This window comes from Leisingera sp. SA32 (genome assembly GCF_056033425.1).
Genome location: NZ_JBVYHB010000010.1, coordinates 57,465 through 114,287 on the forward strand (window position 1 = coordinate 57,465; position 56,823 = coordinate 114,287).

General features: G+C 64.6%; 50 protein-coding genes and 1 pseudogene (2 of these 51 running past the window's edge). 30 read left to right on the forward strand and 21 right to left on the reverse strand.

All coding sequences use genetic code 11. The features are described from left to right. The 3 genes in view from AC0IPL_RS14675 to AC0IPL_RS14685 are tightly spaced (at most 18 nt apart) and all read left to right on the forward strand, a layout consistent with a single transcriptional unit that may run on beyond the window. Positions 1-940: the 3' end of a PrkA family serine protein kinase gene (locus AC0IPL_RS14675; protein WP_474272687.1), read on the forward strand. The gene continues 995 nt to the left of window position 1, outside the view; only the last 940 of its 1,935 coding nucleotides appear in the window; the start codon falls outside the window, past its left edge; its stop codon occupies positions 938-940. An 18-nt stretch (positions 941-958) separates the two neighbouring features. Next, complete coding sequence (locus tag AC0IPL_RS14680; RefSeq protein ID WP_474272688.1) at positions 959-2,296, forward strand: YeaH/YhbH family protein; 1,338 nt, start codon at positions 959-961, stop codon at positions 2,294-2,296. Next, complete coding sequence (locus AC0IPL_RS14685; protein WP_474272689.1) at positions 2,283-3,797, forward strand: SpoVR family protein; 1,515 nt, start codon at positions 2,283-2,285, stop codon at positions 3,795-3,797. Before AC0IPL_RS14680 ends, AC0IPL_RS14685 begins: the two co-directional genes overlap by 14 nt. A gap of 101 nt (positions 3,798-3,898) precedes the next feature. Here AC0IPL_RS14685 and AC0IPL_RS14690 read toward each other — a convergent pair whose 3' ends face one another. Beyond that, positions 3,899-5,014 (reverse strand): S-(hydroxymethyl)glutathione dehydrogenase/class III alcohol dehydrogenase, encoded by a 1,116-nt coding sequence (locus AC0IPL_RS14690; protein WP_474272690.1) that lies wholly within the window; start codon positions 5,012-5,014, stop codon positions 3,899-3,901. A 352-nt stretch (positions 5,015-5,366) separates the two neighbouring features. On the opposite strand from AC0IPL_RS14690, the gene AC0IPL_RS14695 reads away from it, so the two are divergent. After that, complete coding sequence (locus AC0IPL_RS14695; protein ID WP_474272691.1) at positions 5,367-7,874, forward strand: heavy metal translocating P-type ATPase; 2,508 nt, start codon at positions 5,367-5,369, stop codon at positions 7,872-7,874. After that, complete coding sequence (gene cueR, locus AC0IPL_RS14700; protein ID WP_474272692.1) at positions 7,871-8,275, forward strand: Cu(I)-responsive transcriptional regulator; 405 nt, start codon at positions 7,871-7,873, stop codon at positions 8,273-8,275. Before AC0IPL_RS14695 ends, cueR begins: the two co-directional genes overlap by 4 nt. 47 nt (positions 8,276-8,322) lie before the next feature. On the opposite strand, the gene AC0IPL_RS14705 is transcribed toward cueR, so the two are convergent. The 4 genes from AC0IPL_RS14705 to pcaC are packed head-to-tail and all read right to left on the reverse strand — an operon-like array spanning position 8,323 to position 10,919. Then, complete coding sequence (locus AC0IPL_RS14705) at positions 8,323-9,153, reverse strand: 3-oxoadipate:acetyl-CoA acetyltransferase (protein ID WP_474272693.1); 831 nt, start codon at positions 9,151-9,153, stop codon at positions 8,323-8,325. Positions 9,154-9,169: 16 nt separating this feature from the next. Further along, on the reverse strand, positions 9,170-9,790 hold the full coding sequence (pcaG, locus tag AC0IPL_RS14710) for a protocatechuate 3,4-dioxygenase subunit alpha (protein WP_474272694.1): 621 nt from the start codon (positions 9,788-9,790) through the stop codon (positions 9,170-9,172). Beyond that, positions 9,790-10,518, reverse strand: a complete 729-nt coding sequence (gene pcaH, locus AC0IPL_RS14715) for a protocatechuate 3,4-dioxygenase subunit beta (RefSeq protein WP_474272695.1) — start codon at positions 10,516-10,518, stop codon at positions 9,790-9,792. Before pcaH ends, pcaG begins: the two co-directional genes overlap by 1 nt. 11 nt (positions 10,519-10,529) lie before the next feature. Beyond that, a complete protein-coding gene (gene pcaC, locus AC0IPL_RS14720) occupies positions 10,530-10,919 on the reverse strand; it encodes a 4-carboxymuconolactone decarboxylase (protein ID WP_474272696.1) in 390 nt (129 codons plus the stop codon). Positions 10,920-11,007: 88 nt separating this feature from the next. On the opposite strand from pcaC, the gene pcaQ reads away from it, so the two are divergent. Further along, positions 11,008-11,931: a pca operon transcription factor PcaQ gene (gene pcaQ, locus AC0IPL_RS14725; protein WP_474272697.1), complete on the forward strand. Its 924-nt coding sequence runs from the start codon at positions 11,008-11,010 to the stop codon at positions 11,929-11,931. Between the two features lie 203 nt (positions 11,932-12,134). Here pcaQ and AC0IPL_RS14730 read toward each other — a convergent pair whose 3' ends face one another. The 4 genes from AC0IPL_RS14730 to AC0IPL_RS14745 all read right to left on the reverse strand — a co-directional run bounded on the left by AC0IPL_RS14730 (position 12,135) and on the right by AC0IPL_RS14745 (position 15,456). After that, complete coding sequence (locus tag AC0IPL_RS14730) at positions 12,135-12,287, reverse strand: hypothetical protein (protein WP_474272698.1); 153 nt, start codon at positions 12,285-12,287, stop codon at positions 12,135-12,137. 25 nt (positions 12,288-12,312) lie between these two features. Then, positions 12,313-13,026, reverse strand: coding sequence for a GntR family transcriptional regulator (locus AC0IPL_RS14735; RefSeq protein ID WP_474272699.1), 714 nt, complete (start codon positions 13,024-13,026; stop codon positions 12,313-12,315). 82 nt (positions 13,027-13,108) lie between these two features. Beyond that, positions 13,109-14,266, reverse strand: coding sequence for an acetylornithine deacetylase (gene argE / locus AC0IPL_RS14740; protein WP_474272700.1), 1,158 nt, complete (start codon positions 14,264-14,266; stop codon positions 13,109-13,111). A gap of 5 nt (positions 14,267-14,271) precedes the next feature. Continuing rightward, entirely contained in the window at positions 14,272-15,456 is a 1,185-nt protein-coding gene (locus tag AC0IPL_RS14745; protein ID WP_474272701.1) for a M24 family metallopeptidase, read from the reverse strand. 272 nt (positions 15,457-15,728) lie between these two features. On the opposite strand from AC0IPL_RS14745, the gene AC0IPL_RS14750 reads away from it, so the two are divergent. The 3 genes from AC0IPL_RS14750 to AC0IPL_RS14760 all read left to right on the forward strand — a co-directional run bounded on the left by AC0IPL_RS14750 (position 15,729) and on the right by AC0IPL_RS14760 (position 19,152). Then, on the forward strand, positions 15,729-16,208 hold the full coding sequence (locus AC0IPL_RS14750) for an Lrp/AsnC family transcriptional regulator (protein ID WP_474272702.1): 480 nt from the start codon (positions 15,729-15,731) through the stop codon (positions 16,206-16,208). An 81-nt stretch (positions 16,209-16,289) separates the two neighbouring features. Then, positions 16,290-17,765, forward strand: coding sequence for an NAD-dependent succinate-semialdehyde dehydrogenase (locus tag AC0IPL_RS14755; protein WP_474272703.1), 1,476 nt, complete (start codon positions 16,290-16,292; stop codon positions 17,763-17,765). 13 nt (positions 17,766-17,778) lie between these two features. Next, complete coding sequence (locus AC0IPL_RS14760) at positions 17,779-19,152, forward strand: aminotransferase (RefSeq protein WP_474272704.1); 1,374 nt, start codon at positions 17,779-17,781, stop codon at positions 19,150-19,152. A 169-nt stretch (positions 19,153-19,321) separates the two neighbouring features. On the opposite strand, the gene AC0IPL_RS14765 is transcribed toward AC0IPL_RS14760, so the two are convergent. From AC0IPL_RS14765 to AC0IPL_RS14790, 6 genes are all read right to left on the reverse strand, one after another. Then, a complete protein-coding gene (locus AC0IPL_RS14765; RefSeq protein ID WP_474272705.1) occupies positions 19,322-20,317 on the reverse strand; it encodes an ABC transporter ATP-binding protein in 996 nt (331 codons plus the stop codon). After that, a complete protein-coding gene (locus tag AC0IPL_RS14770; RefSeq protein WP_474272706.1) occupies positions 20,314-21,348 on the reverse strand; it encodes a Gfo/Idh/MocA family protein in 1,035 nt (344 codons plus the stop codon). The genes AC0IPL_RS14765 and AC0IPL_RS14770 overlap by 4 nt, the downstream gene beginning before the upstream one ends. Further along, positions 21,345-22,184, reverse strand: coding sequence for a carbohydrate ABC transporter permease (locus AC0IPL_RS14775; protein ID WP_474272707.1), 840 nt, complete (start codon positions 22,182-22,184; stop codon positions 21,345-21,347). The genes AC0IPL_RS14770 and AC0IPL_RS14775 overlap by 4 nt, the downstream gene beginning before the upstream one ends. 12 nt (positions 22,185-22,196) lie before the next feature. Beyond that, entirely contained in the window at positions 22,197-23,213 is a 1,017-nt protein-coding gene (locus AC0IPL_RS14780; protein ID WP_474272708.1) for a carbohydrate ABC transporter permease, read from the reverse strand. A gap of 125 nt (positions 23,214-23,338) precedes the next feature. After that, positions 23,339-24,595, reverse strand: coding sequence for an ABC transporter substrate-binding protein (locus AC0IPL_RS14785; protein ID WP_474272709.1), 1,257 nt, complete (start codon positions 24,593-24,595; stop codon positions 23,339-23,341). Positions 24,596-24,624: 29 nt separating this feature from the next. Beyond that, entirely contained in the window at positions 24,625-25,524 is a 900-nt protein-coding gene (locus AC0IPL_RS14790) for an N-acetylmuramic acid 6-phosphate etherase (protein WP_474272710.1), read from the reverse strand. A gap of 166 nt (positions 25,525-25,690) precedes the next feature. Between AC0IPL_RS14790 and AC0IPL_RS14795 the strand changes: the two genes are divergently transcribed. The 8 genes from AC0IPL_RS14795 (at position 25,691) to pgi (ending at position 35,352) form a co-directional block, all read left to right on the forward strand. Continuing rightward, positions 25,691-26,569: a glucosamine kinase nucleotide-binding domain-containing protein gene (locus AC0IPL_RS14795; protein WP_474272711.1), complete on the forward strand. Its 879-nt coding sequence runs from the start codon at positions 25,691-25,693 to the stop codon at positions 26,567-26,569. Beyond that, positions 26,566-27,321, forward strand: a complete 756-nt coding sequence (locus AC0IPL_RS14800; RefSeq protein WP_474272712.1) for a GntR family transcriptional regulator — start codon at positions 26,566-26,568, stop codon at positions 27,319-27,321. The genes AC0IPL_RS14795 and AC0IPL_RS14800 overlap by 4 nt, the downstream gene beginning before the upstream one ends. A 29-nt stretch (positions 27,322-27,350) precedes the next feature. Then, positions 27,351-28,379 (forward strand): SIS domain-containing protein, encoded by a 1,029-nt coding sequence (locus AC0IPL_RS14805; RefSeq protein WP_474272713.1) that lies wholly within the window; start codon positions 27,351-27,353, stop codon positions 28,377-28,379. Beyond that, on the forward strand, positions 28,376-29,509 hold the full coding sequence (gene nagA / locus AC0IPL_RS14810; RefSeq protein ID WP_474272714.1) for an N-acetylglucosamine-6-phosphate deacetylase: 1,134 nt from the start codon (positions 28,376-28,378) through the stop codon (positions 29,507-29,509). The genes AC0IPL_RS14805 and nagA overlap by 4 nt, the downstream gene beginning before the upstream one ends. A 265-nt stretch (positions 29,510-29,774) precedes the next feature. Beyond that, positions 29,775-31,235, forward strand: coding sequence for a glucose-6-phosphate dehydrogenase (gene zwf, locus AC0IPL_RS14815; RefSeq protein ID WP_474272715.1), 1,461 nt, complete (start codon positions 29,775-29,777; stop codon positions 31,233-31,235). A gap of 38 nt (positions 31,236-31,273) precedes the next feature. Beyond that, the gene (gene edd / locus AC0IPL_RS14820; protein ID WP_474272716.1) at positions 31,274-33,085 is read left to right on the forward strand and encodes a phosphogluconate dehydratase; all 1,812 of its coding nucleotides are present in this window, start codon (positions 31,274-31,276) and stop codon (positions 33,083-33,085) included. Between the two features lie 3 nt (positions 33,086-33,088). Further along, positions 33,089-33,742: a bifunctional 4-hydroxy-2-oxoglutarate aldolase/2-dehydro-3-deoxy-phosphogluconate aldolase gene (eda, locus tag AC0IPL_RS14825; protein WP_474272717.1), complete on the forward strand. Its 654-nt coding sequence runs from the start codon at positions 33,089-33,091 to the stop codon at positions 33,740-33,742. After that, positions 33,739-35,352: a glucose-6-phosphate isomerase gene (gene pgi, locus AC0IPL_RS14830; protein ID WP_474272718.1), complete on the forward strand. Its 1,614-nt coding sequence runs from the start codon at positions 33,739-33,741 to the stop codon at positions 35,350-35,352. Before eda ends, pgi begins: the two co-directional genes overlap by 4 nt. Before the next feature lie 125 nt (positions 35,353-35,477). On the opposite strand, the gene katG is transcribed toward pgi, so the two are convergent. Continuing rightward, positions 35,478-37,697 (reverse strand): catalase/peroxidase HPI, encoded by a 2,220-nt coding sequence (gene katG / locus AC0IPL_RS14835; protein ID WP_474272719.1) that lies wholly within the window; start codon positions 37,695-37,697, stop codon positions 35,478-35,480. Positions 37,698-37,853: 156 nt separating this feature from the next. Between katG and AC0IPL_RS14840 the strand changes: the two genes are divergently transcribed. The 3 genes from AC0IPL_RS14840 to AC0IPL_RS14850 all read left to right on the forward strand — a co-directional run bounded on the left by AC0IPL_RS14840 (position 37,854) and on the right by AC0IPL_RS14850 (position 40,441). Next, positions 37,854-38,771 carry a LysR substrate-binding domain-containing protein gene (locus AC0IPL_RS14840; protein ID WP_474272720.1) on the forward strand — a complete coding sequence of 306 codons (918 nt, stop codon included), beginning with the start codon at positions 37,854-37,856 and terminating at the stop codon, positions 38,769-38,771. 318 nt (positions 38,772-39,089) lie between these two features. Beyond that, complete coding sequence (rpsD, locus tag AC0IPL_RS14845) at positions 39,090-39,710, forward strand: 30S ribosomal protein S4 (protein WP_474272721.1); 621 nt, start codon at positions 39,090-39,092, stop codon at positions 39,708-39,710. Between the two features lie 158 nt (positions 39,711-39,868). Further along, entirely contained in the window at positions 39,869-40,441 is a 573-nt protein-coding gene (locus AC0IPL_RS14850) for a PA14 domain-containing protein (RefSeq protein ID WP_474272722.1), read from the forward strand. 101 nt (positions 40,442-40,542) lie between these two features. Here the strand turns inward: AC0IPL_RS14850 and AC0IPL_RS14855 are convergent, their stop codons facing one another. Then, complete coding sequence (locus tag AC0IPL_RS14855; RefSeq protein WP_474272723.1) at positions 40,543-41,004, reverse strand: Lrp/AsnC family transcriptional regulator; 462 nt, start codon at positions 41,002-41,004, stop codon at positions 40,543-40,545. A gap of 105 nt (positions 41,005-41,109) precedes the next feature. On the opposite strand from AC0IPL_RS14855, the gene AC0IPL_RS14860 reads away from it, so the two are divergent. From AC0IPL_RS14860 to AC0IPL_RS14875, 4 genes and pseudogenes are all read left to right on the forward strand, one after another. Next, a complete protein-coding gene (locus AC0IPL_RS14860) occupies positions 41,110-42,534 on the forward strand; it encodes an aminotransferase class V-fold PLP-dependent enzyme (protein ID WP_474272724.1) in 1,425 nt (474 codons plus the stop codon). A gap of 97 nt (positions 42,535-42,631) precedes the next feature. Next, positions 42,632-43,717, forward strand: a complete 1,086-nt coding sequence (gene hisC / locus AC0IPL_RS14865) for a histidinol-phosphate transaminase (RefSeq protein ID WP_474272725.1) — start codon at positions 42,632-42,634, stop codon at positions 43,715-43,717. Then, positions 43,714-44,634, forward strand: a complete 921-nt coding sequence (locus tag AC0IPL_RS14870; protein ID WP_474272726.1) for a prephenate/arogenate dehydrogenase family protein — start codon at positions 43,714-43,716, stop codon at positions 44,632-44,634. The genes hisC and AC0IPL_RS14870 overlap by 4 nt, the downstream gene beginning before the upstream one ends. Further along, positions 44,616-45,293 (forward strand): annotated as a pseudogene (locus AC0IPL_RS14875) (extensin-like domain-containing protein); the annotation flags it as partial. The gene AC0IPL_RS14870 and the pseudogene AC0IPL_RS14875, both read left to right, overlap by 19 nt. A 193-nt stretch (positions 45,294-45,486) precedes the next feature. Here AC0IPL_RS14875 and AC0IPL_RS14880 read toward each other — a convergent pair. Then, a complete protein-coding gene (locus AC0IPL_RS14880) occupies positions 45,487-46,485 on the reverse strand; it encodes a DUF2125 domain-containing protein (protein WP_474272727.1) in 999 nt (332 codons plus the stop codon). Positions 46,486-46,552: 67 nt separating this feature from the next. Between AC0IPL_RS14880 and AC0IPL_RS14885 the strand changes: the two genes are divergently transcribed. The 3 genes from AC0IPL_RS14885 (at position 46,553) to AC0IPL_RS14895 (ending at position 50,195) form a co-directional block, all read left to right on the forward strand. After that, complete coding sequence (locus tag AC0IPL_RS14885; protein ID WP_474272728.1) at positions 46,553-47,083, forward strand: gamma-glutamylcyclotransferase; 531 nt, start codon at positions 46,553-46,555, stop codon at positions 47,081-47,083. Positions 47,084-47,159: 76 nt separating this feature from the next. After that, positions 47,160-48,350, forward strand: a complete 1,191-nt coding sequence (locus AC0IPL_RS14890; protein WP_474272729.1) for a biopolymer transporter ExbB — start codon at positions 47,160-47,162, stop codon at positions 48,348-48,350. A 3-nt stretch (positions 48,351-48,353) separates the two neighbouring features. Then, positions 48,354-50,195, forward strand: a complete 1,842-nt coding sequence (locus tag AC0IPL_RS14895) for a peptidoglycan -binding protein (RefSeq protein WP_474272731.1) — start codon at positions 48,354-48,356, stop codon at positions 50,193-50,195. Between the two features lie 432 nt (positions 50,196-50,627). Here the strand turns inward: AC0IPL_RS14895 and AC0IPL_RS14900 are convergent, their stop codons facing one another. The 3 genes from AC0IPL_RS14900 to gloB form a co-directional block, all read right to left on the reverse strand. Next, entirely contained in the window at positions 50,628-51,602 is a 975-nt protein-coding gene (locus AC0IPL_RS14900) for a M23 family metallopeptidase (protein ID WP_474272732.1), read from the reverse strand. Continuing rightward, positions 51,602-53,926, reverse strand: coding sequence for an ATP-dependent Clp protease ATP-binding subunit ClpA (clpA, locus tag AC0IPL_RS14905; protein ID WP_474272733.1), 2,325 nt, complete (start codon positions 53,924-53,926; stop codon positions 51,602-51,604). The genes AC0IPL_RS14900 and clpA overlap by 1 nt, the downstream gene beginning before the upstream one ends. A 177-nt stretch (positions 53,927-54,103) precedes the next feature. After that, complete coding sequence (gene gloB / locus AC0IPL_RS14910) at positions 54,104-54,877, reverse strand: hydroxyacylglutathione hydrolase (protein WP_474272735.1); 774 nt, start codon at positions 54,875-54,877, stop codon at positions 54,104-54,106. Positions 54,878-54,932: 55 nt separating this feature from the next. Here gloB and AC0IPL_RS14915 point away from each other — a divergent pair, with 55 nt between their 5' ends. The 3 genes from AC0IPL_RS14915 to atpA all read left to right on the forward strand — a co-directional run. Next, positions 54,933-55,679, forward strand: a complete 747-nt coding sequence (locus AC0IPL_RS14915) for a methyltransferase domain-containing protein (protein WP_474272737.1) — start codon at positions 54,933-54,935, stop codon at positions 55,677-55,679. 369 nt (positions 55,680-56,048) lie between these two features. Continuing rightward, positions 56,049-56,609: a F0F1 ATP synthase subunit delta gene (locus tag AC0IPL_RS14920; RefSeq protein ID WP_474272739.1), complete on the forward strand. Its 561-nt coding sequence runs from the start codon at positions 56,049-56,051 to the stop codon at positions 56,607-56,609. Then, positions 56,610-56,823, forward strand: partial view of a F0F1 ATP synthase subunit alpha gene (atpA, locus tag AC0IPL_RS14925; RefSeq protein WP_474272740.1) — the 5' end (the start) only. 1,325 nt of this gene lie beyond the right edge of the window; 214 of the gene's 1,539 nt are visible here — the first part of the coding sequence; it begins with the start codon at positions 56,610-56,612; its stop codon lies off the right edge, out of view.

A 56,823-nucleotide genomic window follows, 5' to 3' on the forward strand; every position in this document is an offset into this window, starting at 1 on the left:
TTGCCTGCGCGTCTCGGACGAGACCTCGATCTACGAAAAGCTGATTGAGAACAGTGAGCTGCGTGAGGCACCCTGCGCGCCGGAGACGCTGAAGATCCTCAGCCGTTTCTCGGTGCTGACGCGGCTCAAGCCGCATGAGAACTCGAACCTCTACTCAAAGATGCGGGTCTATGACGGCGAAAGCCTGAAAGACACCGACCCCAAGGCCAAGACGGTGCAGGAATATCAGGACCGCGCCGGGGTGGACGAGGGGATGAACGGGATTTCCACCCGCTTTGCCTTCAAGGTGCTGTCGACCACGTTCAACTTCGACACCAATGAGGTGGCGGCGGATCCGGTGCACCTGATGTACGTGCTGGAACAGATGATCAAGCGCGAGCAGTTCCCGCAGGAAATGGAGCAGAAATACCTGGAGTTCATCAAGACCGAACTGGCGCCGCGCTATGAGGAGTTCATCGGCAATGAAATCCAGAAGGCGTACCTCGAAAGTTATACCGAATACGGCCAGAACGTCTTTGACCGCTACATCTCCTACGCCGATGCCTGGATCGAGGAGCAGGATTACAAAGATCCCGACACCGGCCAGCTGTACAACCGCGAAGTGCTGGATGCGGAACTGAGCAAGATCGAAAAGCCGGTTGGCATCGCCAATCCCAAGGACTTCCGCAACGAGGTGGTCAAATTCGCGCTGCGCCATCGTGCAAACACCGGCAAGAATCCGGCGTGGAACTCTTATGAAAAACTGCGCGACGTGATCGAAAAGCATATGTTCTCGCAGGTTGAGGAGCTGCTGCCGGTGATTTCCTTTGGGTCCAAGAAGGACAGCAAGACCGAAGGCAAGCATCAGGAGTTTGTCGAGCGCATGCGGGGCCACGGCTATACCGACCGCCAAGTGCGGCGTCTGGTCGAATGGTACATGCGGGTCAACAAGGCGGGCTAAAGAGGAGCGCTGTGCAACATGCATCATTTCATCGACAGGCGCGCCAATCCAAAGGGCAAGAGCCTCGGGAACCGGCAGCGGTTCCTGCGGCGGGCCCGTGAGAACATCAAGGAGCGCGTCGACAAGTCGGTCCGAGGCAAGTCGATCCAGAACGGCAGCGGTGTCCCGGACGAGGGTGAGAAGGTCACCATCCCCACGCGTGGGCTGAAGGAGCCGCGGTTCTTTCACTCCTCCAAGGGGGGGCTGCGCCGCCACGTGCTGCCCGGCAACAAGGATTTTGTTGTCGGCGACACCATCAAACGGCCGCAGGGCGGCGCCGGGGAGGGCGGCCGCAAGGCGTCTGAGGACGGCGACGGAGATGATGAGTTCTCCTTTACCCTGACGCAGGAAGAATATCTGGAGATCCTGTTCGAGGGTCTGGAACTGCCGGATCTGGTGGAAAAAGCCACGGTGGAGACCGAGACAATAGGCACCCGCCGCGCAGGCCTGACCACCGCGGGCACGCCCAACAATCTCAATCTTGTGCGCACCATGCGCAACTCGTTGGGGCGCCGTATCGCCTTGCAACGCCCCACAACCAAATCCCAGCGCGACCTGGAAGAGCAGATTGCCGAGCTGGAGGCGCTGCAGCACCGCACCCCGCCGCAGGAAGAGGTGCTTGAGACACTGAAAAAGCGGCTCGAAGGCATCATCCGAAAGCGCAAGGTGGTGGGCTACATCGACCCGCTGGACCTGCGCTACGACACTTTCGTGCCGGAAAAGATCCGCAACTCCCGCGCGGTTGTGTTCTGCCTGATGGATGTCTCAGGCTCCATGCAGGAGCGCGAGAAGGATCTGGCGAAACGCTTCTTCCTGCTGCTGCACCTGTTCCTGGAACGCTGCTATGAGCACACCGAGCTGGTGTTCGTGCGCCACACCCACCACGCGCAGGAGGTGGATGAGGAAACCTTCTTCTATGCCCGGGAAACGGGCGGCACCATCGTGTCGACCGCGCTGGAGAAAATGAAGGAGATCGTTGAGGAACGTTATCCGCCGGACGAGTGGAACATCTACGGCGCGCAGGCGTCGGACGGAGAAAACTTCGGCAATGACTCGGTGCGCTGCAAGAATCTGCTGCTCAAGGATCTGCTGCCGGTCTGCCAGTTCTATGCCTATCTGGAGATCGTCGACGAGGCCGCCGAGATGCTGCTGAACAACCCCGAAGCCGGGGAGGATCTGTGGCAGAACTACCGTGAGGTGAAAGCGCAAGCGCAGCATTTCGAAATGCAGCGGGTCTCGCAGCCGGGCCACATCTATCCGATTTTCCGGGAGTTTTTTCTCCCCAAGGTGAAAGGGGCGCAGAATGCAGGCAGCTGACAAGGCGCGCAAGCCGCTGTTCGACGGGCCGGAGTGGACCTTTGAACTGATGGAAAAGGCGCGCGACGCGATCGAGGAGATCGCGCTGGGCGACCTCGGACTGGATGTGTATCCCAACCAGATCGAAATCATCTCGGCTGAGCAGATGCTGGATGCCTATTCCTGTGTTGGCCTGCCGCTGATGTACCAGCACTGGTCCTTCGGCAAGCATTTCGCCCGCGACGAGGCGCTGTACCGCACAGGGCGGCAGGGGCTGGCCTATGAGATCGTCATCAACTCCAATCCCTGCATCAGCTACAACATGGAAGAAAACACCATGGCGATGCAGACGTTGGTGATGGCGCATGCGGCGTTCGGGCATAACCACTTCTTCAAGAACAACTATCTGTTCCAGCAATGGACCGATGCGTCGGGCATTCACGACTACCTGGCCTTTGCCAAGAACTACATCTCCGCCTGCGAGGAACGCTATGGTCTCTCCGCGGTGGAGGAGGTGCTGGACGCCGCCCACGCGCTGCAATCACAGGGGGTGTTCCGCTATGGTCGCCCGCCCAAGCCCACCACCGAAGAACTGGTGGCGATGCAGAAGGTGCGAGAGGGTTATGAAAGCGGCCAGAGCGTGCTGGACATCTGGACCGACAGCACCATGGGGCGCGAAAAGCTGGAGGAGGTCGAAGACAGCTCCTTTGCGGCGCGGCGCAAGCTGATGAATTTGCCACAGGAAAACCTGCTGTATTTCCTGGAAAAGCACAGCCCGGTGCTGGAGCCCTGGCAATGCGAGATCCTGCGCATCGTGCGCATGCTGGCACAGTATCTGTACCCGCAGAAACAGACCAAGGTGATGAACGAAGGCTGCGCGACCTTCGTGCATTATTACATCATCAACAAGCTATACGAGCAGGGGCAGATCACCGAAGGCGCCTACATGGAGATGCTGCACAGCCACACCAATGTGGTGATGCAGCCGGAATACGACGACCCGCGGTTTTCGGGCATCAACCCCTATGCGCTGGGCTTTGCAATGATGCAGGACATCCGCCGCATTTGTCAGGACCCGACGGAGGAAGACCGCGAATGGTTCCCCGATTTTGCCGGCAACCCGGACTGGCGCGGCGTGTTGCGAGATGCCTGGGCGAACTACCGCGATGAAAGCTTCATCCAGCAGTTCCTGTCGCCGCATCTGATCCGTAAATTCAAGCTGTTCACCCTGACCAATGACGCCGAACTGCCCAATTTGGTGGTCAGTCAGATCCACAACCGGGCCGGCTACAAGGCGATCCGCCGGGATCTGGCCAAGCAATATGACCTGGCCTATCTGGAACCGGACATTCAGGTGACGGATGCCGACCTGCGTGGCGACCGCGAGCTGAAACTGACCCACACGGTGCGCGACGGCATCCACCTGGAAGAGGACGAGCAGGAAGAGGTGTTGCGGCACCTGCGTCGCCTCTGGGGCTATGATGTCAGTCTGGACGCGGTGGAATCCTCCCGCGAGGACTGAGACAGGTCCGCCGCCGTGATCTGAGGGGCCAAAGGCTGCCCCGCCAAGAAAAAACGCAGGCCGCGGGGCCTGCGTTTCTCGGTTTCAGTAGATGCGGCGGATCAGAATTGCACCACCGCACGGATCGACTTGCCCTCGTGCATCAGCTCGAAGCCTTCGTTGATCTGGTCCAGCGTCAGCTTGTGGGTGATCATCGGGTCGATCTCGATCTTGCCGTCCATGTACCAATCGACGATTTTCGGCACATCGGTGCGCCCCGACGCGCCGCCAAAGGCGGTGCCGCGCCAGCTGCGGCCGGTGACCAGCTGGAAGGGGCGGGTCGAAATCTCGGCTCCCGCAGGTGCCACGCCGATGATGATGCTTTCGCCCCAGCCCTTGTGCGCGGCCTCCAGTGCGGTGCGCATCACGTTCACGTTGCCGGTGGCGTCAAAGGTGTAATCGGCGCCGCCCTTTGTCAGCTCCACCAGATGGGCCACCAGATCGCCGTCCACTTGGGACGGGTTGACGAAATCGGTCATGCCGAATTTCTCGGCCATTTCCACCTTGCCGGGGTTCAGGTCGACGCCGACGATCTGGTCGGCACCGGCCAGCCGCAGGCCCTGGATCACGTTCAAGCCAATTCCGCCGAGGCCAAAGACAATCGCACGGCTGCCGATCTCTACCTTGGCGGTGTTGATCACCGCGCCAATGCCGGTTGTGACGCCGCAGCCGATATAGCAGACCTTGTCAAACGGCGCGTCCTCCCGGATTTTCGCCAGCGCGATTTCCGGCACCACGGTGTGATTGGCAAAGGTCGAGCAGCCCATGTAGTGATGAATGGGGGTGCCATCCAACATCGAAAACCGGGTGGTGCCGTCGGGCAGCAGACCGGCGCCCTGGGTCGAACGGATCGCCTGGCACAGATTGGTTTTTGGGTTCAGGCAGTATTCGCACTCGCGGCATTCGGGCGTATAGAGCGGGATCACATGGTCGCCGGGTTTGAGGCTGGTGACCCCTTCGCCGACCTCAATGACAACACCTGCGCCTTCATGGCCCAGAATGGCCGGAAAGATTCCCTCCGGGTCGTCGCCGGAGCGGGTGAATTCGTCGGTGTGGCACAGGCCGGTGGCCTTGATCTCGACCAGAACTTCGCCCGCCTTCGGGCCTTCGAGGTTCACGTCCATGATTTCAAGCGGTTTGCCGGGGGCAACCGCAACGGCGGCACGGGTGCGGATCATGTGAGCTATCCTTCGTCTGTCATACGGTGGGTGGGCCGCCGCGGGGCGGGCCGGGAATTTCTGCCAGGGGCGGAGCCGTGGCGGCCGGATGTCTCAGCGTTACATTCGGGGCCGATCCGGCGCAAGCAGTCGCCGCCAGTCTAGCAGCCTCGGGTGGCGACGCTTTGCCCCGAATGCGACCGCCGGGCGGCAGTCCACGCCATTTCAGCCCACGCAGCCTCGACTTCGGTGGTTTTCAGGAGTCTCAAAAAAGTTTCCAGTTTTGGGAAAGAAAGTGGCCCAGGCCTCTTGACCTTCCTCTGACTGGAAGCCCCATATCCCGTGTCATAGCATCTAGACCAGCAGGTTTGCCATGACAGAACTCAGCACATATTCACTTCAGGTATCCGGGCTCAGCTGTGCGGGCTGCGTTGGCCGTGCAGAGCGCGCCTTGGCCGCGGTGGAGGGCGTCAGCGCGGCCTCGGTGAACCTGGCCAATGCAACCGCCCGCGTTGAGGCAGCACCGCAGGTGCCGCTGGAGGCGCTGACCCATGCGCTGGCGCAGGCCGGCTATCCGGCGGCACAAAGCGAAGTCACACTGCGGATTGAAGGCATGACCTGCGCGTCCTGCGTGGGCCGGGTCGAGCGTGCGTTGCAGGCAGTGCCGGGGGTGGTTTCGGCCAGCGTCAACTTGGCGACCGAAAGCGCGCAAGTCGCCTATCTGCCGGGTCTGGTTCAGATGGCGCAGTTGATGCGCGCGGCAGAGGGGGCCGGTTATCCGGCTTACTTGGCTGAGGAGGCCGCGGATGCGTCCGCAGCCGCCGACCAGCGCCGCCGAGAGGACGCCGCGCGGCTGTCGCGGCAGGTACTGGTCGCGGGCCTTCTGACCCTGCCGGTGTTCCTGATCGAAATGGGCGGGCACATGGTGCCTGCTCTGCACCACTGGGTGGCCGGCAACATCGGTTTGCAAAACAGCTATCTGATGCAGTTCGTGCTGACCTCCGCGGTGCTGGCGGGGCCGGGTCGGCAGTTTTACACCAAGGGCGTGCCGACGCTGCTGCGCGGCGCGCCGGACATGAACGCCCTGGTGGCGCTGGGCACAGCGGCGGCCTATGGGTTTTCGGTGGTCTCCACCTTCGCGCCGCAGTTGCTGCCTGCAGGCACCGCCAACGTCTATTTCGAAGCCGCAGCGGTGATTGTGGTGCTGATCCTGACCGGACGTTATCTGGAGGCGCGCGCCAAGGGCCGTACCGGGGCGGCCATTCGCAAGCTGGCAGGCCTTCAGCCCAAGACTGCATTGGTGCTGCGCGACGGCGTGGCGGTGGATGCGCCTGTGGCCGAGATCGCCGCCGGAGAGCTGATCCGCACCCGTCCGGGAGAGCGGATCGCGGTGGACGGAGAGGTGGTCTCTGGCAGTTCCTACGTGGATGAGAGCATGATCTCTGGCGAGCCGGTGCCGGTGGCCAAGACGCCGGGCGACGAGGTGACGGCGGGCACTGTCAACGGCAACAGCCTGCTGGAGTATCGCGCAACGCGGGTGGGCCAGGACACGGTGCTGGCGCAGATCATTCGAATGGTGGAACAGGCGCAGGGTGCCAAGCTGCCGGTGCAGGCGTTGGTTGACCGGATCACCCTGTGGTTTGTTCCGGCGGTGATTGCGGTGGCGGTGGTCACGGTGCTGGCCTGGGAGTTGTTTGGTCCGGCGCCGTCCCTGCCGCTGGCGCTTGTGGCCGGGGTCTCGGTTCTGATCATCGCCTGTCCCTGCGCGATGGGGCTGGCGACGCCGACCTCGATCATGGTTGGCATTGGCCGGGCCGCGCAGATGGGGGTGCTGTTCCGCAAGGGCGACGCGCTGCAGCGGCTGCAGGAGGTCAAGGTGGTGGCGCTGGACAAGACCGGCACGCTGACCGAAGGCCGCCCGGCGCTGACCGAGCTGATCTGCGCCGAAGGCTTTGACCGCGCGCAGGTGCTGCGGCTGGCAGGCGCGGCAGAGACCGGATCCGAACACCCCATCGCCCAGGCCATCGTCGCCGAGGCAGGCAGTGGCCTTCCGGACGTGGAGCGGTTTGAGGCCATCCCCGGCTATGGCCTGCGGGCTATGGTCGAAGGGCTGGAGGTGCTGGTGGGCGCTGCCCGGCTGATGGCACGCGAGGGCATTGATCTCGGTGCATTGGAGGTCGAGGGCCAGCGGTTGGCAGAGCGCGGCGAGACACCGCTGTTTGCCGCCATCGGTGGCCGTGCCGCGGCGGTGATCGGGGTGTCGGACCCGATCAAGACGGGCACGCCGACGGCGATCCGGGCGCTGCATGCGCAGGGGCTGAAGGTGGCGATGATCACCGGCGACGCCGAACCGACGGCGCGGGCAATCGCGGCGCGGCTGGGCATCGATATCGTGCGGGCGGAGTGCCTGCCTGCGGACAAGGTGTCCACCATAGAGGCATTGCGCCGTGACCATGGCGCGCTGGCCTTCATCGGCGACGGCATCAACGATGCGCCGGCGCTGGCCGCGGCGGATGCGGGGATCGCCATTGGCACCGGCACCGATGTGGCGATCGAGGCGGCGGATGTGGTGCTGGTCTCGGGCGATCTGCGCGGCGTGGTCAACGCGCTGACGGTCAGCCGCGCCACCATGCGCAACATCCGCCAGAACCTCGGCTGGGCCTTTGGCTACAACGTGCTGCTGGTGCCGGTGGCGGCGGGGGTTCTGTATCCGTTCGGCGGGGTCATGCTGTCGCCCGCGCTGGCGGCGGGGGCGATGGCGTTGTCCAGCGTTTTTGTGTTGTCGAACGCGCTGCGCTTGCGCCGCCTGAAACCTGCTATAGATGTGGAGGGAACCGGGACACCGGCCACGCATGAGGCAAAGCAGGAGGCGCGCGCATGAACATCGGGGACGTATCCAGCCGCTCTGGCCTGCCGGCCAAGACGATCCGCTATTACGAGGACATCGGGCTGATCCGGCCGCATCGCAGCGCCAACGGCTACCGCTGTTTCGAAGAGAAAGACCTGCACAAGCTAGCCTTTTTGGGCCGGGCACGGGCGCTGGGCTTTACCATCGAGGATTGCCGCACGCTGATGGCGCTGTATGAGGACGACAGCCGCGCCAGCGCCGATGTGAAACAGCTGGCGCTGGAGCATCTGGCCAAGATTGAGACCAAGATCGCGGATTTGCAGGCGATGCGCGACACGCTGCACGAGTTGGTGACCTGCTGCGCCGGTGACAACCGGCCCGACTGTCCCATCCTCAAGGATCTGTCCGGCGAAGATACAGCCGCCAAGGGCTGATCGTCTGTGGCCCGGCCTTAGGCGCCGGGCCACATGATTGTGAGTGTTCAGGCGGCGCGCAGCCCCAGGATGTCGCGCGCCTGCTGCCATGTCGCCACGGGGCGTTCGTATTTTTCACAGAGCTCCGCTGCGCGTTTCACCAGTGCCGCATTCGACGGCGCCAGCGTGTTGCGGTCCAGCCGCATGTTGTCCTCCAGCCCGGTGCGGGTGTGGCCACCGGCGGCGATGGACCATTCGTTGACCTGGATCTGCCCGGCCCCGACACCGGCACCGCACCATTCGGCCTCGGGCGCCAGCCGCTGCATGGTTTTCACGTAGTAATCAAATACATCGCGGTCCACCGGCATGGCGTTTTTCACGCCCATCACAAATTGAACGTACAGGGTGCCGGCAATGCGCCCCTCGCGGTTCATCTTCACCGCCTGGTGGATGTGCGACAGATCGAAGGCCTCGATTTCGGGCTTGACCTCATACTTGCGCATTTCACCCGCCAGCCAGTCGACCAGATCGGGGGAATTCTCATAGACCCGCGTCGGGAAGTTATTCGACCCCACCGACAGCGACGCCATGTCGGGTCGCAGGCTCAGCATGCCGCCGCGCTCGCGCCCCGCACCGGAACGCCCACCAGTGGACAGTTGCACAATCATGCCGGGGCAGTGCTGTTGCAGACCTTCCAGCAAACGGGCGAATTTCTCCGGGTCAGAGGTCGGCGTCTCGTCGTCGTTGCGCACGTGGCAATGGGCGATCGTGGCGCCGGCCTCGAACGCCTCATGGGTGCTTTCGATCTGTTCCGAAATGGTGATCGGCACCGCCGGGTTGTTGGCCTTGGTCGGAACTGAGCCGGTGATGGCCACGCAGATGATGCAGGGCTTTCCCATCGGTCTATCCTCTTGTCTAGATGTCAAAAAATACGGTTTCGCCATCGCCCTGCAAGCAGATGTCAAAGCGATAGACCACGGTGCCGTCGGCCTCATCGCGGCGGGCGATCAGGGTTTGGCGGCGGTGTTCCCATTCGATCAGGTTCAGCACCGGATCGGCGGCGTTGGCCTCGGCTTCATCATCGAAATACAGCCGGGTGTTCAGGCCGACGTTGATGCCGCGGGCGACGATCCACAGGTTGATATGCGGCGCCATCAGCTGCCCGTTGCGGCCCGGTACAGGGCCGGGTTTCACGGTGTCAAAACCCCATGTGCCGGTGTCGAAATCGGTGATGACGCGGCCCCAGCCGCGAAAGCCGTCCTCGACCTCGCCGGGATGTTCGGGATGGGCATAGATGCCGTCTGCATTGGCCTGCCAGGCTTCCAGCAGCACGTCCTTCACCGGCGCGCCGGTGCCGTCGGTGACCAGGCCTTCGACGCGGATGCGCTCGCCGCCGGCGTTGGGGCCTGCGATTTCCCAGCCCAGTTCCCGCTCATAGATGTCAAACCCGGCAGCCCCCGGCGCGAGGCCGATGTGGACATAAGGCCCGGCGGTCTGCGACGGGGTTTCCTTCAGGTACTCAAACGGGCGCATCATCAGTTTCCCTCCGGCCGGTTTTCGAACATGGTCGAACGCCGCCCGCGCAGCACGATGTCGAAGCGGTAGGCGATTGTGTCCAGCGGAATGGTGGCGTTCATGTCGAGCCGGGCAATCAGCATATCCACCGCCTGCGGGTCGGCAATCGACTGGACAATCGGGCAGCGCGGGATCAGCGGGTCGCCCTCGAAATAGAGCTGCGTGATCAGCCGCTGGGCAAAACTGGTGCCAAAGACCGAGACATGGATATGCGCGGGCCGCCAATCGTTCACCCGGTTGCGCCAGGGGTAGGCGCCGGGCTTCACGGTGCGGAAGCTGTAGCGCCCCTCGCTGTCAGTCATCACCCGGCCGCAGCCGCCGAAATTCGGGTCCAGCGCGCCGAGGTAGCCGTCCTTCTTGTGGCGATAGCGTCCGGAGGCATTGGCCTGCCAGATCTCCACCAGCGTGTCCGGCACGGGCCGCGCGTTTTCGTCCAGCACCCGGCCATGCAGAATGATGCGCTCGCCCACAGGGCTTTCGCCGGGCTTGGCGAAATTGGTCAGAAGATCGTTGTCTCCGGCATCAATGTCGCCATGGCCGAACGTGGGGCCGGTAATCTCGCTGGCGGTGTTTTCCAGGCTGATCAGCGGCAGCCGCGGGGAGCGGGCGACGGATGTCTTGTAGGCCGGGGCCAGGGCTGGCGGGTGCCAGTCCCGGTCGCGTTGATAGAACTCTACCTGTTTGGGCATCTGTGGCTCCCTCATTGCTCAGCTTCGGCGGCCATTTCGGCGTAGGTCCGTTTGGCCAGCTTCAGCGCGTGATTGGCCCTTGGCACCCCAGCATAGATTGCCACGTGCTGGAAGGCCTCGATGACATCCGTCTGGCTGGCGCCGGTGCGCGCGGTGGCGCGGATGTGCATCGGGATCTCGTCGAAATTACCGGTGGCGGCCAGCAGGGCCAGGGTCAGCATCGAGCGTTCACGCCGGGAAATTTGATCAGAGGCCCAGACCGTGCCCCAGGCAGATTCGGTAATCAGATCCTGAAACGGCTGGTCGAGCGGGGTGGCGGCGGCGGTCGCGCGGTCCACATGCGCGTCTCCCAGAACCTCGCGCCGGACCTGCATGCCCCGGCTATGGCGATCTTGCGTCATGGCTGTCTCCCTTGCATGAGAGATATATTGCATATCACTTGCGTTCTGTATAATGCGCAGAATGTCATAAAGTAATACTGGAATTGTTATGCGTTTGCCCGCCGCCTTGAAACTCCGCCATCTGGAAGTCTTTGTCGAGGTGGCGCGCAAGACGAGTGTCACCCAGGCCGCGCAGGCGTTGGGCATGAGCCAGCCGGCGGTGACCCGCGTCCTGCGCGAGCTGGAGGAGGTCTGCGGCAAACCGCTGGTGGAGAAACACGGACGCGGCATTCGGCTCAGCGGTTATGGAGAGCTGTTTGCCGACCATGCAGCGCGCAGCCTGGCACTGGCGCGGGACGGGGTGGCGCTGCTACGCAGCATGGGGGAGGCCGACGGGCCGCGGATTGCGATCGGGGCGTTGCCGACGGTCGCGGCGGATCTGGTGCCTGACACACTGGCGACGCTGCGCCGCGACGGCGCGCCGGGCCGTTTCCTGGTGACCTCGGGCGACAATCAGTATCTGGTCGACCAGCTGCGCCGTGGTGCGTTGGACGTGGTGGTGGGGCGGATGCCCGCGCCCGAAACCATGGCGGGCGTCAGTTTCGATCCGCTGTACCGGGAGCGGGTGGCGGTGGTTGTGGCGCGGGATCATCCGCTGGCGAGGCTGGATCATGTGCCCGCCACCGCGATGGAGGATTATCCGGTGCTGATGCCCTCGGAGGGGTCGATCATCCGCCCCTTTGTCGAGCGGATGTTTCTGGAGCAAGGGCAGAGCATGCCGCGGTTTCCGATCGAGACCGTGTCTTCGACCTTGGGGCGGCGCTTTGTGTTGGCGCACAAGGCGATCTGGATCATCAGCCACGGTGTGGTGCGGCCGGATCTGGCGGCCGGCAGCATGGTGGCGCTGCCTCTGGACACCGGCAGCACGCTGGGGCCGGTGGGCCTGTGCATTCGCCGCGACCATCAGCTGTCAGCGGCGGCGCAGCGGTTTTGCAGCCTGCTGCGCCAAACCTGCGTCGCCCAGGGGCTATAGGGCGCGGTTGCAGCCTTGCCCGCTGGCGTCGCTGTCATAGATCTCCAGCCCCTGGCCCACAGCGCCCGTTCGCTTGTTCTACAGTCGCGGCCGCGGACCAGGTGGGGCGCAGATCCAGGTCTTTGGCGGTTTCCGTGCGCAGGGTCATATGGCCGCATTCGGCGGCATGGACCCGGCGCTGGGTTTCTCTGGTTTTCTGTTTGTCAAATCGTCAGATCTTGATGGATGCGGGCGAGTCGCTTGGCGGCACCCGACGGGGCTTCCTCGGCAGGGACCGCGATCAGCCGGGCGCGGTAGATGTGCTCATGCAGGATGCTGGTCACCTCGGTGCAGGACGGCAGCAGTCGGGCTGTCACGCCGCGCCACCGGGCGGGGTCGGAGTCAGTCGCTGCCTGCCGCTGGCGGGGCGGTTTTCTTGGCGGCGCTGCGCATCCGGGTGAAACTCATGGAGATATGGGCGCGCTGGATCAACGCCACGGCCTCCATGTCGCCCAGCTCCATCGCGGCCAGCAGGTCTTCGACCTCGCCGCCGAAAATGCGGACTTCCTCGTTCAGGTCAATGATCGAGGCAAAGACCGACTGTAGCCAGATCCGGGTGGTCTGGTAGTAAAGCCGCTCTGACACCTCTCTCAGGGGCAGGTTGTCGGTAATGTTCAGCAGGGCCTGAAACAGCGCCATGTTCAGCTCCGCAAAGCAGCGCGGCTCCGGGGCATTGATCAGCGCCTTGGCGCGGGCCGAGAGGTGACGGACCTCGGCCAGCAGGCTGGCGCTGGGAGCGGCGGGGGACAGGCGGCCGGTCAGCTCCGCCAGCTCCATGCGCAGCCGGTAGGTCTGCTCCAACTCGTGGATGTCGGCGTCGGTGACGATGGTGCCGACCCCCTGCACCGAGCGCAGGAGGCCCTCGCATTCCAGACGCACCAGCACCCGCCGCAGGGGCGTACGTGAGACGCCGAATTCCTCGGCCAGCGCGGTCTCCGACAGCCGGGTGCCGGGGGCATAGTCCAGTAGGCAGATCCGGTTGCGGATCTTGTGGTGCAACCGGTCGAACCGGTCGCGCGCCGAGGCTTCGGAGGTGTCATGTCTGGGGAGGGTCACGGTCCTGGCCTTTGTATTGGCGGGCAATGTAACGCCCCAACAGCCGAACTGCAAAGCCCGGGCTGCCGTCGGCCTTTTGCGGTTACACCAGCTTGGCTGACAGCCGTTCCAGCATGGCCAGACAGTGTGACATCTGTTCGACGCTGACAAATTCATCCGGCTTGTGGGCCTGTTCGATGGAGCCGGGACCGCAGACCACCACGCTCATGCCGAGGCTCTGAAAGATTCCGGCCTCGGTGCCGAAAGAGACCACGTCGGCGTGGCGGCAGCCGGTCAATTCCATCACGATGTCGCGTGCCTCGTTTTCGTTCATCGGTTGCAACCCGTCGATCTCTCCGATCACCTCCGTGTGGATGTCCGCCTGTGGATGGGTTTGGCGCATCTGTGGCAGCAGTTCCTGCTGGCACAATTTGTGCAGCGCAGTGTTGACGTAATCCGCGTCGCGCGGATGCACCGGGCGCATCTCCCAGTCCACGCGGGCCTTGCCGGGGATCACGTTGTGGGCCACGCCGCCGACCAGCGCGCCGGTGTTGATTGTGGTCCAGGGCGGGGCGAAGCGGCTGCCCGCAGGTGCGCGGGTTTGCAGCTCTGCCTTCAACTCCAGCAGCTTGGCGACATAGCGCACCGCGTATTCCACCGCGTTGACGCCGAGGTCGGGGCGGCTGCCGTGGCCCTCCAGCCCGGTAAAGCGGGTGGTGTATTCGTGGCAGCCCTTATGGCCTTCGATGATCTGCATCATCGTCGGCTCGCCGATGATCGCCACCGCCGGTCGCAGGTCGCGCTGCTGCAGCGCGCGGGCCAGCGCGCGGGCGCCGAAGCAGCCGATTTCCTCGTCATAGGTAAAGGCGAAATGCACCGGGCGCTGCAGCTCCATGCGGGCATAGCGCGGCGCCATGGCGGCGGCAGCAGCGATGAAGCCTTTCATGTCGCAGGCGCCGCGACCGTACCAGTTGCCATTCCGCTCCGCCATCGCGAAGGGGTCGCTGGACCAGTCCTGATCGGTCACCGGCACTACGTCGGAGTGGCCCGACAGGACGATGCCGCCGTCGCGCTCCGGTCCGAGGGTGGCAAACAGGTTGGCTTTGGTGCCGGTTTCGTCGTGCCAGATGTCCACCCGCGCGCCGCAGCCGTGCAGGTGGTCGGCCAGGTATTGTATCAGCCCGAGGTTGCTGTCAGCCGACACCGTCGGATAGCTGATGAGGTCGCGCAGCAGCTGCCGCGTGTCTTCCAGAACGCACATCTAGATCAGCCCTTCACGAACAGCTGGCGTTCGACGTTACACAGCGCCTCGGCAGGGCCTTCGGGGCTGATGACGATGGTTTCCGTGGTTTCCAGCCCCCAGTTGTCGAGCCACAGCCCCGGCATGAAGTGAAATGTCATGCCCGGTTGCAGCACCGTGTCATCGGTGGAGCGCAGCGACACCGTGCGTTCACCCCAATCCGGCGGATAGCTGAGCCCGACAGGGTAGCCGCAGCGGCCGTCGCGGTCGATTCCGGCCTTGGCCAGCTCGCGGTTCAGCGCCTTGGCGATGTCGCTGGCGCGGTTGCCGGGGCGGGCGGCCTCCAGCCCCGCCTCCAGCCCGGCGGTCAGCGCCTTGGAGGCGTCGAGCATGTATTGCGGCGGCTTGCCCAGAAACACCGAGCGGCACAGCGGCGCGTGATAGCGACGGTAGCAGCCGGACAGCTCAAAAAAGGTGATCTCGCCCTGCTTCATCCGGTCGCCGTTCCAGGTCAGATGCGGGGCGGTCGCATCCAGACCTGAGGGCGCCAGCGGCACGATCGCCGGATAGTCGCCCCAGTCCTCTCCGTCACCCATCAAGGCTGCATGGGAAATATCCGCGACCAGTTCGTTCTTGCGCAGGCCGGGTTCGGCGCGTTCCAGCGCCAGCCGCACGATCTTTTCCGAAATGCGGGCGGCCTTGCGGATGAACGCCATCTCCTCGGCCGATTTGACGCCGCGCTGCCAGTTCACCAGCGCGGTGGCATCGGCAAAGAAGGCGTTCGGCAAGGTGGCGGTCAGCACCGCATGCGCCTTGGCCGAATAGTAGTAGTTTTCCATCTCGACGCCGATGCGGGCCTTATCCTGTCCCATCTCGCACAGCTTCTGCGCCAAATCCTGCATCGGGTGGCGACTGGTGGACTGGACGTAGCTGTCATCGTAGGCGAGCACCTGCTCGTCCTCCATCCATACCGTGCGGCGCGCGCCGTTGGCGTCCATTTCGCGCCCCCACCACAGCGGATCGCCCTCCAGCCCCAGAAGCACGCCCTGATGCACGTAGAAGGACCAGCCGTCATAGCCGGTCAGCCAAGCCTGGTTCGATGGGTCGGTGACAAACAGAAGGTCGATCCCGGCCGTTACCATGGCAGCACGGGTGATGGACAGGCGGCGGTTGTACTCCTCCTGGCTGAAAGGCGCGTGTTCGATGGGCATTGGGACCTCGCAGGTAAGCAGGTGATTGTACGGCTTGTACACAGGCGCGAGTCGCGGGATGTGATGTACTCAGGATAGTTGCGTCGCAGCAGCTGTATCGTCAGTTTGCGACCCTCTACGGGTCGTATTTTGCAGTCGTATCACCTGTCGTGATTTCGGCTTGTGTACAGGTTGCCCGGAATGTGGGCATGGCGGCTTGCCAAGGATCACGCGGCAGGCAGCAGGTCACGGGGGTGGTTGACGGCGGCAGCGATCGGGGGAACTGTGCGCCCATGCAGTTGGATGACCGCGACATACGGATCTTGTCGGTGCTGTCCCGGGATGGGCGGATCACCAAGGCGGCCTTGGCTGAGCGGATCGGCCTGTCGCCAACCCCGTGTTGGGAGCGGTTGAACAGGCTGGAAAAGGCGGGTCTGATCGAAGGCTACGGCGCGCGGATCAACCTCAAGAAACTGGCCCCGCATGTCACCGTCTTTGTGGCGGCCGAGATTGCCGACCACACCGCCGCCAGCTTTCGCGCCTTTGAAAGTGCGATGCAGCGCTATGAGGAAGTCGTTGCCTGCTGGGCGCTGGGGGGTGGTTTTGATTACATCCTGCAAATCGTCACACGCGACATTGATGCGTATCAGCGGTTGATTGACGAGATGTTGGACGCCCGCATAGGCCTGTCGCGGTACTTTACCTATGTGGTGACCAAGCCGGTCAAAGGCGCGGGGATGCCTCCCCTTGAAATCCTGCTGTCCGGCAGGTGAATCCTCTGGTTTGCGGGGGAACTTTGGCTGAAATCTCTGTATGGGCCAGGCAATATCTTCTGTAGCAACAGGAGGTGAGGCATGTCTGATACAGCCCTATCCGCGCGTGCGGACATCCAAGACAAGGCGCTGGTGCGGTCTTTTTCTTATGTAAATGGCAAATGGGCTGTGGCCCACTCGGGAGAGACCTTCCCGGTCAGGGATCCTGCCACCGGCGCGTTTCTGGGGGATGTGACCTCGCTCAGCGCAGAGGAATCCTCTGCTGCGGTGGATGCGGCGCAGGCGGCATTTGCAGCGTGGTCTGGGCTGTTGCCACAGGCGCGGGCGGCGGTTTTGCGGCGCTGGTATGAGTTGCAGCTGGCCCATAAGGAAGATCTGGCCCGCATCATGGTGCTGGAGCAGGGCAAGCCGATCTCCGAGGCGCGCGGCGAGATCGACTATGGGGCCGATTTTGTGGAATACTACGCCGAGGAGGCCAAGCGCCCCAATATCGAAGGTGTCACCAGCCATCTGCCGGATGCAGAGATGGAGCTGTGGCGCGAACCGGTGGGTGTTGCGGCGCTGATCACGCCGTGGAATTTCCCTTCCGCCATGTTGACGCGCAAGGCAGCAGCGGCGCTGGCGGCAGGCTGTACCGTGGTGGCGCATCCCTCGGCGGAAACGCCGTTCAGCGCGCTGGCGCTGGCGGAGCTGGCTGAACGCGCCGGTATGCCGCCCGGTGTGTTCAACGTGGTGACGGGCAATGCGCCCACGGTGGTCGAACCCTGGACCCGCGATGCGCGGGTGCGGGCCCTGTCCTTCACCGGCTCAACCGAGGTGGGCAAGCTGCTGTACCGTCAGTCCGCCCAAACCGTCAAACGGCTGGTGTTGGAACTGGGCGGCCACGCGCCGGTTCTGGTGTTCCAGGGCGCGGATCTGGACACCGCCGTTGCAGAGACGGTCAAGGCAAAATTTGCAACGTCAGGTCAGGATTGCCTGGGCGCCAACCGGATTTTCGTGGAACGCCCGATCTACGAGGACTTCTGCAACCGCTTTGTGGCCGCTACCCAGGCGCTGACCGTGGGGGCTGGCATGGACGATCCTGACATTGGCCCGCTGATGAACGAACAAGCGGTGGAGAAGCAGCAGGCCCATGTGGCGGATGCGCTGGCGCAGGGCGCAAATCTGGCCTGTGGTGGTCAGCGACACCATCTGGGGCCGCTGTACTTTCAGCCCACCGTTCTGACGGATGTGCCGCCACAGTCCCGCATCCTGAACGAGGAAACCTTTGGTCCGGTGGCTCCGATCATTCCTTTCGACACCGAAGAGGAGGTGGTCGCGCGCGCCAACGACAGTGAATATGGGCTGGTGGCCTATGTGCACAGCCACGATCCGCGCCGCATCTACCGGCTGAGCCGGGCGTTGCAATTTGGCATGGTGGCCGTCAATCGCACCAAGGTCACCGGCGCGCCCATTCCGTTCGGCGGGACCAAACAATCCGGTCTGGGCCGCGAAGGCGCGCGGCTCGGAATGGAAGAATTTACAGAAATCAAATACATATGCCGCGACTGGGCATAGGGAGACGCAGGAAATGCTGAAGAACGATCAACTCGACCAATGGGACCGCGAGAACTTCTTTCACCCCTCGACGCATCTGGCGCAACACGCCCGCGGTGAGAGCGCCAGCCGGGTGATCCAGACCGCCGCAGGCGTGCATATCGAGGACCGAGACGGCACCAAGCTGCTGGATGCCTTTGCTGGTCTTTATTGCGTCAACGTTGGCTATGGCCGTCAGGAAATCGCCGAGGCCATCGCCGCGCAGGCCAAAGAACTGGCCTATTACCATTCCTATGTCGGGCATGGCACAGAGGCGTCGATTACCCTCGCCAAGATGATCCTCGACCGGGCGCCCGCGAACATGTCCAAGGTCTATTTCGGCCTTGGCGGCTCTGACGCCAATGAAACCAACGTCAAACTGATCTGGTACTACAACAACATCCTGGGCCGCCCGCAGAAGAAAAAGATCATCTCGCGCTGGCGTGGCTATCACGGCTCTGGGCTGGTCACCGGCTCGCTGACCGGACTGGAGTTGTTTCACAAGAAGTTCGACCTGCCGATTGATCAGGTGATCCACACCGAGGCGCCGTATTACTACCGCCGCGACGATCTGGACCAGTCTGAGGAGCAGTTCGTGGCCCATTGCGCGGCTGAGCTGGAGGCGTTGATCGAGCGCGAGGGCGCAGATAATATTGCGGCCTTCATCGGTGAACCGGTGTTGGGCACCGGAGGCATCGTGCCGCCGCCCGCAGGCTATTGGGCGGCAATTCAGGCGGTGCTGAAGAAACACGACATCCTGCTGGTCGCGGATGAGGTGGTGACCGGCTTTGGTCGCCTTGGGTCGATGTTCGGCTCCGATCATTACGGCATTGAGGCGGATATCATCACCATCGCCAAGGGCTTGACCTCCGCCTATGCGCCGCTGTCGGGGTCGATCGTCAGTGACAAGGTCTGGAAAGTGCTGGAACAGGGCACCGATGAGAACGGCCCCATAGGCCACGGCTGGACCTATTCCGCGCATCCCATCGGGGCGGCGGCCGGGGTGGCGAACCTTGATCTGCTGGATAAGTTGAACCTTATCTCCAACGCATCTGAAACCGGTGCCTATCTGAACACCACGATGGCCGAGGCGCTGGGCGATCACCCGCATGTGGGCGATATCCGCGGCGAGGGCATGTTGTGCGCGGTGGAATTTGTTCAGGACCGTGACAGCCGCACGTTTTTTGATGCAGCGGACAAGATCGGCCCGCAAATCTCGGCCAAGCTGCTGGAGCAGGACAAGATCATCGCGCGCGCCATGCCGCAGGGCGACATTCTGGGGTTTGCACCGCCGTTCTGCCTGACCCGCGAAGAGGCCGATCAGGTGGTGGCTGGCACCCTGCGCGCGGTCAAGGCCGTGTTGGGCTGACCCGACACCTGGGAAGATGAGTGCGGCGGCGGATGGCGATCCGCCGCCGTTCCCCGCTCCTGATTGACGCCGGTTCTTCGCGCCGGGTTCTTCATTCCATAGCCGTCCTCCGGCAGTGAACTGCGTGCCCGGCGGTGCCTGAGGGGGCTTGGGGAGCCTGTCCTGACCGTCAGCGCAACCGTTGGCCGCCCTCGTCAAAGTAATAGGCGCGGCTGGGGTCAAACCCAAAACGCGCATCCTGCCCCGCGCGGATGTCATGCTGGCCAAACAGGCGAATGGTCAGCGGAGTGCTGGGGGTTTGCAGGATCACATTGGTATCCCCGCCCAGCTGTTCCACGTGCGACACCGTGCCGGCAATCGGGCCGCCACCTTCCAAGCGGATGTCCTCGGGGCGGATGCCCATTTCGCGCGGGTCCTCGGGGGTCAGCGTCGCGGCGGGCAGGAAATTCATCGACGGCGCGCCGAGGAAGCCCGCGACAAAGCGGTTGGCGGGGTCGTTGTACAGGTCCATCGGGCTGCCGATCTGCTCCACCCGGCCATCGCGCAGCACCACGATCTTGTCGGCCAGGGTCATCGCCTCGGTCTGGTCATGGGTCACATAGATCATCGAGGCTGACAGCTGGCGGTGCAGATTGGCGATCTCGATCCGTGTGTTCATCCGCAGTGCAGCGTCCAGGTTCGACAGCGGCTCGTCAAACAGGAACAGCTTGGGCTGGCGCACGATGGCGCGGCCAATCGCAACCCGCTGGCGCTGGCCGCCGGACAGCTCCGACGGGTAGCGGTCCAGATAGGGCTCCAGCCCCAGCATCCGGCTGGCCTCGGCCACGCGCTCCTCGATCACCGCCTTTGACTGGCGTTCCTGTTTCAGGGCCAGGGTCATGTTGCCACGCACATTCAGATGCGGGTACAGCGCGTAGCTCTGGAACACCATGGCGATGCCGCGCTTGGAGGGTGGCGTCAGGTTGACCTGCTCGCCAGCAATGTGGATCTCCCCCGAACTGGCATCCTCCAGCCCTGCAATCACCCGCAGCAGGGTGGATTTGCCGCAGCCCGACGGGCCGACAAAGACCACGAACTCGCCGTCTTCGACGTCCAGGCTGATGTCTTTCAACACATGCACCGGGCCAAAGGACTTGTTGACGTTTCTCAGGGACAGGGCGGTCATTGGGCGGCCTCCTCAAGTGTGACAGGCTGGCCAGTGCGGATGCTGTGATCCGCAGCCAGGCAAATGGCAAGGGATTGAACGGCGTCGTTCATGTGCCGGGTCAAGTCGTGGTCGCCGATGATGGCGCGCAGCATGGCGTGCTGTTCGGCGTCGCACAGTTCCTGGTGGCCGGGTTCATCCGGCAGGTCGATGTGGCGGTCGCCCTCGGCGCGGTGCAGCAGGATGCTGCCCACACGGGTGTGGCCGTCCACGTCCGACGATCCCGCCTTGTCGGTTTCCGTGATTGAGACCGATCCGTTGGGGGTGATGATGTCTTTGACGAAAAATGCGGTTTCGGACATCATCGGACCCCATCCGGCCTCGTACCAGCCGGTTGAGCCATCTGCAAAAACCACCTGAAACTGGCCATAGTTGTACATGTCTTCAGCGATTTCATCCGACAGGCGCAGCCCCATGCCATGCACGCGCACCGGCTGGGCATCGGTGATCTGGCACATCACGTCGACGTAATGCACACCGCAGTCGACAATCGGGCTGGTGGTCCGCATCAGGGCCTTGTGAGTCTCCCACTCCGGCCCAGTCGACTGCTGATTCAGGTTCATGCGGAACACATAAGGGCCGCCCAGATCGCGGGCCTCGGCGATCAGGCGCTGCCAGCTGGGGTGGTGGCGCAGGATGTATCCCACCATCAGCTTGCGCCGGGTTTCCTGCGCGGTGGTCACGACCCGCCGCGCATCGGCCACAGTGGTCGCCAGCGGCTTTTCGACAAACACATGGGCCCCTGCCTGCATCGCCGCGCAGGCGTAGTCGGCGTGGCTGTCGGAGTAGGTGGCAATCACCACCAGATCCGGCTTCACCTCTGCCAGTGCTTGCCCGAAATCGGTGAACACGGGATAGCCCCGCAAGTCCCCGTGGTCGACGGTGCCGGAACGGTTTACCAGCCCGACGATCTCCGCTTCGGGGTGGTTGTGGTGGGCCAGCGCATGGGACAGACCCATGTTGCCAAGGCCCGCAATCAGAACCCGGATCATTTTACAGCTCCCGAAGTGATGCCGCGGATCAGCTGCCGCGAGAAGATGACATACAGAACCAGAACCGGCAGGATCGCCATGCTGAGCGCCGACAGAACCGCGTTCCAGTTGGTGACGAACTGACCGATGAAGACCTGGCTGCCCAGCGTCAGGGTCTTGGTTTCCTCGGCCGGGGCCAGGATCAGCGGGAACCACAGGTCGTTCCAGATCGGGATCATGTTGAACACCGCCACTGTCGCCATCGCCGGCCGCACCAGCGGCAACACCAAGCGAAAGAAGATGGTGTACTCGCTGAGACCATCAATGCGGCCCGCGTTTTTCAGGTCATCACTGACCTGTTTCATGAACTCGCTCAGGATGAACACCGCCAGCGGCAGACCTTGGGCCGTATAGACCAGGATCAGCGCCCACAGGGTGTTGACCAGACCTGAGGCCACCATCATTTCCAGGATGGCCACGGTGCCGATACGGATCGGAATCATGATCCCCAGCGCCAGATACAGCCCCAGCAAGGTGCTGCCTCGGAATTTATACTCGCTCAGCGCATAAGCGGCCATGGCGCCAAACAGCAGTACAAGGGTCAGGGATGCCACGGTGACAATCATCGAGTTCTGAAAGTACAGAAAGAAGTCGCCCTGTTTCATCACCGTCTGATAGCCGATCAGGCTGAAGCTGTCCGCATCCGGCAGCGCCAGCGGTTCGCGGAAGATCGCCTTGCGGGTCTTGAAGCTGTTGATCAGGATCACGAAAACCGGGAACAGCGCAATCAGCGTATAGAGGATCAGCGCGCCGTGCATGGCGAAGGTGTTGAGCGGGTTGGAGCGGGCTTTGTTCATGTCATCTGCTCCTTACAGCTGGTACCGGCGCATCCGGGTCTGGATCCCGAAGAGGTAAACACAGACCCCCACCAGGATGATCGCAAACATGGCGCTGGCAATCGCCGATCCCATGTGCGGATCCCCCAGTTGCAGCTGGAAACCAAAGAAGGTGCGATACATGAAGGTGCCCAGAATATCGGTCGAGAAATCCGGCCCCGCCAGCGCGCCCTGTGAAGCATAGATCAGGTCAAAGGCGTTGAAGTTGCCGACAAATGTCAGGATCGAGATGATCCCGATCGACGGCAGGATCAGCGGCAGCTTGATCTTCCAGAAGGCGGCAAACCCGGTGATTCCGTCAATCTCGCCGGCTTCCAGAACCTCTTCGGGGATCGACAGCAGCGCCGCATAGATCAGCATCATCGGGATGCCGACGAACTGCCACACCGAAATCAGCGCCAGCGTGGTCAGCGCGTATTCTTCCTTGCCCAGCCACGGGGCAAACAGAGATTTCAGGCCGACCGCATCCAGCATCGACGGCGCAATGCCCCAGATCGGCGACAGGATCAGTTTCCAGGCGAAGCCGACAATCACAAAACTGAGGATGGTCGGAATGAAGATGGCAGAGCGGTAGAGTGCCGCAAAGCGCAGACGCGGATGGCTCAGCAGTGCGGCCAGCGCGACGCCGATGGGGTTTTGTACCAGCATGTGCACGATGAAGAACCAGAAATTGTTGCCCAGGGCATTCCAGAATTGCTCCGACCAGATCGGGTCAAAAAACAGCGTCTGAAAATTGGCCAGCCCGGCCCAGACGCGCTCTTGGTCGATGCGCGTGTACAGCGCCAGCCGCAGCGTGTTGAACAGCGGAAAGATCATCACTGCGGTATAGATCAGCACGGCCGGGGCCAGGAACACGATGACATGCAGCCGCGGGCGGCGGCGCTTTCTGGCCGCCGGGCCGGAAGCGGCGGCGGTGTCCGGCGCGGCGGCGGCAAGTGCGCCGACCTGGGCCACGGGCTCCGGGCTGCCGCTGTGCGAGGGGCGGGGCATGGGCTGGTCCTCCATGTTGCAGGGGGTGCCGACAGGGTGCCGACAGGCTGGTCCGGCAGGGGCGCGGACCGGGCGATCGGGGCGATCGGGGTGCGGGGCGCATCGGACTGCGCCCCGCGGTCAGGTTACTTTTGCTGGGGCTCGTACCAGCTGGCCAGGCCGTCTTGCAGCTTCTGGCCCAGAGCCTCAGGCGTTTCGGTGCCCTTGATGGCGGCGACGGATGCGCCCCAGGTGTCGTTTTCCAGGTTCGGCGTGCCGCGCGACAGGATCTGATAGGTCGAGCGGATGGTGCTTTCGCACGTGTCGCGCCAGCTCAGGAATTCCTGTGCCAGCGGATCCTGCAATTCAACCGGCGCGCTGGACAGCGGGAAGAAGCCGGGCAGGGCGTTGGCAAAGATTTCCGCGAACTCTGGGCTGGCGACCCAGGTCAGGAAGGTCCGCGCCGCCTCAGGGGTGTCGGTGGCGGCGTTCATGCCGATGCCGATGTCGGTGTGATCCGAGATATAGCAGGTGTCGCCTGCATTCTGGACCGGCGGGTTGAACACGCCCATCTCAAAATCGGCCTGCGCGTTGAAGCCGGAGATCTCCCAGCTGCCCGCCGGATAGATGGCAGCGCGGCCTAGGGTGAACAGGTTCTGGCTGTCAGGATAGGTCTGCGCCTCATAGCCGTCGCCCAGATAGTCGGCCCATTTCGCTAGTGTCGCAAAGGGAGCGGTCCATTGTTCGTCGGTCAGCTTCTGCTCGCCCGCGATCAGTGCCAAGCGGCCTTCCTCGCCTTTCCAGTAGTTCGGACCAATGTTGTTATAGCCCATGGTGGCGGCTTCCCACTGGTCGTTGGTGCCCATCGCCATCGGGATATAATTGCCATCCTGCTTGATTGTCTCCAGCGCAGCAAAGAACTCTTCCTCTGTCTGCGGCTCTTCGATGCCCAGCTCGTTGAAGATCTCCTTGTTGTAGATGAAGCCGTGGATCACGCTGGCCATTGGCATGCAAAAGGAGGCCGAACCGTCATCGGTCTGCCAGGCGGATTTGGCCACATCGGGAAAGTTGTCCATCGCCTCCATATCGCTGAGGTTGGTCAGATGACCCGCCTCGTACAGCGCCAGCGAAGCGTCGAAGGGGCGGCAGGTGATCAGGTCTCCAGCCGAGCCTGCGTCCAGCTTGGAGTTCAGCACAGCATTGTATTCCGCCGGGGCGGAGGGGGTAAACTTCACCTTGATGCCGGGGTGCTTGGCTTCAAAGGCGGGGATGATCTTGTCCTGCCACAGCGCCAGGTCGTCGTTGCGCCAGCTTTCGATGGTCAGCGTTGCATCCTCGGCAAAAGCCGCCGGGGCGCAGAGCGCGGAGGTGGCCAGCATGGCAATCAGGAACTTGCGGTTCATTGTTTTCTCCCAGTTGTTTTTTCGTTGGTTCAGGTGGTTGGTTTCGTCAGCTGCTCCAGTGCCGGGCGCAGTCTGCCGCTGCTTGCCGACAACATTTTGGTGGCCTGCGCCAGTGTGGCGGCGCCCGCGCACATCAGGATGGCCGGTTTGACAGCGCCGCCCGCCGCCTCCAGTGCGGCGCGGGCCTGCGACTGCCCGGCGCAGGTGATCTGCGTCACGACCGCCTCGGCGCGGCTGCGCAGCTTGGCGTTCTCGGCGCGGAAATTGACCATCATGCCGTCATGTACATGACCCAGTTCAACCGCCATCAGGGTCGACAGCATGTTCAGCGCGATTTTCTGCGCGGTGCCCGCTCCCATCCGGGTCGAGCCGGAGACCAGCTCCGGTGCCGTGCGCAGCAGGATGGAGTGGTCGCTCAGCTCCAGCAGCGGGCTGCCGGGGTTGTTGGCAATGCCGACCACCGCCGCGCCGACGCTGCGGGCAATTCGTGCCGCTTCCAGCGTGTAGGGGGTGGTGCCGCTGGCCGAGACGGCAATGACGGTGTCGGCGTTGTTCAGATTGGCCAGCTGACCGGTCAGGTCGGCGGTGTCGTCCTCGGTGGCACCGGGCATATGGGCGCTTTGCGGCAGCCCGCCCGCCATCAGGATGTGCACCCGCGCTTCGTCAATGCCAAAGGTGCCGCCCAGCTCCATCGCATCCGCTGCGGCCATTAGGCCAGAGGAGCCGGCCGCCACATAATAAAGGTCGCCACTGCCGCCGAGGCTGCGGGCCATCGCCCGGGCACCGCCGCTGATCTCAACCAGTGTGGCCTGCGGGGTGCCTGCCGCCTGTTGCTGGCACTCGGCCAGGGCAGCGGCAATGGCAGGCAGCGGCCGGGTGTCCAGGTCTTCTGCCTGCGGGTGCAGCTGTTCGGTGGTCTGTGGCAGCACGGGAGATCCTCCTTGTTGCTGAATAAAATACCTATACAATACCATTTGTCCACGGTTAATTTTTCTGCGTCATTTTTGCTGGAATCTCGCGATGTTGGCGGTAACTGAGGTCGTTCTGGGTTATTTCGGCCTTCCATTGGCGTTAAAGGTATTATAAAGGTATTGCATGTTGACTTGTGAAATCACTCCAATTCTGGCCGTGGATGGTGGCGGTACCACTTGCCGCATTGCCTATTGCGCGGGCGGGCAGCGCCATGTCGTGGGCGTCGGGCCTGCCAATGTCGCCAGTGATTTTGACGGGGCAACGGCGCGAATCGCTTCCGGGCTGGAGGCGTTGGCGCGCGAGGCGAGACAGCCCTTGCAGGCGCTGTGCGACGTGCCTGCCTATCTGGGGTTGGCGGGGGTGACCGGTGAGCAGATGGCAGCGCGGGTTGCGGCGGCATTGCCCCTGAAGGTGCTGCGGGTGGAGGATGACCGCCGCTCGGCGCTGGTTGGTGCGCATGCGGGCGCGGACGGGGCCATCGCGCATTGCGGCACGGGCTCCTTTCTGGCGCTGCAACATGAGGCGGTGCAACGCTTTGCCGGCGGCTGGGGGGCGGTGCTGGGCGATGAGGCCTCGGCGCAGTGGGTCGGGCGCAAGGCGCTGGCGGCTGCGCTGTCTGTTGTGGATGGGGTGGCAAAGGGGACCGACCTGACCACGGAGCTGCTGCGCGAATTTGACGGTCCGGCCGGAATCGTCGCTTTTGCCGGGCAGGCGCGTCCTCATGAAATCGGTCAGATCGCCCGCAAGGTCACCGCCGCGGCAGAGGCGGGCGATGCAGTGGCCACTGCATTGTTGCGGGATGCCGTCGCGCAGTTGCTGGAGGTGCTGACGCGAATGGGCTGGACCCCGGATCTGCCCCTGTGCCTGACCGGGGGCATCGGGCCGCAGTATGCACCCTATCTGCCGGACGCGGCGCGCGCCGCGCTGATCCAGCCCCAAGGGGTGCCGCTGGACGGTGCGATCTCTCTTGCGCAGGCCTTTGCCGCGGAGCAGGAGACATGAGCGCCGCCGCTTTTCTGGCGCCCGATACCTGGCTCAATGAGGCTGGCGGCCCGCGCTATGTGCGGCTGCGTCAACGGCTGGAGGAGGGGATCGAAACCGGCATCCTGCCGCCGAACTCCTCGCTGCCGCCTGAACGCGAAATGGCCGAGATCACCGGCTTGTCGCGGGTCACCGTGCGCAAGGCCATCCAGGAACTGGTCAAGCGCGGTGCCATCGTGCAGCGGCAGGGCTCCGGTTCCTTTGTGCGGGAATCGGCGCCGCGGGTCGAACAGTCGCTGTCGCATCTTACATCCTTCAGCGAAGATATGCGGCAGCGCGGCATGGAGGTCAGCTCCAAGTGGCTGGAGCGCGGCGTGTTTCTGCCTTCCGCAGAGGAGGTTGTCACGCTTGGGCTGGAGCCGGAGGCCCAGGTCGCGCGGATTTGCCGCCTGCGGGAGGCCGGCGGACGCCCGATGGCGGTGGAGCGCGCGGCGCTGCCGCTGGACATCTTGGCCAACCCGCTGGCGGTACGCGATTCGCTCTATGAGCTGCTGGAGCAAGGTGGCCTGCGCCCGGTGCGCGCCATTCAGAAGATCTCTGCCGTCAATCTCGGCGCGGAGGATGCGGATCTGCTGGGCGTGGCCGAAGGGGATGCCGGTCTGCGCATCCAGCGGATCTCCTTTCTCGACAGTGGCCGCGTGGCCGAATTCACACGTTCGCTATACCGCGGCGATGCCTATGACTTCGTGGCGGAGCTGAGGCTCACCCCCTGATCCGAAAATCTGATGAAAAGGCTGCCAAAATGACCTCGACGACCACCCTGATGCGTCAGGAGATCGAAGAAATCCCCGTTGCCGCAGAGCGGCTTTTGACTGGTGGCGGCGCGGCGATTGCAGCCGCAGCCGACGTGGCGCGCGCGGGCGGGATGCGGTTCATGATGTCGGTCGCGCGCGGCTCCTCCGACCATGCCTGCACCTACCTCAAATACGCCAGCGAGCTGGTGCTGGGGCTGCCGATGGCCTCGGTCGGCCCGTCGGTGGCCTCGGTTTACGGCGCGGATCTGCACGTGGCGGGAGCGTTGTGCCTGTCGATTTCGCAATCGGGGCGGAGCCCGGACATCGTGCGGCTGACCGAAAGCGCGCGCGCCGCCGGCGCCAGCACCGTGGCCATCACCAATGATCCCAAATCGCGGCTGGCGGGCGCGGCCGAAGCCACCTTGCAGCTGCACGCCGGACCGGAACGCAGCGTTGCCGCAACCAAGACTTTCGTCACCTCCCTGATTGCCGGGCTGTGGCTGATTGCCGAGCTGAAGGGCGACAAGGACTTGCTGGTGGCCCTGCATAAGTTGCCGGAGCAGCTGGATGCCGCCACCCGCTGCGACTGGAGCGCGGCGGCAGCTTCCATCACCGGCAGTTCGTTGTTCACGCTCGGGCGCGGGCCGAGCCTGGCGATCTCAAACGAGGCGGCGCTGAAGTTCAAGGAAACCTGCCAGATCCACGCCGAAAGCTACTCCTCCGCCGAGGTGCTGCACGGCCCGGTCAGCATTGTTGAGGGCGGCTTCCCGGTCATTGCTTTTGCGGCGGCTGACGCGGCTGAGCCGCTGTTGGCGGAGGTCGCCGATGCGCTGGCTGCCAAGGGCGCGCAGGTTTTTGCGGTGAGTGACAAGGTCCAGCAGGCGCAGGTGCTGCCGCATGTGCGCACCGGACATTGGCTGGCGGATCCGATTGCGGCGGTCGTATCGTTCTACGCCATGGTGGAACAGGTGGCGGCGCAGCGTGGCATCAACCCGGATGCGCCGCGCCACCTCAAGAAAGTGACGGAAACGGTATGAGCGCACAGGCTATCCTCTATCGCGGCGGGCGGATCTTTGATGGCGTCCGGTTCCACGAGGACGCCGCGCTGCGGGTTGCGGCAGGCCGCATCGCCGCGCTCGGGCCGGAGGTCGGTGTGGGGGAGAGTGAGGTCGTCGATCTCGGCGGCGATATCCTGGCGCCGGGCTATGTGGATTTGCAGGTCAATGGCGGCGGCGGTGTGCTGTTCAACGCTGAGCCCACGGTGGAGGCGCTGGCGCGCATGGCAGCGGCACATCGTTCGCTTGGGGCGACCACGATCCTGCCGACGCTGATCACCGACACGGTGGACAAGACCCGCGCTGCCATTGCCGCCACCAAGGCGGCGATCGCGGCGGGGGTGCCGGGCATCGTCGGGCTGCATCTGGAGGGACCGCATCTGTCGGTCGCCCGCAAGGGCGCGCATGAGGCCGCTTTGGTGCGGCCGATGGAGGATGCTGACGTTGACATGCTGGTGTCCGCCGCACAGGCCTTGCCCGCGCTGAAGATGACCTTGGCCCCCGAAAGCGTTTCCGCGGCGCAGGTGCGGGGGCTGGTGGCCGCCGGAGTTGTGGTGTCACTGGGGCATAGCGATGCCGGTTTTGATACCTGTGTGGCCTACGCCAAGGCAGGGGCAAGCTGCGTCACCCATCTGTTCAACGCCATGAGCCAGCTGGGCAACCGCGAGCCGGGCCTGGTCGGCGCGGCCCTGGCGACACCGGGGTTGAACGCCGGATTGATCGCGGATGGCATCCATGTGCACCCGCAGGTGATCCGTGCCGCCTGGGCGGCCAAACGTGGTCCGGGGCGGATATTCCTGGTCAGCGACTCGATGTCGCCCGCTGGCACCGACCAGACCGAGTTTGAACTCACCGGGCGCAGGATCTCGCGCCGCGACGGGCGGCTGACCCTGGCGGATGGCACGCTGGCGGGCGCGGATCTGGACTTGACCACGGCCCTGCGGGTGCTGACGGCCGAAGCGGGCGTGCCGCTGGAGCAGGCTTTGGCCGCCGCAACCAGCGTGCCTGCCGATGTCATGGGGCTGGCCGGTGTCGGGCGGCTGCTGCCGGGCCGGTCCGCGGACCTCATCCGGATTCCTGGCGATCTTTCCTCGGTCCGGGTGCTGGGCTGACTGCGGACCTGTGGCCGGAGTTTGCGCACCGCACGACTGCAGGTGGTTGCAATTGCGCGGCCCTGCGGCAAGATGCCCGCGCAGCACGGCGGTGTCGACGGCTTGACTTGAGAGAGCGTTATCGATACCGTTATCGGTAACGTAAACACCTGCCCGCTTGCATTGGTTTCCCGGCGGAGGCATGTCACAATCAGCCGGGACGACGCGCCGGGTTGCAGGCATCCGCCAACCGGGGCACCCGCCAGGGCTGACAGAGGTTGAATCAATGGTTTCGCGTGTCATTCCCGTTGCGCCTTTTGACCTGGTGCTGTTTGGCGCCACCGGTGATCTGGCGCGCCGCAAGATACTGCCTGCGCTGTTCCACCGGTTTCAGATCGGCCAGTTCGGCGATGATTGCCGCATTATTGGCACCTCCCGCAGCGATCTGAGCGGCGAAGAGTTTCGCAGCCAGACTGCGGAGGCCATCCGGGATTTCGGCCAGGACGTGGAAACCTCCACCGCGGAGATTGACGCGTTCACCCAGCTTCTGGACTATGTTGCCGTCGACGCGCGCGGCACCGGTGGCTGGGATCAGATCCACGAAAAGCTGCGCGAGGATGCGGTGCGGGCCTTTTACCTGTCGGTGGGGCCGTCTCTGTTCCCCGACATCGCCCGCCGCCTCAGCGAGACGGGCATCGCAACGCCGGACAGCCGCATCGTATTGGAGAAACCCTTTGGCCATGATCTGGCCTCGGCGCAGCAGCTGAATGCGGCGCTGCGGGCGCATTTTCAGGAACAGCAGATCTATCGGATCGACCACTATCTGGGCAAGGAAACCGTGCAGAACCTGATGGCGCTGCGCTTTGCCAACTCGCTGTTTGAGCCGCTGTGGAACTCCTCGCATATCGACCACGTGCAGATCACCGTCGCCGAAAGTATCGGCGTCGAAGGTCGGGGCGAATATTACGATAAATCCGGCGCCATGCGGGACATGGTGCAGAACCACCTGATGCAGCTCTTGTGCCTCACCGCGATGGAGCCGCCCGCACGGTTCACCCCCAACGCGGTACGGGACGAAAAGGTCAAGGTGATCGAGGCGCTGCGCCCCGTACCACAGACCAGCATCGCCCGCGGCCAATACCGCGGCCGCAGCGATGGCGGCGCAGGCGACGGCTACCGCGACCACGCAGGCAACCCGGCCAGCCGCACCGAAAGCTATATCGCGCTGAAGGCCGAGGTCGCCAACTGGCGCTGGGCGGGCACGCCCTTTTACCTGCGCACCGGCAAGCGCCTGCGCGAGCGCGTCAGCGAGATCGCGGTGTTCTTTCGCGACCCGCCCCACAACATCTTCGAAGGCTCCGGCCCGGTGGATGGCAACGTGTTGGTGATCCGCCTGCAACCGGACGAGGGCATCACCCTGCGCACCACCATCAAGGATCCTGGCCCGGGCGGCATGCGGCTGACAGGGGCCAACCTGGACATGACCTTCGCCGAGGAACTGCCGGAATCCGGTCGCCCGCAGGACGCCTATGAACGTCTCATCATGGATGTGATCCGCGGCAACCAGACTCTGTTCATGCGCGGCGACGAGGTCGAGGCCGCATGGGCCTGGGCAGATCCCATAATCGGCGGTTGGGAAGACCGCGGCGAGGCGCCGCAACCCTATGACAGCGGCAGCGCCGGTCCCGATGACTCGCTGTTGCTGATCCACCGCGACGGCCGCCGCTGGCGTAGCATCGGCAACTGAACACCCGCAGCAGGACAGACACCGGAAAGGCATCTGACATGAGCTTGAACTCCACCTTGGCCGCGGTCACGGAACGTATCATCCGGCGCAGCGAAGAGACCCGCAGCACCTATTTGGAGCGGATGCGCGCGCAGGGGCGCAAAGGCCCGGCGCGGGCGCATCTGTCCTGCTCGGGGCAGGCGCACGCCTATGCCGCCGCTGGCCCGGACCAGTCTACCTTGGCGGAGGCCACCACCGGCCATCTGGGCATTGTCACCGCCTATAACGACATGCTGTCGGCGCATCAGCCGTTTGAAACCTATCCCACCCTGATCCGTGACGCGATCCGCGCGGCGGGTGGCACCGCACAGGTGGCTGGCGGCGTGCCTGCGATGTGCGATGGCGTCACCCAGGGCGAGGCCGGCATGGAGCTGAGCCTGTTTTCCCGCGACACCATCGCCATGGCCACCGGTGTTGCGCTCAGCCATAATGTGTTTGACGCGTCGGTCTACCTCGGGGTCTGCGACAAGATCGTACCGGGCTTGGTGATCGGCGCGCAGGCTTTTGGCCATGTGCCGGCCGTGTTCCTGCCGGCGGGGCCGATGACCAGCGGGCTCGCCAATGACGACAAGGCCAAGATCCGCCAGAAATTCGCCGCCGGCGAAGTCAGCCGCGCCGAATTGCTGAAGGCCGAGATGGCCGCCTACCATGGCCCCGGCACCTGCACATTTTACGGCACCGCCAACACCAACCAGATGCTGATGGAGTTCATGGGCCTGCACCTGCCCGGCGCCTCCTTTGTCAATCCCGGCACCCCCCTGCGCGAGGCGCTGACAGTGGAGGGCGCAAAACGCGCGCTGTCGCTCAGTGCGCTGGGCAACAACTACACCCCGGTCTGCGATGTGCTGGACGAAAAGGCCTATGCCAACGGGATTGTCGGGCTGATGGCCACGGGTGGCTCCACCAACCTGCTGATCCACCTGATCGCCATGGCGCGGGCCGGGGGCATCATCCTCGACTGGCAGGATTTTGCAGAGCTGTCGGACGTGGTGCCGCTGCTGGCGCGAGTCTATCCCAACGGGCTGGCAGATGTGAATCATTTCCACGCCGCAGGCGGGTTGGGGTACATGATCGGTGAGCTGTTGAAATCCGGCTACCTGCATCCCGATACCCGCACCGTCGCGGGCGAGGGGCTGGAACATTACGTGCAGGAACCCTTCCTGGGCGACGAGGGGCTGACCTTCCGCGCTGGCCCCAAGGAGAGCCTCAACGACAAGGTACTGCGCCCGGCCTCGGATCCGTTCCAGAAAACCGGCGGGCTGAAGCGGCTGACCGGCAACCTCGGCACCGCGGTGATGAAGGTCTCGGCGGTGGCTCCTGAACATCACGTGGTCGAAGCGCCCGCGCGGGTGTTCCACGATCAGGAGGAGGCCAAGGCCGCCTTCAAGGCAGGCGAGCTGGCAACGGGCGACGTGATCCTGGTGCTGCGTTTCCAGGGGCCAAAGGCCAACGGTATGCCGGAACTGCACAGCCTGACACCCTTCCTCGGCATCATGCAGGGGCGCGGCCAGAAGGTGGCCCTGGTCACCGACGGGCGCATGTCCGGGGCGTCGGGCAAGGTGCCTTCGGCGATCCACGTGGTGCCGGAGGCGCTGGATGGCGGACCGATTGCAAAAATCCGCGATGGTGACATGCTGCGGGTGGATGCCAAGACCGGCAGCCTCGAGATCCTCGACCCGACCGTGCTGGAGCGCGAGGCTGTCACTGCCGATCTGTCGTCTTATCAGCACGGCACCGGACGGGAGCTGTTCTCTCTTTTCCGCCGCTCGGTCGCATCGGCCGACCAAGGCGCAAGCGTATTTGGAGTATAAGAAATGGTCATGACCGCGAAAGAAGCCAGCCTGCGGACCTGCGAAATTTGTGCCATGGCGCCGATCATGCCGGTGCTGGTGGTTGATGATGCCGCCCACGCCCGTCCGCTGGCAGAGGCGCTGGTCGCGGGCGGTCTGCCCGCACTGGAGGTGACCCTGCGCACGGCGGCGGCGCTGGACGTGATCCGCGAGATGGCGCAGGTGCCCGGCGGCGTGGTCGGGGCTGGCACGCTGGTCACCCCCGCCGATGCCGAGGCCGCCAAGGCGGCGGGCGCGCAGTTCGGCGTCTCTCCCGGTGCCACCGATGCGCTGCTGGACGCCTGCGAGGAGATCGGCCTGCCGATCCTGCCCGGCGCTGCCACCGCCAGCGAGGCGATGCGCCTGCTGGCGCGCGGCTATGGCATGCTCAAGTTCTTCCCGGCGGAGGCGTCGGGTGGAGCGCCCGCGCTCAAGGCGATCGGCGCACCGCTGCCACAGATTTCCTTCTGCCCCACCGGCGGTGTCAGCCCGGCCAATGCCGACAGCTACCTGAGCCTGCCCAACGTGGTCTGCGCCGGTGGCAGCTGGGTCGCGCCCAAGGATCTGGTGCAGGCCGGTGACTGGGACGCCATCAAGCAATTGGCGGCTGAGGCCAGCCAGCTGGGCCGCGACTCATGACCGGCGCCTGGACCACGCTGGAACAGCTGCATACCGCCGCCTCGGGGCGTCTGATCCTGTCGCTGTTCGATGCCGACGCCGGGCGTTTTGACGGCTTTTCAGCCGAGGCAGACGGGCTGCTGCTGGACTACTCCAAGACCAACATCGACGCGGCCACCCGTGCCGCGTTGCTGGACCTGGCCGCGGCGACGGATGTCGCTGCCAAGCGCGACCAGATGTTTGCCGGTGGCATTGCCAACATCACCGAAGGCCGCGCCGTGCTGCACAGCGCCTTGCGCGCGCAGGGCGGCGATCCGCTGCCGGTCGACGGCGCGGATGTGCGCCCCGACATCGCGGAGATGCTGCAACGGCTGGAAGAGTTTTCCGAAGGCGTGCGCACGGGCGCCATCGCGACCCCGGCGGGGCGTAAATTCACCGATGTGATCAACATCGGCATTGGCGGCTCCGACCTCGGCCCGCTGATGGCGGTGCGCGCGCTGGCACCCTATCACGACGGGCCTCGCTGCCATTTTGTCTCCAACGTCGATGGCGCCCATGTGCGCGACACGCTGGATCGGCTGAACCCGGAAACAACGCTCATCATCATCGCCTCCAAGACCTTTACCACGGTGGAGACGATGACCAATGCCGCCACCGCCATCCGCTGGCTGGAAGGCGCGGTGGGCCAGCAGGCGTCCGGCCACCTGGCGGCCGTCTCCTCGGCGCCGGACAAGGCGGCGGAGCTGGGCATCACGGCAGACCGCGTATTCGGGTTTGCCGATTGGGTCGGCGGGCGTTATTCGCTGTGGGGGCCAGTTGGGCTGCCGATCATGCTGGCCATCGGGGCCGCAGATTTCCGCGACTTCCTCGCGGGCGGCGCGGCGATGGACCGGCATTTCTGCACCGCTGAGGCAGAGCAGAACCTGCCGCTGATGATGGCGCTGGTCGGGATCTGGCACAACAATATCTGCGGCTATGCCTCGCGGGCGGTGCTGCCTTATGACCAGCGGTTGGAACGGCTGCCCGCCTATCTTCAGCAGTTGGAGATGGAAAGCAACGGCAAGCGCACCAGGATCAATGGCGAAACCGTCGACCGTGCGACCTGTCCGATTGTCTGGGGGGAGCCTGGTACAAATGGTCAGCACGCGTTTTATCAGCTGCTGCACCAGGGCACCCAGATCGTGCCCGCCGAGTTCCTGATCGCTGCCGAAGCGCATGAACCGGACCTTCAGCACCACCACGACCTGTTGAAGGCCAATTGCCTCGCCCAGTCCGAAGCGCTGATGTGCGGCCGGTCGCTGGACGAGGCCCGCGCGCTTGCCGCCAACGCGACGCCCGCAGGCGGCATCGACAGCGAAACCCTGGCCCGTCACCGCAGCTTTCCGGGCAACCGGCCTTCTGTCACGCTGGCGTACCGCAAGCTGACGCCGTTTGTGCTGGGCCAGATCATCGCACTTTATGAGCACCGGGTGTTTGTCGAAGGCGCGATTTGGGGCATCAACGCGTTTGACCAATGGGGCGTCGAGCTGGGCAAAGAACTGGCAAATTCGCTGCTGCCGATGGTGCAGGGGGCGTCGGCCGAGGGCAAGGACGGCTCCACCCGCGGACTGCTGGACAAACTGTCGGGCTAGGCTGCGCGGCTGATGCGCCCTTATGCTGGCAAGGCGCAACCGCAGCACAGAAAAAGGGGGCGCATCGGTCGATCCGATGCGCCCCTGGTTGTTTGCCGACCCCGCCGCGGCGGGGCCGCACCGGATCAGGCCGCCAGATCGAAGCGGTCCGCCTCCATCACCTTGACCCAAACAGCGACAAAGTCGTGCACGAATTTGCCGACGCCATCATCCTGGGCATAGACCTCTGCAAGGGCGCGCAGCTGCGAGTTGGAGCCGAACACCAGATCGGCCCGGGTTGCCGTCCATTTCGGCGTGTCGGTGGCGCGGTCCCGGCCTTCATACAGCCCGTCCTCCGTGGGCAGCCACTTGGTGCCCATATCGACGATGCCCCGAAAGAAATCGGTGCTCAGAACCCCGACGCGATCGGTGAACACCCCATGGCGGCTGTCGCCATGGTTGGCGCCCAGCACCCGCAGCCCGCCCAGCAACGCCGTCATTTCCGGCGCGCCAAGCCCCAGCAGCTGGGCGCGGTCGACCAGCAGTTTTTCCGCCGGGATGCTGTACGTGCCCTTCTGGAAGTTGCGGAATCCGTCCGCTTCCGGCTCCAGCACGGCAAACCCCTCAATGTCGGTCTGCTCCTGGCTGGCGTCGGTGCGGCCCGGTGTGAACGGCACCTCGATCGGGTGGCCTGCCGCACGTGCGGCCTCTTCCACCGCGGCACTGCCCGCCAGCACGATCAGATCGGCCAGCGAGACTTTCTTGCCCGCCGTGGCGGTGGCGTTGAAATCGCTCTGGATCTGCTCCAGGACATCCAGCACACGGGCCAGCTGTTCGGGCTGGTTTGCCTCCCAGTCCTTTTGCGGCGCCAGGCGGATACGCGCGCCATTGGCGCCGCCGCGATAGTCCGAGCCGCGGAAGGTCGAGGCCGCACCCCAGGCCACTGAAACCAGCTCCGGCACCGTCAGGTCGGATTGCAGGATGCGGGTCTTCAGTTCCGCCACGTCACTGTCATCCACAAGCGCGTGATCGACAGCAGGCAGCGGATCCTGCCAGATCAGATCCTCGCTCGGCACCTCGTCGCCGAGATAGCGCGCTTTTGGCCCCATGTCGCGGTGGCACAGCTTGAACCAGGCGCGGGCAAAGGCATCGGCGAACTTCTCCGGGTTGGCGTGATAATCGCGCGAGATCTCTTCATACACCGGGTCCATGCGCAGCGACATGTCGGCGGTGGTCATCATTGGCGGGTGCATCTTGTTGGGGTCATGGGCGTCGACCACCATATGCTCCGGCTTCACGTCCTGCGCTTCCCACTGATGCGCGCCTGCCGGGCTTTTGACCAGCTTCCACTCGTAGCCGAACAGCACGTCGAAATAGCCCATGTCCCAATTGGTCGGATTGGGTTTCCAGGCGCCTTCAATGCCGCTGGTGGTGGTGTCACTGCCGTTGCCGACACCGTGGGTGTTGATCCAGCCCAGGCCCATGTGCTCGACATCCGCCATCTCGGGTTCAACCCCGACCAGACCGGCGTCGCCAGCCCCATGCGCCTTGCCAAAGGTGTGCCCACCGGCCACCAGCGCCACGGTTTCCTCGTCATTCATGCCCATGCGCGCAAAGGTGTCGCGCACATCAAAACCAGAGGCGATCGGATCCGGGTTGCCGTCCGGCCCTTCCGGGTTCACGTAGATCAGCCCCATCTGCACCGACGCCAGCGGGTATTCCATTTCGCGCTCGCCGGAATACCGGCTGTTGGGTTTGTCGCTGGTGGCCAGCCACTCGGTCTCCGAGCCCCAGTAGATGTCCTCCTCCGGTTCCCAGACGTCCGCGCGGCCGCCGCCAAAACCGAACACCGGCCCGCCCATGGATTCGATCGCGCAATTGCCCGCCAGGATCATCAGGTCCGCCCAGGAGATCCGGTTGCCGTATTTCTGCTTGATCGGCCACAGCAACCGGCGCGCCTTGTCGAGGTTGCCATTGTCCGGCCAGCTGTTCAGCGGCGCAAACCGCTGGTTGCCCGTGTTGCCGCCGCCCCGGCCATCGGCGCTGCGGTAGGTGCCGGCACTGTGCCAGGCCATGCGAATGAACAGACCGCCGTAATGGCCGTAATCCGCAGGCCACCAGTCCTGGCTGTCGGTCATCAGGGCGTGCAGGTCTTTCTTCACGGCCTCCAGATCAAGCTTCTTGAACTCTTCGCGGTAGTTGAAGTCGGCGCCCATCGGGTTCGACTTCGCCGCGTGTTGATGCAGGATCCGCAGATCCAGCTGGTTGGGCCACCAGTCCTGATTCCTGGTGCCGCCGCCGCGGGCGGTGTTATGCGCCGAGCCGTGCATTACCGGGCATTTTCCTGCGGGGGTGTTGCCGTCCATTTTAGTCTCCGATCGTGGCTGCATTTCTTGTTGCGATTCGTGTCAGGCGGCGGATCCGCTACTATCCCAAGCCTGTGCGACGTTCTGGAGAGACACTAGCAGAGGAAGTCGATTGGACTAAGTTGCATTTTCTCATCGCAGTGATAGGTATTTCCTATGATAAACGTGACTCTGCGCCAGATGCGCTATTTCGAGGCTTTGGCCCAGCACCGCCATTTCGGCCGCGCAGCGGACGCCTGCGCCGTGTCGCAGCCTGCCCTGTCGGTTCAAATCAAGGAGTTGGAGGAAATGCTGGGCGTGCAGCTGGTGGAGCGGGGGGCGCGTCAGGTGCGGCTGACCAGCCTGGGGGAGGATCTGGTGCAACGGGTGCGCGGCATCCTGCGCTCGGTGGATGAGCTGGGAGAGTTGGCGCGGGCCTCGCGCGACGGGTTGGCGGGGCGGCTGCGGATCGGGGTCATTCCGACCATCGCGCCCTATCTTTTGCCGGCCATCGTGGCCACGCTCGCCCGTGACCACCCCGAAGCCGACATCCGCATACGCGAGACTGTGACGCCGAAACTGCTCAAGGAACTGGGGGAGGGCAGGCTGGATACCGCCATAGTCGCCTTGCCGGTCTCGGAGCCGGCGTTTGAGGAGGTGGCGCTGTTCAGCGAGCGTTTCGTACTGGTGCGCCCGGACCGCGACGCGCAACAGCCGGTTCCCGGCCCGGAAGGCTTGCGCGAAATGCGACTGCTGCTGCTGGAAGAGGGGCATTGTTTTCGCGATCAGGCGCTGTCGTTCTGCAACATGCAGTCCGTCGCCCCGCGAGAGCTGCTCGACGGCAGCTCGCTGTCGACGCTGGTGCAGATGGTCGGCGCTGGCATCGGCGTGACGCTGATCCCCGAAATGGCGATCCCGGTGGAAACCCGCTCGGCGGCGGTGTCGGTTGCACATTTTGCCGATCCGCAGCCTGCGCGTACCATCGGCATGATCTGGCGCCGCAGCAACCCCCTTGCGCGGCAGCTGACCCAAGTGGCAGAGGTTGTGCGCGACACCGCCCAAACCCTGTACGGCGCGGCCCCGGCGCAGGACTGAAACCCTACCAGCAGGCGGGGCTGCCACGGACGCGGCGGGCGGGCAGGGAACTTTTCGCCAAATCCGGCCAGGTGGATGTTGACTCTGCCCCAGCCCCCTATATAAGCGCGGCTTCATTGGTGTTGGTGGCCCCCGCAAGGGGATGCCTGTCATGCCCGGATCCTGGATGCGGAGCAAGAGGACAACGCCCTTCGATTGTTGCAGAGGCTCCTGGAACAGGCGAACACAAACGGCGTGGCGGCGAAAGCAGCTGCAGCCCGGACAGTGGGACCCGGTTTTCGGAAACAGCTGCAACGCCCCTAAAGAAGGAGATCAGCCGTGACCAAACGCACGTCTGCCAAGTACAAAATTGACCGCCGTATGGGCGAAAACATCTGGGGCCGCGCCAAATCCCCGGTGAACCGTCGTGAATATGGCCCCGGCCAGCACGGCCAGCGCCGCAAGGGCAAACTGTCCGACTTCGGCATCCAGCTGCGCGCCAAGCAGAAGCTCAAGGGCTACTACGGCGACCTGACCGAAAAGCAGTTCCGCCGCATCTACGGCGAAGCCGAGCGTGTGAAGGGCGACACCGGTGAAAACCTGATCGGCCTGCTGGAGCGCCGCCTGGACGCGGTCGTCTACCGCGCCAAGTTCGTTCCCACCGTCTTTGCCGCCCGCCAGTTCGTCAACCACGGCCACGTGACCGTGAACGGCAAGCGCGTCAACATCCCCTCCTACCGTGTGAAAGAGGGCGACGTGATCGCAGTCCGCGACAAGTCCAAGCAGCTGGCCGTCGTGCTGGAAGCCGTGGGCCTGGCAGAGCGTGACGTGCCGGATTACCTGGAAGCCGACCACTCCAAGATGACCGCAACCTTCGTGCGCACTCCCGGTCTGGGCGACGTGCCGTACCCGGTCGTGATGGAACCGAACCTGGTCGTCGAATTCTACGCCAAGAACTAAGCTGCTGCCCCATCGGGCATCTGGCTGGAAGGGCTGTCCTGCGGGGCGGCCCTTTTTCGTGGCGGCAACGCGCCGGAACGTGGCGAAACGCAAGTTTCTTATGGTGGGCCGCGGCGGATGGCTCTACGCTTGGGTCAAAACCAGACCGGGAGTGTAGGATGAAATTCATTGCAGGGGCGGTCTCGGCCGCCGTAATCGCCTTCTCCGCCGCCGCTGCCTTTGCGGCCCCGCTAAAGCTGACGCCCGCGAGCCCACAGCCCGGGTCGGTCTCTCCAGGGCTGGCGGTGACCTATGCCTACCCGCAGGACGTGAAATCCCTGGCGCAGGCGGAATGGGCGCTGAAATCCTATGGCGAGCCCGGCCGCCCCATTGCCGGTCTCGACAATCGCGACACCGCCGAGGGCGAGCCGACCCTGACCTCCAAACGCGCGATGCATGTGGCGGCGCGCATCACCGGCTACGTGCGGCTGGACAAGCCAGGGGTTCACACCATCGATTTCCTGACCAACGACGGGCTGCTGGCCCGCATCGGCGGCCAGGTGGTCGGAAAGTTCGACGGCCGCCAATCCTGCGACAGCACCATCCAGACCGAGGTCGAGGTGCCAGCGGCGGGCTGGTATCCGGTGGACATCCTGTACTTTCAGCGGCTCGGTACCGCCTGCCTTCACATGCGCATGGGCCCCAAGGGCAAGCGCCCGTCATGGATGAAGGACAGTGCCTTCGGTCACTGATCGGCGCGCGCCGAACGACATTCGATGCCGCACCCTCTTTCTGGTTTGAAATACTCCGGGGGAGCGGCCGCAGGCCGCGGGGGCAGCGCCCCCATCCCTGCCTACAATGGCAGCGGTCGCGCCTCAGCAATCGCTTCCATCGCGAAATAAGACGTCACGCTGTCCAGTTCGACGCCCGCAATCAGGCGTTGATACACCCTGTCATAACTGGCCATGTCCTGGGTCACCACCTTCAGCTGATAGTCGTAATCGCCGCCGATGCGGTGAAAATCCACCACTTCGGGAATGGTCAGCACGTGGCGGCGAAAGCGCTGCAACCAGTCCGCCGAATGGTGCCGGGTGCGCAGCATTACAAACACCACCAGATCCAATCCCAGCGCCGCCCGGTCGATCCGCGCGGTGGAACCTTGCAGCAGACCCCTGTCGTTCAGCGCCTTCAGTCGTCGCCAGCAGGCATTCTGCGACAGCCCGACCTTTTCCGCCAGCTCGCGCTGGGACAGGCTGGCGTCCAGTTGTAGTGCCCGCAGAATGCTGCGGTCAATTTGATCTATCGTTTGACTCATCTGTAGATCATACGACACATAGTTGAAGCAAGCCACTCAGAGATTGATAAACTTTTTCCGCCTTCCGGCGTTCATGATGTCCCCGCAGCACAACGGAGGCACCACATGACCCTGTCCGCATTCAAGCACCTCATCGTAACCGCCGCACAGGACGGCAGCCTCGCGCAGGGGCTGATCGGCGAGGGCACGATGATCCCCGGTCTCGATGGCGAGGTGCCGCTGGTCTATGCCGATTACGTCGCCTCAGGTCGCGCCTTGCGCCAGGTTGAGAATTTCGTCGCCGACGCGGTGCTGCCCTTTTATGCCAATTCGCACACAGAGGCCTCCTACTGCGGCTCCCACATGACCCGCCTGCGCCGCGCGGCCCGCAGCGAGATCGCCCGCCTGACCGGCGCCATGGAGCAGGACGCGGTGATCTTCACCGGCTCCGGCGCAACTGCCGGGCTGAACCGGCTGGTCAGCCTGCTCGGTGTCAACGAGGCGGTGCGCCCGGTGGTCTTCGTCGGCCCCTATGAACATCACTCCAACATTCTGCCGTGGCGGGAAAGCAAAGCCACCGTTGTCGAAATCCCCGAGGCCGCGGAGGGCGGTGTTGATCTGGCAGCGCTGACGCGCGCGCTGTTGGATCATGCTGACAGCGATCTGAAAATTGGCAGTTTTTCTGCCGCCTCCAATGTCACCGGTATTCTCACCGACCCGGATCCCGTCAGTCGCCTGCTGCACGAACACGGCGCGCTGGCAGTCTGGGACTTTGCCGGTGGCGGCCCGTATTTGCCGATCGACATGGGCGCGCAGGGTGCCGCGCGCAAGGATGCCGTGGTGGTCTCTCCGCATAAGTTTCCCGGCGGCCCCGGCGCCTCTGGCGTGCTCGTCGTCAACAGCGCCGCGGTGCGCCGCCGCTGCCCGTCCTGGCCCGGTGGGGGCACCGTCAGCTTCGTGTCGCCCTGGCATCACGAGTACAGCCGCGACCTTGCCGCGCGGGAAGAGGCGGGCACCCCCAATGTGATCGGCGACATCCGGGCGGCCCTGGCGTTTTTGGTCAAGGAGGCCGTCGGCAAGCCCGAGATCGAAGCCCGCGAAGCACGCTATGCGCAGATGGCCTGGGACGGCTGGGCCGATAATCCGCGGCTGCGCATCCTTGGCCCCCGCGCGGCGCACCGGTTGCCGATTTTCTCCTTCCTGGTGACGGACGCCACAGGGACGCCGGTGCACCAGCAGCTTTTCACCCGCATGCTCAGCGATGTCTGTGGCATCCAGGCGCGCGGCGGCTGCGCCTGCGCCGGGCCATATGCGCACCGCCTTCTGGGCATAGGCGAGGCCGAATCTGCCGCCCTGTTCAACGATCTTCAGGCGGGTGAGGAAATGAAGAAGCCCGGCTGGGTGCGCTTGAATTTTTCCTACCTGATGTCGGAAGAGACCGCGCAATACATCATCGACAGCGTCAACGCGCTGAGCGCGCGCGCGGGCGACATCGCGCCGCGCTATGGTGCCGATCCCGAAACGGCGCGGTTTCAGGCACGGGTCGCCTGACGGTGGCGGTCGGGCCGGGGCGGAGGGGCGGCATCTTGGTGCTTCCCCAGCCCGCCTTGGCCCGTTATGACGGGCAGGAATTATCGGAGCCCGTATTATGACCAAACTCACACCGCAGCCCGGCATCATGGATATTGCTCTGTATCAGGGCGGGGCTGCCCATGTGGCGGGGGTGAGCAACGTGGTGAAGCTCTCCTCGAACGAGAACCCGCTTGGCGCCAGCCCGCGCGCGGTGCAGGCGATGCAGGACGCGGCGGCCAATATGCACCTCTATCCCAGCTCGGATCATGCAGCCTTGCGCCAGGCCATCGGCGAGGTTCACGGGCTGGCGCCCGAGCAGATCATTTGCGGCGCTGGAAGCGACGAGATCATCGCCTTTCTCTGCCAGGCCTATGCCGGACCGGGGGATGAGGTTCTGTTCACCGAACACGGCTTTGCCATGTACCGCATCAGCGCGCTGGCAGCTGGCGCCACCCCGGTGGAGGTGCCCGAGCACGAGCGCGTGACGGACGTGGATGCGCTGCTGGAAGGCTGCACAGACCGCACCCGTCTGGTGTTCATCGCCAACCCCAACAACCCCACCGGCACCATGATCAGCGCGGGCGAGGTCGCCCGGCTGGCCGATGGCATCCCCGCGGGCGCGCTTCTGGTGCTGGACGGCGCCTATGCCGAATACGTCGAAGGCTTCGACGGCGGCGCATCTTTGATCGCCGCGCGCAGCAATGTGGTGATGACCCGCACCTTTTCCAAGATCTACGGACTGGGCGGTGCGCGCATTGGCTGGGCTTATGGCCCGCGTGAGATCATCGACGTGCTGAACCGCCTGCGCGGCCCCTTCAACGTCTCCAGCACGGCACTGGCCGGGGCAGAGGCCGCGGTGCGCGACACCGACTACCTCGTCCACTGCCGCGCCGAGAACGCCAAATGGCGGAGCTGGCTGGCCAATGCGCTGGCGGAACTCGGGGTGCCCTCGGATGTCTCCAGCACCAACTTCATTCTCGCCCGCTTCGGCAGCCAGGACGAAGCAGAGGCCTGCGACGACTATCTGCAATCGCAGGGTCTGATCGTGCGCCGGGTGGCGGGCTACAAGCTGCCCAACGCACTGCGCATCACCATCGGAGATGAGGCCGCTTGCCGCCGTGTGGCCGCCGCCGTGAAATCCTTTAAAGAGGGTCAGGCATGAGCGACCAGGTTTACGACCGTGTCGCGCTGATCGGGCTGGGGCTGATCGCCTCCTCGATGTTCTGGGCGATGAAGCGCGCTGGCCTTGCGGGCGAGGTCACCGGGTTCGCCCGCAGCAGCGAGACCCGCGAGACAGCCCGCCGCATCGGCCTGTGCGACCGCGTCTGCGACAGCGCGCGCGAGGCGGTGCAGGATGCCGATCTGGTGGTGCTTTGTGTGCCGGTGGGGGCGATGGGGGCCGTGATGGACGACATCGCACCGGTGCTGAAGCCGGGCGCGACGGTGTCCGATGTGGGCTCGGTCAAACGCCATGTCATCGACGCGGTGCAGCCGCGCCTTCCCGAGGGCGTGCATTTCGTCCCCGCTCACCCGCTGGCAGGCACCGAACACTCGGGCCCCGAATCCGGCTTTGCCGAACTTTTCGACAACCGCTGGTCGCTGCTGGTCCCGGTGGAGGGCACCGATCCCGAAGCCACCGCCCGCCTGCGGGCCCTGTGGGAGGGCATAGGCGCCAACGTCGATGAGATGGACGCCGATCACCACGATCTGGTGCTGGCAGTCACCTCGCACACACCGCATCTGATTGCCTATACGATGGTGGGCGTCGCCGACGATCTGCGCCGTGTGACCGACAGCGAAGTCATCAAATACTCCGCCGCCGGTTTCCGCGACTTTACCCGTATCGCCGCCTCCGATCCGACCATGTGGCGCGATGTATTCCTCACCAACAAGGACGCAACGCTGGAAATCCTGGGCCGCTTCACCGAGGAGCTGTTTGCCCTGCAGCGCGCCATCCGGACCGGGGACGGCGCGCACCTGCACGACTACTTCACCCGCACACGTGCCATCCGCCGTGGCATCATCGAGGCGGGACAGGACACCGACGCGCCGGACTTTGGCCGGGGTCAGAAGAAATGATCCGCGCGGGCGCGCTGCTGGCGGCGCTGCTGCTGGCGCCCGCCGCAATCGCGGACCCGCAGCCGCAGCCCGCCGCGGCGCCGATGCCGCAGGTTGCGCATGTAACGGAGGTGCTGTTCGGCCGCAAGAAACGGCGCGATGGGTCGGTCTGCGGCGATGTGGAGATACAGGGCGACGCCTTCGGCGAAGTGGCCGGTGCGCTGCCCGGCTGCGGCGCCAAGGATGCGGTTCGGGTGCGCGCCATTTCTGGCGTCCGGCTCAGCCAGGCGTCGCTGATGACCTGCGATACGGCCCGCGCGCTGAAGACCTGGATCACCCGCGAAGTGGCCACCGCCTTTGGTCGTCGCAACAGGGTGGTGGGCCTGCGGGTGGCGGCCCATTACGCCTGCCGCACCCGCAACAACCGCCCCGGCGCGAAGATTTCGGAACATGGCCGGGGGCGGGCGATCGACATCTCCGGCTTCACGCTGGAAAGCGGCGAGACGATCACCGTGCTGCGCGGCTGGCAAAAGCGCAAGACCCGCCGCAAGCTCAGGAAGATCTGGCGCGCCGCCTGCGGTCCCTTCAGCACCGTGCTGGGGCCAGAGGCGGACCGCTACCACCGCGATCACTTCCACCTCGACGTGGCCCGCCACCGCGGTGGCGCCTATTGCCGCTAGGTCTCGGGCGTCCTCTTGCCGAAATATCCCGACGCGCGAAGCAGAAGCTCGGATCCCTGGGACTGCAAACCGGCGCACCCACGGGGACGCTCCCGCGCCTGAAGATGCCCTGACGGGCCTATTACAGCCTTGGGCCCGGCGCGCTGCGCGCGCCTGTCCGCTTGCGGCGGGGCTGCGCCCACAGCCGGGCGGTTCAGCGCAGGATCAGACGGGGCGCCGGGCCCAGCGGCAGCGGGCCGAGCATCACCTGGTCGTCGGCAAAGCCCAGGGTAATGTCCAGATGCTGCGGGTTGCCACCGGCCTGCGCCAGAAGGCCCAGCACCCGCTCCGCCGAACGGCGCAGCGCCGGTGGCAGCACGCCGCCGCGTTCCGCCAACGACAGGATTTCGCGCCAGTTTTCTGCCCGCAAGGCGATGTCGCCCGTGGCGACACCCTGCGCGTCCACCGTCAACGCGCCGCTGGCCTTCAGCCGCAGCGCGCCCCACCGGGCCTCTGCCAGCGCAAGGTCGATGCGGCGGGGTTGCGGCCGTCGCTGTTCCAGCGCGCTGCGATCCCAGGGGCGGTCAAACGTCACCGCCGCTTGCAGCGTCAGAGTCTCCAGCGCCTCCGGAAGCTCCGGTCCGGCGGCCAGCCGCCGCCGCCAGTGTTCGCCGGGTACCATACCGCGGGCATGCGCCTGCACCTGATAGGTTTCAGGGCTTTCGGTCTGCACCATCCGCAGCTTCAGCGTTTGCGCCGCCAGCAGCCTGTGGTCGTCCATCGTGACCTGCCAGCGCCCGGACGTCAGCCCCAGCGTCTCCAGCGTCAGCGCCGTGCCGGGCGCAAGATGCAGCTGCGCCGTCAGATCCTGCGCCACAATCACCGCCGTCTGATCGAGATAGGACAGCCGCTGCGCCGTGTCCGCAAAGCGCAGAGTCAGCGCGCCCGGCCACAGCGCCGGGCTGTCCAGCGCCAGCCAGTCCGCGCGCCACGCTGTGCCGGTGCCGGGGTCGGCCAGCACGGGCCGACTGATCCGGGCGCTGTGGCGCCACGGATAGCCGCCCGTATCCAGCGTCGCGTATTCCGCCTGCCAGCCCTGTGCCCGCCGCGCCTCGAACCACGCGCCCAGCCCCGCGCGCAGGCCCCAGCCCGCCACCGCCCAATACAGGCTCCACAGCAACAAACCGGCAAGCAGCAGTTTCATCAGGCGCATTGCTTAACCTCTTTTGTCCGGAGTGGGATTGCTGTTTATAGGGGCAGAGCAGAAAGGGCCAGACAGCATGACGATGTGGGTATTCGGGTACGGATCGCTTCTTTGGAATCCCGGTTTTCCGGTGGCGCGGCGCGAGGTGGCGGTGCTGCATGGCTACGCGCGCTCCTTCTGCATGAGCTCGATCCACCACCGCGGCACCGAGGACCATCCGGGCCTGGTGCTGGCGCTGGATGAGGTCCGGGGCGCGCATTGCAAGGGGCTGGCGATGGCGGTGGAACCGGGCCAGGAGGCGCAGACCCTGACCTACCTGCGCGAACGCGAGCTGATCTCTTCCGCCTATGTGGAGCGAAACCTGGAGGTCGAACTGGCCGATGGCAGGCGGGTGACGGCGGTGACCTATGTGATCGATGCCGATCACGTGCAGTACTGCGGCGGCATGGGGCTGGAGGAGCAGGCCCGGATCATCGCCCATGCGGTTGGCGGGCGTGGGCCGAACACCGAATACCTGTACAATACCGCAGACCATCTGTCCGAAATCGGCCTGCATGACGTCGACCTTGACTGGCTGGCCCGGCGGGTGCGGGAAATCACCGCATAAAGCCTTGGCGCTGCAAGCACTTTGCTTATAGGCTGCAAGCGAGACAAGAGCAGACAACCGGTCAGGACCTAGGACGATGGCGCAGCCAGACCGCAAGACGCGGCCGCAATTCTCACAGCCGGTGCGGCAGATCATCATGATGCTGATCGCGCTGGGGCTTTCGGGCTTCGGCGCCTTTGTCGCCCTGCCGCGGGTACTGCCGGTGTTTGAGGCCAACCCCTGGCTCAACGGCTTTATCGTCTTTGTGTTTGTGATCGGCGTGCTGGCCTGCTTCTGGCAGGTGGTGCAGCTGATCGGCTCGGTGCGCTGGATCGAACGATTTGCGTCGGGCGACAGCCAGGAGCACCGCCGCCCGCCGTCGATGCTGGCGCCGCTGGCCTCCCTCCTGGCAACGCGCAGCGCGCGGATGCAGCTGGGCTCGGCCTCGACCCGCTCCATTCTTGACTCGGTCGCCAGCCGCATCGACGAGGACCGCGAGATCACCCGGTATATCGTCAACCTGCTGATCTTCCTTGGCCTGCTGGGCACATTCTACGGCCTCGCCACCACCGTGCCGGCGGTGGTCGACACCATCCGCAGCCTCGCGCCCCAAGAGGGGGAGGCCGGGCTGACGGTCTTCAACCGCCTGATGACTGGCCTCGAGGCGCAGCTGGGCGGCATGGGCGTTGCCTTTGCGTCGTCCCTGTTGGGGCTGGCAGGATCGCTGATCGTGGGCTTGCTCGAACTTTTTGCCGGCCACGGCCAGAACCGGTTCTACCGTGAGCTGGAGGAATGGCTGTCCTCGATCACCCGCGTCAGCTTTGCCTCGGGCGAGGACGGGGCGGGTGACAGCAGCGTGGTTTCACAGGTGCTGGACACCATGGCCGAGCAGATGGACGCGTTGCAGGCGATGTTTGCCGAAACCTCCGAAGGGCGCGCGGCGGTGGATCAGAAGCTGGGCGATCTGGTGGACACCATCCAGGACATGAACCGCCGCCAGGAACGGACCGGCTCCGTTACTGCGGCGCTGGACCGGGTGGCAGTGGGGCAGGAGGCGCTGACCGAAATCCTGCGGGCGCAGAGCGAGCAGGGCGGCATCGACGCCGAAAGCCGCATGCGGCTGCGCTCCATCGATGTGCAGATGCTGCGCATCCTCGAAGAGATTTCGGCCGGTCGTCAGGAAAGCCTGTCGGAGTTGCGCAAGGACATCGACCTGATGATCAAGGCCTTTGCCCGCCCGCGCGGATTGTCGCGCGGCGGTGTCTCCGACCGCAGCGCGGGGGAGTGATCCATGGCCCTGTCGCGGCGCACAGGACAGCGGTTTCAGGCGTCGATCTGGCCCGGCTTCGTGGATGCGATGACCGGGCTGCTTCTGGTGCTGATGTTCGTGCTGACCATCTTCATGGTGGTGCAGTTTGTGCTGCGCGAGACCATCACCGGCCAGGAAAGCCAACTGGATGAGCTGTCGGCAGAGGTGAGCGCACTGGCTGCTGCCTTGGGCCTGGAAGAACGCGAAAACCGGCGCTTGCAGGCGCGGATGGGGGCGCTGACCTCGACGTTGAACACCGCGCAGACGGATCTGGAACAGGCGCAGGGTCGAATTGCGGCGCTGTCCGCCGAACGCGACCGCCAGGCGGAGGAGCTGGCCGAGGCCACAACCCGCATCACTGATTTTGAGGCGCAGGTGGCGGCGCTGATTGCCAGCCGCGATGCGGTGCAGGCGCGGGTTGCGGACCTCAGCGCGGAACGCGACAGCCTACAGGCGGCGCGCGATGAATTGCTGAGCGAACAGGACGCCCTGAACGTTGCGCTGGCCCAGGCCCGCGATGAGCTCGACGCCGAGGCCGAAGCGGCCCGCCGGGCGGCCTCTGAGCGCGAGGCAATGGAGGCGCTGATCTCCAGCCTCGAAGCCGAAGGCGCGCAGCAGTCGGAACGGATCAGCGGCTTGCAGGAGCGGCTCGACGCGACCGAATCCGCCCGGTTGCTGGAAGCCGCTGCCGCCGAGGCCCTGCGCGAAAAATTGCAGGACGCCGATGCCGAGCTGACGGCGATGACCCTGGCGCTGGAGGCGCAGCGGCAGGAGGCGGAGGACACGCTGACCCTCCTGGCAGCAGCTGAGGCCGCGCGCAAACAGCTGGACGCGCAGCTGGCGCAGCTGGAAGCCGCGCGCGCGACAGCCGACAGTGAGGTGGCGCAGCTGTCCGCCGATCTGGCCGAGGCACGGGCGGCCCTGTCGGTGGCAGAGGCCGACGTGGATGAGCTGGACGTGCTGCGCCAGCGGCTCTTGGATGCGGTGGCGGCGCAAGAGACCGCCGAGGCCCGCGTGGCAGAGACCCTGAGTCGTGCCGAGGAACGTGAAGCCCTGTTGGCGCAAGCGCGCGAGACCCTGTCGCAGGAAAAAGCCGTGTCCGAGGAGGCGCGCCGCGAAACTGCGCTGCTGAACCAGCAGGTGGCGGCTCTGCGTGAACAGTTGGGCAGCCTGCAAGCGCTGCTGGATGATTATCAGGACCGCGATGCGGCGCAGCAGGTGCAGATGCAGAATCTCGGTCAGGATCTGAACGCAGCGCTGGCCCGCGCCGCATCGGAAGAGCGCAAACGCCGCTTTCTGGAGGAGGCCGAACGCAAACGCCTGGAAGCCGAGGCAGAGGCGCTGTCCAGCAAGGCGCAGGACCTGGAGCGCTACCGTTCTGAGTTCTTTGGCCGGTTGCGGGACCTTCTGGGCAATCAGGAGGGCGTACAAATCCAGGGGGACCGCTTTGTCTTTGCTTCTGAGGTGCTGTTTGCGCCGGGCAGTGCCACCCTGTCACCGGCCGGCAAGGTAGAGATAGCCAAGGTGGTGTCGATCCTGCAAAGCGTGGTGGCGGCGATCCCGCCGGAGATCAACTGGATCATCCGGGTGGACGGCCACACTGATGACACGCCGCTGGGCACGCATCCCAAGTTTGCCGATAATTGGGAACTGAGCCAAGGGCGGGCGCTGTCGGTGGTGCGGTACATGGTCGAGGCGCTTGGGGTGCCGCCGTCGCGGCTGGCGGCGAACGGCTTTGGGGAATATCAGCCGGTGAACACGGCAGGCACGCCCGAGGCCCGCGCCCAGAACCGTCGGATCGAACTGAAGTTCACCGAGAAATAGCGCGCCGACTCCGAGTGGCTGCGCCGCGGACCGACGGGACGGGCCGATTGGCGCGCCAGGAGGGAAAACTCGGCAGCAAACCATTTGGTGAAAATCACCGGGCGAAAATCACTGGCGCACATCAGCGGGCGCGCGGCGCACTGCCCCGCGGGGTGCAACCCGCTTCACTGTTGGAGACAGACTGCTCCGGTGCGGAGACAGAACACTAGTTACACACGGGTTGCGGCCCCGCCGGGCAGCAGGGCATGTCTAGATCTATTGCGTTTTCCAGGGGAAGCAAATCTGCGGCGCAAGGGGTGCGCTTCCGGTTTTGCCGTGGGCTCCCGCCAGGCGCACGACCCTGATCGGGCCGATTTGCCTGTTGGGCCGCGCAGCCGCCGGGGCTTGCGCCCCGGCGGCTGCGGAGGTGCCATACCGTGGCCGCGGCGCGGGTCAGCGCGGTGGGATGTCCATGCTGTGGGTGACGCTGTCGATCACCTGCCCGTTGCGCAGCAGCCGGGCGGTGCCGGTATAGTGGCCCGCAGGCCAGCTGCCGCCGCGCAGCCGCCGTCCGGCGGCGCGGAAGAATTGCGCTTGGTTGCGGTTCAGCGTCGCGCTTTGATCGACCAGCGCACCAGCGGGACCGGTCACGGACAGCACCAGCCTGTCCCCGGTGCGGCCCCCGTAGGCATAGGCCCAGAACACCAGCGCAGGCGCATCCGCGGCCAGCGGGGTCTGATCGGCGTCGCCCTGCTTGATCGTGTCATACTCCGGCACCGCGCTGCTGAAACCGGTCCCCAGCATTCCGCCGGGCTGATAGCTGGGCGCCGGCTCCGCCCACAGCGTGCCTTGCGCAGGCGCGCCACAGCGGTCCGGGCTGGCGGGCGCAAACGGATCCACCACAGCGCCATCGCGGCGCACTGACAGATGCAGATGGGGGAATTGGGTTTTGCCCGACAGCCCAACCGCGCCGAGCACATCGCCCGCGCGCACCTTCATGCCGCTTTGCACCCGGATCGAGCCGCGTTTCATGTGGCAGTACTGGGTCTCCCAGCCGTCGGCGTGGCGCAGAACGACGCCGTTGCCGCATTCCTTGCCCTTGATGGCGGCCCCGGTTTCATCCGTGGCATAGGTATCGGCCATCGAGTCGCGCACCCCGCGCACCACACCATCCGCTGCCGCACGCACCTGAACACCCGCCTGCATGTCAGACAGGTAGGGCAGGGCGATGTCGGTGCCCTTGTGCCCCTCATAGCTGAGGCTGCCGCAGGTGAAATCGGTGGCCTCGGGGCTGGGGTCATGGTCGACGAACTGCTGGATGTGGCAATCCTCGCCCAAGGTGCAGTCCACCGGAAACTGCAAACGGAAATCGCCCGCCGCGACAGGCGCGGCGAGCGTCATAGTTGCGATCAATGCCGTCAGGCGCATCACTCGGCGGTCAGCAGCGGCGGCTTGTCACCGGAAATGCGCGGCTTGCTCGGCCCTTCGAGACGGAGCTCCAGTTTGCCGTCCTTGATGCCGACCTGTACCACGCCGCCCTTGGTCAGCTTGCCAAACAGCAGCTCCTCGGCCAGCGGCTTCTTGATGTGCTCCTGAATGACCCGGCCCAGCGGGCGCGCACCCATGCGGTCGTCGTACCCCTTGTCGGCCAGCCATTCGGCGGCCTTGCGGGTCAGCTCGATCGAGACATTGCGGTCCATCAGCTGGGCTTCCAGTTGCAGCACGAATTTCTCGACCACTTGCAGGATCACCTCTTTTCCCAGCGGAGCGAAGGAGATCACGGCATCCAGACGGTTGCGGAACTCCGGCGTAAAGGTGCGCTCGATCGCGGCGGTGTCTTCACCCTCGCGGCGGTCGCGGCCAAAGCCGATGGCGGCTTTCGCCATATCCGACGCACCGGCGTTGGAGGTCATGATCAGGATCACGTTGCGGAAGTTCACCGTGCGGCCGTTGTGGTCAGTCAGCTGGCCGTTGTCCATCACCTGCAACAGGATGTTGTAGACGTCCGGGTGGGCTTTCTCGATCTCATCCAGCAGCAGCACGCAGTGCGGGTGCTGGTCGACACCATCGGTCAGCAGGCCACCCTGGTCGAACCCGACATAGCCCGGAGGCGCGCCAATCAGGCGCGAGACCGCGTGCTTCTCCATGTATTCCGACATGTCAAAGCGCAGAAGCTCCACGCCCAGCTGGTCCGCCAGCTGCTTGGCCACTTCGGTCTTGCCGACACCGGTGGGGCCTGCAAACAGGTAGTTGCCGATCGGCTTCTCCGGTTCGCGCAGGCCCGCGCGGGCCAGCTTGATGGCGCTGGACAGGGCGGTGATGGCATCGTCTTGGCCAAACACCACGCGCTTCAGGGATTTCTCCAGATCCTTCAGCACCTCGGCGTCGTCTTTCGACACGTTCTTGGGCGGGATGCGGGCGATCTTGGCGACCACGGCCTCGATCTCCTTGACGCCGATGGTCTTGCGGCGCTTGGCCTCCACCACCAGGTGCTGCGCGGCGCCGGCCTCGTCGATGACATCGATGGCCTTGTCCGGCAGCTTGCGGTCGTTGATGTAACGCGCCGACAGCTCCACCGCGGTCTTGATCGCATCGCCGGTGAACTTGATGCCGTGGTGGTCCTCGAAATAGGGTTTCAGCCCTTTCAGGATCTCGATGGAATCCTCCACCGTCGGCTCGTTCACGTCGATTTTCTGGAACCGGCGCGACAGGGCGCGGTCCTTCTCGAAATGCTGGCGGAACTCCTTATAGGTGGTGGAGCCCATGGTGCGCAGCTTGCCGCCCTGCAACGCAGGCTTCAGCAGGTTCGACGCATCCATCGCACCGCCGGATGTCGCACCGGCGCCGATCACGGTGTGGATCTCATCGATGAACAGAACCGCGTCGCGGTGGTCCTCCAGCTCGGTGACCACGGCCTTCAGGCGTTCCTCGAAATCACCGCGGTAGCGGGTGCCGGCCAGCAGGGCGCCCATGTCGAGCGAGTAGATGGTGGTTTCCGACAGAACCTCAGGCGTTTCGCCAGCCACGATCTTGCGCGCCAGCCCTTCCGCGATGGCGGTCTTGCCGACACCGGGGTCCCCCACCAGCAGCGGATTGTTCTTGCGGCGGCGGCACAGCACCTGAATGCAGCGCTCCACCTCCTGGTCGCGACCGATCAGAGGGTCGATGTCACCGTCCCGCGATTTTGCATTCAGATCAACGCAGTACTTCGCCAGTGCCGATTCTTTCTTCTCGCCCTCGGTGGTGGCGGTCAGCCCGTCGTCCTCCGGCTCGGAAGCGCCGGAAACCGGGCGCGCCTCGCCATAGGCGGGATCCTTGGCCACACCATGGGCAATGAAGTTGACCGCGTCGTAGCGAGTCATTTCCTGGTCCTGCAGGAAATAGGCCGCGTCGCTTTCACGTTCGGCAAAGATGGCGACCAAAACATTGGCACCCGTCACCTCGGTGCGGCCGGAGCTTTGCACATGGATGGCGGCGCGCTGGATCACCCGCTGGAAGGCGGCGGTGGGCACGGCTTCGGAGCCATCCACGTCGGTGACCAGATTTGCCAGGTCCTCATCCACGAATTCCACCAGCGCGGATCGCAATTCGCTCAGGTCGACGCTACAGGCGCGCATCACGCGGGCGGCGTCGGGTTCGTCGATCAGGGCCAGGAGCAGATGCTCCAGGGTTGCGAATTCATGACGGCGTTCATTCGCCAGCGCCAGCGCTGCGTGAATGGCCTGTTCCAGGGTGCTCGAGAATGAAGGCACGGGCGTGCTCCTCTGATCTTGGGTTGGCCGGTGGAGCGGTATTAACCAACTCCTCAGTTCAACCATGTGCTTATAAGGTTAGAGTTTGGTTGATAGAGCGCCGGCTTCAAGGTCTTTTCTTCATTTTGCGGTCACATTTATTTTGGCCCTGTTGCGCGCGGATACCGCCTGTTTCTGTCAGAAATCATCCTTGCGTTTGCGAATCTCTGCAAAAACTTCTGCGTCTTCAGCAGCTTCCATGCCCAATGCAGCGCGGATCGCGGGGTCGTGCGGGCGCAGGAAGGGATTGGTGTCCAGTTCCAGTTGCAGCGAGGAGGGCACCGTGGCGCGGCCTGCCTCGCGGGCTGTGGCGATATCGTCGAGGCGGGCCTGCAACGCCGGGTTGCCGGCATCAATCGTCGCGGCAAAGGCGCCATTGGCTTGGGTGTATTCGTGGCCCGAATAAACCATGGTCTGCGGCGGCAGTGCTGCCAGTCGCGACAGGCTGGCCCACATCTGCTGAGGCGTGCCCTCGAACAGGCGGCCGCAGCCCAGTGCCATCAGGCTGTCGGCAGTGAAAACGGCCTCAGTGCCGGGCAGGTAAAACGCCACATGGCCGACCGTGTGGCCCGATACGTCCCAGACATGCACCGTCTCCCCCATCAGCGAAAAGCTCTCGCCGTCGCGCACCATCTGGTCCAGCGGCGGCAGCCGGTGGGCATCGGCGCTGGCACCGATCACCTTGGCACCATAGGTCTCGCGCAGCGCCGCCACCCCGTCCACGTGGTCCCAATGATGATGGGTCAGCAGGATCCAGTCCAGCCCCCAGCCGCGCGCCGACAAGGCCGCCTTCACGGCCTCAGCCTCGGGCGCATCGACCAATGCGGTTTCACCCGACTTGGGATTATGGATCAAAAAGGCATAGTTATCCGACAGGCAGGGCAGGGTGATGATCTCAAGAGGCATGGTCATTCGCCTTTACATTGCTAAACTGACCTCAGATTGGCCGAAGCAGCAGGCGCCCGCAATGCATCTTGATGTTCAGGATCTCAGGAACTTCTATTACCGCAGCACGCTGGGCCGGGCGGCGCAGGCGTCGATCCGTGGGCGTCTGCAACAGCTGTGGCCAGAGGCCGCCGGGCTGACGGTGGCGGGCTTCGGCTTTGCCGCGCCGCTCCTGCGTCCTTACCTGCCCGAGGCGCGCCGGGTGATGGCGCTGATGCCGGGCCCGCAGGGGGTGATGCAATGGCCGGCCGGTCAGCCCAATGTCTCGGTGCTGTGCGAGGAAACCAGCTGGCCGGTGGAGACCGGCCGCATCGACCGGCTGGTGCTGCTGCACGGGCTGGAGACCTCGGAGCGGCCGGGCAAGTTGCTGGAAGAATGCAGTCGGGTCCTGGGGCCAGGGGGGCGGGCGATCTTCATCGTGCCCAACCGGGCGGGCCTGTGGGCGCGGTCGGACCTGACACCGTTCGGCTTTGGCCGCCCCTATACGTTGCGCCAGCTGGAGGGGCAGCTGCGCGATCACGACTTCACCATCGAACAGCACACCGCCGCGCTCTACCGGTTGCCCAGCAACAGACGTTTCTGGCTGAAGTCCGGCGCGATGCTGGAACGCATGGGCAACCGTTTGCCCGCGATGCTGGCGGGGGGCGTCTTCATGGTGGAGGTCAGCAAGCACACCCACCCGCAAAAGGGCCACATTGTCCGCCCGCGCGCGCCGAACCCGATCCGGGTGCTGGAGGGCTTGTCGAACCCGCTGCCGGAACCGGCCTGAACCTGCCCCGATTTGGTTTCCCAAAATCCGCGTTGCTCTGAAAGGGGGGCTGACGCGGGGCTGCGGCGGCGCTGGTGTAACGATTTTGCGGCGGATTCGGCCGTTCGGAATCGCGAATTGCTGAGGTTCCGTGGCAGTTTTTGCGGAATATATTGCGGTCAAAGGGCCGCACTCGCCGCAAGTGTTTGAAAACTTGGGGAACTCGCATTCTTTCAATACCGTTATAGACAGTTGATAGGTCGCATCCGCTCTGCTAGACCCACGCTGATTTCAACGCCCCGCTGCCTAGGGCGGGCTGACTCACGCCCCCGGACGCCGTCTGTTGCCAGGCATGCCAACCGGGGCCAAAAACATATCGGAAGGGTGGACGTGTCCGAACCAGCTTCGATTTCTGCAGGCATTGCTGCGCGCTATGCCACCGCGGTGTTCGACATCGCGGAAGAGAACAAGGCGCTCGACAGCCTTGAATCCAGCATCAATGATCTGGCAGCCGCGCTGGCTGACAGCGACGACCTCAATAGCCTGATCCGCTCTCCGCTCATCTCGCGCGAGGAGCAGGGCGCCGCGATCACCGCCGTGGCAGACAAGATGGGGCTGGACCCCGTCCTGCGCAACACCCTGGCGCTGATGGCCGACAAACGCCGCCTGCACGTGCTGCCCGCGCTGCTTGACGCGCTGCGTGCCCGGCTCGCTGACGCCCGCGGTGAAGTCACCGCCGAGGTGACCTCCGCCAAGGCGCTGACCAAAGCCCAAAGTGAAAAGCTGGCCAAAACTCTGGCGGCGCGCGTGGGCAAGAAAGTCACCATCAATGCCACCGTCGATACCTCCATCATCGGCGGACTTGTCGTTAAAGTGGGCTCGAAGATGATCGACAGCTCGATCCGCTCCAAGCTCAACTCCCTACAGAATGCAATGAAAGAGGTCGGATAAATGGGTATCCAAGCAGCAGAGATTTCTGCGATCCTGAAAGACCAGATCAAGAATTTTGGTCAAGAAGCCGAAGTGGCGGAAATCGGCCGCGTGCTGTCCGTCGGTGACGGTATCGCGCGTGTCTACGGCCTCGACAATGTTCAGGCCGGCGAGATGGTCGAATTCCCCGGCGGCATCATGGGCATGGCGCTGAACCTCGAAGCCGACAACGTCG

Coding starts and splice junctions, on each gene's coding strand:
- AC0IPL_RS14750 (WP_474272702.1), top strand. CDS start 15,729: ATGCAGTTGGATGACCGCGACATACGGATCTTGTCGGTGCTGTCCCGG.
- AC0IPL_RS14850 (WP_474272722.1), top strand. CDS start 39,869: ATGAAATTCATTGCAGGGGCGGTCTCGGCCGCCGTAATCGCCTTCTCC.
- AC0IPL_RS14800 (WP_474272712.1), top strand. CDS start 26,566: ATGAGCGCCGCCGCTTTTCTGGCGCCCGATACCTGGCTCAATGAGGCT.
- AC0IPL_RS14860 (WP_474272724.1), top strand. CDS start 41,110: ATGACCCTGTCCGCATTCAAGCACCTCATCGTAACCGCCGCACAGGAC.
- AC0IPL_RS14895 (WP_474272731.1), top strand. CDS start 48,354: ATGGCCCTGTCGCGGCGCACAGGACAGCGGTTTCAGGCGTCGATCTGG.
- AC0IPL_RS14805 (WP_474272713.1), top strand. CDS start 27,351: ATGACCTCGACGACCACCCTGATGCGTCAGGAGATCGAAGAAATCCCC.
- hisC (WP_474272725.1), top strand. CDS start 42,632: ATGACCAAACTCACACCGCAGCCCGGCATCATGGATATTGCTCTGTAT.
- AC0IPL_RS14685 (WP_474272689.1), top strand. CDS start 2,283: ATGCAGGCAGCTGACAAGGCGCGCAAGCCGCTGTTCGACGGGCCGGAG.
- AC0IPL_RS14785 (WP_474272709.1), bottom strand. CDS start 24,595: ATGAACCGCAAGTTCCTGATTGCCATGCTGGCCACCTCCGCGCTCTGC.
- AC0IPL_RS14780 (WP_474272708.1), bottom strand. CDS start 23,213: ATGCCCCGCCCCTCGCACAGCGGCAGCCCGGAGCCCGTGGCCCAGGTC.
- AC0IPL_RS14855 (WP_474272723.1), bottom strand. CDS start 41,004: ATGAGTCAAACGATAGATCAAATTGACCGCAGCATTCTGCGGGCACTA.
- pcaC (WP_474272696.1), bottom strand. CDS start 10,919: ATGACGCAAGATCGCCATAGCCGGGGCATGCAGGTCCGGCGCGAGGTT.
- AC0IPL_RS14755 (WP_474272703.1), top strand. CDS start 16,290: ATGTCTGATACAGCCCTATCCGCGCGTGCGGACATCCAAGACAAGGCG.
- cueR (WP_474272692.1), top strand. CDS start 7,871: ATGAACATCGGGGACGTATCCAGCCGCTCTGGCCTGCCGGCCAAGACG.
- AC0IPL_RS14775 (WP_474272707.1), bottom strand. CDS start 22,184: ATGAACAAAGCCCGCTCCAACCCGCTCAACACCTTCGCCATGCACGGC.
- katG (WP_474272719.1), bottom strand. CDS start 37,697: ATGGACGGCAACACCCCCGCAGGAAAATGCCCGGTAATGCACGGCTCG.
- pcaQ (WP_474272697.1), top strand. CDS start 11,008: ATGCGTTTGCCCGCCGCCTTGAAACTCCGCCATCTGGAAGTCTTTGTC.
- nagA (WP_474272714.1), top strand. CDS start 28,376: ATGAGCGCACAGGCTATCCTCTATCGCGGCGGGCGGATCTTTGATGGC.
- AC0IPL_RS14690 (WP_474272690.1), bottom strand. CDS start 5,014: ATGATCCGCACCCGTGCCGCCGTTGCGGTTGCCCCCGGCAAACCGCTT.
- AC0IPL_RS14795 (WP_474272711.1), top strand. CDS start 25,691: ATGTTGACTTGTGAAATCACTCCAATTCTGGCCGTGGATGGTGGCGGT.
- AC0IPL_RS14840 (WP_474272720.1), top strand. CDS start 37,854: ATGATAAACGTGACTCTGCGCCAGATGCGCTATTTCGAGGCTTTGGCC.
- argE (WP_474272700.1), bottom strand. CDS start 14,266: ATGTGCGTTCTGGAAGACACGCGGCAGCTGCTGCGCGACCTCATCAGC.
- AC0IPL_RS14680 (WP_474272688.1), top strand. CDS start 959: ATGCATCATTTCATCGACAGGCGCGCCAATCCAAAGGGCAAGAGCCTC.
- AC0IPL_RS14900 (WP_474272732.1), bottom strand. CDS start 51,602: ATGCGCCTGACGGCATTGATCGCAACTATGACGCTCGCCGCGCCTGTC.
- edd (WP_474272716.1), top strand. CDS start 31,274: ATGAGCTTGAACTCCACCTTGGCCGCGGTCACGGAACGTATCATCCGG.
- AC0IPL_RS14765 (WP_474272705.1), bottom strand. CDS start 20,317: ATGACCGCCCTGTCCCTGAGAAACGTCAACAAGTCCTTTGGCCCGGTG.
- AC0IPL_RS14870 (WP_474272726.1), top strand. CDS start 43,714: ATGAGCGACCAGGTTTACGACCGTGTCGCGCTGATCGGGCTGGGGCTG.
- pgi (WP_474272718.1), top strand. CDS start 33,739: ATGACCGGCGCCTGGACCACGCTGGAACAGCTGCATACCGCCGCCTCG.
- pcaH (WP_474272695.1), bottom strand. CDS start 10,518: ATGCCCAAACAGGTAGAGTTCTATCAACGCGACCGGGACTGGCACCCG.
- zwf (WP_474272715.1), top strand. CDS start 29,775: ATGGTTTCGCGTGTCATTCCCGTTGCGCCTTTTGACCTGGTGCTGTTT.
- AC0IPL_RS14885 (WP_474272728.1), top strand. CDS start 46,553: ATGACGATGTGGGTATTCGGGTACGGATCGCTTCTTTGGAATCCCGGT.
- eda (WP_474272717.1), top strand. CDS start 33,089: ATGGTCATGACCGCGAAAGAAGCCAGCCTGCGGACCTGCGAAATTTGT.
- AC0IPL_RS14745 (WP_474272701.1), bottom strand. CDS start 15,456: ATGCCCATCGAACACGCGCCTTTCAGCCAGGAGGAGTACAACCGCCGC.
- AC0IPL_RS14770 (WP_474272706.1), bottom strand. CDS start 21,348: ATGATCCGGGTTCTGATTGCGGGCCTTGGCAACATGGGTCTGTCCCAT.
- pcaG (WP_474272694.1), bottom strand. CDS start 9,790: ATGATGCGCCCGTTTGAGTACCTGAAGGAAACCCCGTCGCAGACCGCC.
- gloB (WP_474272735.1), bottom strand. CDS start 54,877: ATGACCATGCCTCTTGAGATCATCACCCTGCCCTGCCTGTCGGATAAC.
- AC0IPL_RS14880 (WP_474272727.1), bottom strand. CDS start 46,485: ATGCGCCTGATGAAACTGCTGCTTGCCGGTTTGTTGCTGTGGAGCCTG.
- AC0IPL_RS14705 (WP_474272693.1), bottom strand. CDS start 9,153: ATGGGAAAGCCCTGCATCATCTGCGTGGCCATCACCGGCTCAGTTCCG.
- AC0IPL_RS14760 (WP_474272704.1), top strand. CDS start 17,779: ATGCTGAAGAACGATCAACTCGACCAATGGGACCGCGAGAACTTCTTT.
- AC0IPL_RS14915 (WP_474272737.1), top strand. CDS start 54,933: ATGCATCTTGATGTTCAGGATCTCAGGAACTTCTATTACCGCAGCACG.
- AC0IPL_RS14695 (WP_474272691.1), top strand. CDS start 5,367: ATGACAGAACTCAGCACATATTCACTTCAGGTATCCGGGCTCAGCTGT.
- AC0IPL_RS14890 (WP_474272729.1), top strand. CDS start 47,160: ATGGCGCAGCCAGACCGCAAGACGCGGCCGCAATTCTCACAGCCGGTG.